This is a genomic window from Paenibacillus sp. J31R109, assembly GCF_059692055.1.
This window is the reverse complement of sequence record NZ_JCAUAR010000006.1, coordinates 57,672-115,342: the sequence shown is the minus strand read 5'-3', so window position 1 is coordinate 115,342 and position 57,671 is coordinate 57,672. Positions and strand designations below refer to the sequence as shown.

Annotated in this window: 52 protein-coding genes, 1 tRNA gene and 2 pseudogenes (2 of these 55 cut by a window edge); 38 read left to right on the top strand and 17 right to left on the bottom strand. The window is 44.1% G+C overall.

What is annotated here, in order from left to right; genetic code table 11:
- Positions 1 to 17, bottom strand: the beginning of a protein-coding gene (locus tag AC58QT_RS17390; protein ID WP_310222671.1) for a YkvI family membrane protein. 1,024 nt of this gene lie to the left of the window's left edge; the window shows 17 of its 1,041 coding nt (coding positions 1-17); the start codon lies at positions 15 to 17; the stop codon falls past the left edge of the window.
- Between the two features lie 144 nt (positions 18 to 161).
- Here AC58QT_RS17390 and AC58QT_RS17385 point away from each other — a divergent pair, with 144 nt between their 5' ends.
- Positions 162 to 797: a DedA family protein gene (locus AC58QT_RS17385; RefSeq protein ID WP_497410125.1), complete on the top strand. Its 636-nt coding sequence runs from the start codon at positions 162 to 164 to the stop codon at positions 795 to 797.
- Between the two features lie 55 nt (positions 798 to 852).
- On the opposite strand, the gene AC58QT_RS17380 is transcribed toward AC58QT_RS17385, so the two are convergent.
- Positions 853 to 1,569, bottom strand: coding sequence for a DUF4309 domain-containing protein (locus tag AC58QT_RS17380; protein WP_310222675.1), 717 nt, complete (start codon positions 1,567 to 1,569; stop codon positions 853 to 855).
- Positions 1,570 to 1,835: 266 nt separating this feature from the next.
- On the opposite strand from AC58QT_RS17380, the gene AC58QT_RS17375 reads away from it, so the two are divergent.
- Entirely contained in the window at positions 1,836 to 2,405 is a 570-nt protein-coding gene (locus AC58QT_RS17375) for a xanthine phosphoribosyltransferase (protein ID WP_497282922.1), read from the top strand.
- Positions 2,406 to 2,485: 80 nt separating this feature from the next.
- On the top strand, positions 2,486 to 2,812 hold the full coding sequence (locus AC58QT_RS17370) for a hypothetical protein (protein ID WP_056615938.1): 327 nt from the start codon (positions 2,486 to 2,488) through the stop codon (positions 2,810 to 2,812).
- A 328-nt stretch (positions 2,813 to 3,140) separates the two neighbouring features.
- Here the strand turns inward: AC58QT_RS17370 and AC58QT_RS17365 are convergent, their stop codons facing one another.
- Positions 3,141 to 3,458 carry a hypothetical protein gene (locus AC58QT_RS17365; protein WP_310222679.1) on the bottom strand — a complete coding sequence of 106 codons (318 nt, stop codon included), beginning with the start codon at positions 3,456 to 3,458 and terminating at the stop codon, positions 3,141 to 3,143.
- 184 nt (positions 3,459 to 3,642) lie between these two features.
- On the opposite strand from AC58QT_RS17365, the gene AC58QT_RS17360 reads away from it, so the two are divergent.
- On the top strand, positions 3,643 to 3,906 hold the full coding sequence (locus AC58QT_RS17360; protein ID WP_497410124.1) for a hypothetical protein: 264 nt from the start codon (positions 3,643 to 3,645) through the stop codon (positions 3,904 to 3,906).
- Positions 3,893 to 4,669 carry an adenosylcobinamide amidohydrolase gene (locus AC58QT_RS17355; protein WP_497410123.1) on the top strand — a complete coding sequence of 259 codons (777 nt, stop codon included), beginning with the start codon at positions 3,893 to 3,895 and terminating at the stop codon, positions 4,667 to 4,669. The genes AC58QT_RS17360 and AC58QT_RS17355 overlap by 14 nt, the downstream gene beginning before the upstream one ends.
- A gap of 92 nt (positions 4,670 to 4,761) precedes the next feature.
- On the opposite strand, the gene AC58QT_RS17350 is transcribed toward AC58QT_RS17355, so the two are convergent.
- Entirely contained in the window at positions 4,762 to 4,947 is a 186-nt protein-coding gene (locus AC58QT_RS17350) for a hypothetical protein (RefSeq protein ID WP_310222685.1), read from the bottom strand.
- 112 nt (positions 4,948 to 5,059) lie between these two features.
- Here AC58QT_RS17350 and AC58QT_RS17345 point away from each other — a divergent pair.
- A tRNA-Leu gene (locus AC58QT_RS17345) sits at positions 5,060 to 5,143 on the top strand.
- Positions 5,144 to 5,295: 152 nt separating this feature from the next.
- Positions 5,296 to 5,949 carry a Bax inhibitor-1/YccA family protein gene (locus tag AC58QT_RS17340; protein ID WP_497410122.1) on the top strand — a complete coding sequence of 218 codons (654 nt, stop codon included), beginning with the start codon at positions 5,296 to 5,298 and terminating at the stop codon, positions 5,947 to 5,949.
- A 103-nt stretch (positions 5,950 to 6,052) separates the two neighbouring features.
- Here AC58QT_RS17340 and AC58QT_RS17335 read toward each other — a convergent pair whose 3' ends face one another.
- Positions 6,053 to 6,283, bottom strand: a complete 231-nt coding sequence (locus AC58QT_RS17335; RefSeq protein ID WP_497410121.1) for a hypothetical protein — start codon at positions 6,281 to 6,283, stop codon at positions 6,053 to 6,055.
- Positions 6,284 to 6,451: 168 nt separating this feature from the next.
- Between AC58QT_RS17335 and AC58QT_RS17330 the strand changes: the two genes are divergently transcribed.
- Both AC58QT_RS17330 and AC58QT_RS17325 read left to right on the top strand, forming a co-directional pair.
- Positions 6,452 to 6,733, top strand: coding sequence for a hypothetical protein (locus AC58QT_RS17330; protein WP_310222693.1), 282 nt, complete (start codon positions 6,452 to 6,454; stop codon positions 6,731 to 6,733).
- A 91-nt stretch (positions 6,734 to 6,824) separates the two neighbouring features.
- A complete protein-coding gene (locus AC58QT_RS17325) occupies positions 6,825 to 7,022 on the top strand; it encodes a YqzE family protein (protein ID WP_497410120.1) in 198 nt (65 codons plus the stop codon).
- Positions 7,023 to 7,459: 437 nt separating this feature from the next.
- Here the strand turns inward: AC58QT_RS17325 and AC58QT_RS17320 are convergent, their stop codons facing one another.
- The 3 genes from AC58QT_RS17320 to AC58QT_RS17310 all read right to left on the bottom strand — a co-directional run bounded on the left by AC58QT_RS17320 (position 7,460) and on the right by AC58QT_RS17310 (position 11,312).
- Positions 7,460 to 8,404: a hypothetical protein gene (locus tag AC58QT_RS17320; protein ID WP_497410119.1), complete on the bottom strand. Its 945-nt coding sequence runs from the start codon at positions 8,402 to 8,404 to the stop codon at positions 7,460 to 7,462.
- A gap of 116 nt (positions 8,405 to 8,520) precedes the next feature.
- Positions 8,521 to 9,525 (bottom strand): YqhG family protein, encoded by a 1,005-nt coding sequence (locus tag AC58QT_RS17315; protein ID WP_497410118.1) that lies wholly within the window; start codon positions 9,523 to 9,525, stop codon positions 8,521 to 8,523.
- The gene (locus AC58QT_RS17310; protein WP_497410117.1) at positions 9,522 to 11,312 is read right to left on the bottom strand and encodes a DEAD/DEAH box helicase; all 1,791 of its coding nucleotides are present in this window, start codon (positions 11,310 to 11,312) and stop codon (positions 9,522 to 9,524) included. The genes AC58QT_RS17315 and AC58QT_RS17310 overlap by 4 nt, the downstream gene beginning before the upstream one ends.
- A gap of 293 nt (positions 11,313 to 11,605) precedes the next feature.
- On the opposite strand from AC58QT_RS17310, the gene AC58QT_RS17305 reads away from it, so the two are divergent.
- From AC58QT_RS17305 to AC58QT_RS17280, 6 genes are all read left to right on the top strand, one after another.
- On the top strand, positions 11,606 to 12,445 hold the full coding sequence (locus AC58QT_RS17305) for a lipoate--protein ligase family protein (protein WP_497410116.1): 840 nt from the start codon (positions 11,606 to 11,608) through the stop codon (positions 12,443 to 12,445).
- Positions 12,446 to 12,759: 314 nt separating this feature from the next.
- On the top strand, positions 12,760 to 13,632 hold the full coding sequence (locus AC58QT_RS17300) for a carbohydrate ABC transporter permease (protein WP_497410115.1): 873 nt from the start codon (positions 12,760 to 12,762) through the stop codon (positions 13,630 to 13,632).
- Positions 13,633 to 13,809: 177 nt separating this feature from the next.
- Entirely contained in the window at positions 13,810 to 15,474 is a 1,665-nt protein-coding gene (locus tag AC58QT_RS17295; RefSeq protein ID WP_497410114.1) for an extracellular solute-binding protein, read from the top strand.
- A gap of 150 nt (positions 15,475 to 15,624) precedes the next feature.
- Positions 15,625 to 17,856 carry a helix-turn-helix domain-containing protein gene (locus tag AC58QT_RS17290; RefSeq protein ID WP_497410113.1) on the top strand — a complete coding sequence of 744 codons (2,232 nt, stop codon included), beginning with the start codon at positions 15,625 to 15,627 and terminating at the stop codon, positions 17,854 to 17,856.
- Positions 17,857 to 18,009: 153 nt separating this feature from the next.
- Complete coding sequence (locus AC58QT_RS17285; RefSeq protein ID WP_497410112.1) at positions 18,010 to 18,927, top strand: ABC transporter permease; 918 nt, start codon at positions 18,010 to 18,012, stop codon at positions 18,925 to 18,927.
- 100 nt (positions 18,928 to 19,027) lie between these two features.
- Positions 19,028 to 20,932 carry a hypothetical protein gene (locus AC58QT_RS17280; protein WP_497410111.1) on the top strand — a complete coding sequence of 635 codons (1,905 nt, stop codon included), beginning with the start codon at positions 19,028 to 19,030 and terminating at the stop codon, positions 20,930 to 20,932.
- Positions 20,933 to 21,238: 306 nt separating this feature from the next.
- On the opposite strand, the gene AC58QT_RS17275 is transcribed toward AC58QT_RS17280, so the two are convergent.
- The 4 genes from AC58QT_RS17275 to dat form a co-directional block, all read right to left on the bottom strand.
- Complete coding sequence (locus AC58QT_RS17275; protein WP_497410110.1) at positions 21,239 to 22,033, bottom strand: ABC transporter ATP-binding protein; 795 nt, start codon at positions 22,031 to 22,033, stop codon at positions 21,239 to 21,241.
- Positions 22,033 to 22,947, bottom strand: a complete 915-nt coding sequence (locus AC58QT_RS17270) for an ABC transporter permease (protein ID WP_497410109.1) — start codon at positions 22,945 to 22,947, stop codon at positions 22,033 to 22,035. Before AC58QT_RS17270 ends, AC58QT_RS17275 begins: the two co-directional genes overlap by 1 nt.
- A 69-nt stretch (positions 22,948 to 23,016) precedes the next feature.
- Positions 23,017 to 24,069: an ABC transporter substrate-binding protein gene (locus tag AC58QT_RS17265; RefSeq protein ID WP_310222716.1), complete on the bottom strand. Its 1,053-nt coding sequence runs from the start codon at positions 24,067 to 24,069 to the stop codon at positions 23,017 to 23,019.
- A 308-nt stretch (positions 24,070 to 24,377) separates the two neighbouring features.
- Entirely contained in the window at positions 24,378 to 25,211 is an 834-nt protein-coding gene (gene dat / locus AC58QT_RS17260) for a D-amino-acid transaminase (RefSeq protein ID WP_497410108.1), read from the bottom strand.
- 280 nt (positions 25,212 to 25,491) lie between these two features.
- Between dat and AC58QT_RS17255 the strand changes: the two are divergent.
- From AC58QT_RS17255 to AC58QT_RS17240, 4 genes and pseudogenes are all read left to right on the top strand, one after another.
- A pseudogene (locus tag AC58QT_RS17255) lies at positions 25,492 to 26,550 on the top strand (ribonucleotide reductase barrel domain-containing protein); the annotation flags it as partial.
- 261 nt (positions 26,551 to 26,811) lie between these two features.
- Positions 26,812 to 28,392 (top strand): annotated as a pseudogene (locus AC58QT_RS17250) (ribonucleotide reductase barrel domain-containing protein); the annotation flags it as partial.
- A gap of 543 nt (positions 28,393 to 28,935) precedes the next feature.
- Positions 28,936 to 29,103: a S26 family signal peptidase gene (locus AC58QT_RS17245; RefSeq protein ID WP_497410107.1), complete on the top strand. Its 168-nt coding sequence runs from the start codon at positions 28,936 to 28,938 to the stop codon at positions 29,101 to 29,103.
- Between the two features lie 210 nt (positions 29,104 to 29,313).
- Positions 29,314 to 30,417 carry an S-layer homology domain-containing protein gene (locus AC58QT_RS17240; protein ID WP_497410106.1) on the top strand — a complete coding sequence of 368 codons (1,104 nt, stop codon included), beginning with the start codon at positions 29,314 to 29,316 and terminating at the stop codon, positions 30,415 to 30,417.
- 529 nt (positions 30,418 to 30,946) lie between these two features.
- Here AC58QT_RS17240 and AC58QT_RS17235 read toward each other — a convergent pair.
- A complete protein-coding gene (locus tag AC58QT_RS17235) occupies positions 30,947 to 31,603 on the bottom strand; it encodes a hypothetical protein (RefSeq protein WP_497410105.1) in 657 nt (218 codons plus the stop codon).
- A 1,296-nt stretch (positions 31,604 to 32,899) separates the two neighbouring features.
- Between AC58QT_RS17235 and AC58QT_RS17230 the strand changes: the two genes are divergently transcribed.
- The 8 genes from AC58QT_RS17230 (at position 32,900) to AC58QT_RS17195 (ending at position 40,474) form a co-directional block, all read left to right on the top strand.
- Positions 32,900 to 33,259, top strand: a complete 360-nt coding sequence (locus AC58QT_RS17230) for a hypothetical protein (protein WP_497410104.1) — start codon at positions 32,900 to 32,902, stop codon at positions 33,257 to 33,259.
- Between the two features lie 306 nt (positions 33,260 to 33,565).
- Entirely contained in the window at positions 33,566 to 34,057 is a 492-nt protein-coding gene (locus AC58QT_RS17225) for a cation:proton antiporter regulatory subunit (protein ID WP_497410103.1), read from the top strand.
- 3 nt (positions 34,058 to 34,060) lie between these two features.
- Positions 34,061 to 35,299 carry a cation:proton antiporter gene (locus tag AC58QT_RS17220; protein ID WP_497410102.1) on the top strand — a complete coding sequence of 413 codons (1,239 nt, stop codon included), beginning with the start codon at positions 34,061 to 34,063 and terminating at the stop codon, positions 35,297 to 35,299.
- 59 nt (positions 35,300 to 35,358) lie between these two features.
- Positions 35,359 to 35,718 (top strand): hypothetical protein, encoded by a 360-nt coding sequence (locus AC58QT_RS17215; protein ID WP_497410101.1) that lies wholly within the window; start codon positions 35,359 to 35,361, stop codon positions 35,716 to 35,718.
- A 340-nt stretch (positions 35,719 to 36,058) separates the two neighbouring features.
- A complete protein-coding gene (locus AC58QT_RS17210; protein ID WP_497410324.1) occupies positions 36,059 to 36,982 on the top strand; it encodes an ABC transporter permease in 924 nt (307 codons plus the stop codon).
- An 18-nt stretch (positions 36,983 to 37,000) separates the two neighbouring features.
- On the top strand, positions 37,001 to 37,882 hold the full coding sequence (locus tag AC58QT_RS17205) for a carbohydrate ABC transporter permease (RefSeq protein ID WP_497410100.1): 882 nt from the start codon (positions 37,001 to 37,003) through the stop codon (positions 37,880 to 37,882).
- A 37-nt stretch (positions 37,883 to 37,919) separates the two neighbouring features.
- On the top strand, positions 37,920 to 39,431 hold the full coding sequence (locus AC58QT_RS17200; protein ID WP_497410099.1) for an extracellular solute-binding protein: 1,512 nt from the start codon (positions 37,920 to 37,922) through the stop codon (positions 39,429 to 39,431).
- Entirely contained in the window at positions 39,431 to 40,474 is a 1,044-nt protein-coding gene (locus AC58QT_RS17195) for a glycoside hydrolase family 88/105 protein (protein ID WP_497410098.1), read from the top strand. The genes AC58QT_RS17200 and AC58QT_RS17195 overlap by 1 nt, the downstream gene beginning before the upstream one ends.
- Before the next feature lie 67 nt (positions 40,475 to 40,541).
- Here the strand turns inward: AC58QT_RS17195 and AC58QT_RS17190 are convergent, their stop codons facing one another.
- Entirely contained in the window at positions 40,542 to 42,809 is a 2,268-nt protein-coding gene (locus tag AC58QT_RS17190; RefSeq protein ID WP_497410097.1) for a helix-turn-helix domain-containing protein, read from the bottom strand.
- Positions 42,810 to 43,136: 327 nt separating this feature from the next.
- Here AC58QT_RS17190 and AC58QT_RS17185 point away from each other — a divergent pair, with 327 nt between their 5' ends.
- Positions 43,137 to 43,469, top strand: a complete 333-nt coding sequence (locus AC58QT_RS17185; RefSeq protein WP_497410096.1) for a hypothetical protein — start codon at positions 43,137 to 43,139, stop codon at positions 43,467 to 43,469.
- 217 nt (positions 43,470 to 43,686) lie between these two features.
- Here AC58QT_RS17185 and AC58QT_RS17180 read toward each other — a convergent pair whose 3' ends face one another.
- Entirely contained in the window at positions 43,687 to 44,259 is a 573-nt protein-coding gene (locus tag AC58QT_RS17180; protein ID WP_497410095.1) for a cysteine hydrolase family protein, read from the bottom strand.
- A gap of 122 nt (positions 44,260 to 44,381) precedes the next feature.
- Here AC58QT_RS17180 and AC58QT_RS17175 point away from each other — a divergent pair, with 122 nt between their 5' ends.
- Positions 44,382 to 44,951, top strand: a complete 570-nt coding sequence (locus AC58QT_RS17175; RefSeq protein WP_497410094.1) for a TetR/AcrR family transcriptional regulator — start codon at positions 44,382 to 44,384, stop codon at positions 44,949 to 44,951.
- 133 nt (positions 44,952 to 45,084) lie between these two features.
- On the opposite strand, the gene AC58QT_RS17170 is transcribed toward AC58QT_RS17175, so the two are convergent.
- Positions 45,085 to 45,936, bottom strand: coding sequence for an aldo/keto reductase (locus AC58QT_RS17170; RefSeq protein WP_497410093.1), 852 nt, complete (start codon positions 45,934 to 45,936; stop codon positions 45,085 to 45,087).
- 167 nt (positions 45,937 to 46,103) lie between these two features.
- On the bottom strand, positions 46,104 to 47,021 hold the full coding sequence (locus AC58QT_RS17165) for an AraC family transcriptional regulator (RefSeq protein ID WP_497410092.1): 918 nt from the start codon (positions 47,019 to 47,021) through the stop codon (positions 46,104 to 46,106).
- A gap of 209 nt (positions 47,022 to 47,230) precedes the next feature.
- Here AC58QT_RS17165 and AC58QT_RS17160 point away from each other — a divergent pair, with 209 nt between their 5' ends.
- From AC58QT_RS17160 to AC58QT_RS17120, 9 genes are all read left to right on the top strand, one after another.
- Positions 47,231 to 47,560, top strand: a complete 330-nt coding sequence (locus AC58QT_RS17160; protein WP_497410091.1) for a carboxymuconolactone decarboxylase family protein — start codon at positions 47,231 to 47,233, stop codon at positions 47,558 to 47,560.
- 13 nt (positions 47,561 to 47,573) lie between these two features.
- Positions 47,574 to 48,575, top strand: coding sequence for an aldo/keto reductase (locus AC58QT_RS17155; protein WP_497410090.1), 1,002 nt, complete (start codon positions 47,574 to 47,576; stop codon positions 48,573 to 48,575).
- Between the two features lie 232 nt (positions 48,576 to 48,807).
- On the top strand, positions 48,808 to 50,235 hold the full coding sequence (locus tag AC58QT_RS17150) for a HAMP domain-containing sensor histidine kinase (RefSeq protein WP_497410089.1): 1,428 nt from the start codon (positions 48,808 to 48,810) through the stop codon (positions 50,233 to 50,235).
- Entirely contained in the window at positions 50,232 to 50,927 is a 696-nt protein-coding gene (locus AC58QT_RS17145) for a response regulator transcription factor (protein ID WP_497410088.1), read from the top strand. The genes AC58QT_RS17150 and AC58QT_RS17145 overlap by 4 nt, the downstream gene beginning before the upstream one ends.
- 384 nt (positions 50,928 to 51,311) lie before the next feature.
- On the top strand, positions 51,312 to 51,809 hold the full coding sequence (locus AC58QT_RS17140; protein WP_497410087.1) for a hypothetical protein: 498 nt from the start codon (positions 51,312 to 51,314) through the stop codon (positions 51,807 to 51,809).
- Between the two features lie 62 nt (positions 51,810 to 51,871).
- Positions 51,872 to 52,594 carry a cytochrome P460 family protein gene (locus tag AC58QT_RS17135; protein WP_497410086.1) on the top strand — a complete coding sequence of 241 codons (723 nt, stop codon included), beginning with the start codon at positions 51,872 to 51,874 and terminating at the stop codon, positions 52,592 to 52,594.
- Positions 52,595 to 52,616: 22 nt separating this feature from the next.
- Positions 52,617 to 53,312 carry a DUF4405 domain-containing protein gene (locus AC58QT_RS17130; protein ID WP_497410085.1) on the top strand — a complete coding sequence of 232 codons (696 nt, stop codon included), beginning with the start codon at positions 52,617 to 52,619 and terminating at the stop codon, positions 53,310 to 53,312.
- Positions 53,313 to 53,375: 63 nt separating this feature from the next.
- Positions 53,376 to 54,650: an alpha/beta fold hydrolase gene (locus AC58QT_RS17125; protein ID WP_497410084.1), complete on the top strand. Its 1,275-nt coding sequence runs from the start codon at positions 53,376 to 53,378 to the stop codon at positions 54,648 to 54,650.
- Between the two features lie 660 nt (positions 54,651 to 55,310).
- Positions 55,311 to 57,671, top strand: the start of a protein-coding gene (locus AC58QT_RS17120) for a sugar-binding protein (protein ID WP_497410083.1). 4,344 nt of this gene lie beyond the right edge of the window; 2,361 of the gene's 6,705 nt are visible here — the first part of the coding sequence; its start codon is at positions 55,311 to 55,313; the stop codon falls past the right edge of the window.

The following is a 57,671-nucleotide window of genomic DNA, read 5'->3' as shown; positions in this document are numbered from 1 at the left end:
TGTGCACTATTTCGCATATATTGCCTCGCTTTCTTTCGTTTGATATAGTACAAGGTATGTTTGTGTGTAAGCATGCATGACTGGAACTTAGGGCAAGCCCCTGCGTAAGTCCCACTGCGCAGAACAGGGCAGTTGATGTTAAATTCGGGAGTGTGTCGGTTGTGAAGGAATTCCTATTTGATTTCATCAGTCATTATGGCTATGTAGCTTTATATCTCTTGTTGTCCGCAGGGATGGTTGGTGCTCCGATTCCGGATGAAACGTTAATGGTGTTCATCGGTTCTTTAACCGCTCGAGGAGGTCTCTTTGATTACGGTCCAACACTAGCTGTGATTTATGCGGGGACGATGACAGGGATGACAGTAAGCTATGTTATTGGTCATCGGGTAGGTAAACCATTTCTTACTAGGTATGGCAAATGGGTGAAGCTGACCCCAGCTCGAATCGAGACAGCGGAAGGTTGGTTTAAGAAGTACGGATTGTGGACCGTTTTCTTCGGGTATTTTATACCTGGGGTTCGTCATTTCACTTGTTACTTATCAGGTGTCAGCGGCGTGAAGTTTTATAAATATATCTTGTATGCAGGAACCGGAGCACTGCTCTGGTGTACAACCTTTCTGACACTTGGACGATTTATCGGCAATAATTTTGAAAGCTTCTTACACTTGATGCATACCTACATGGGAATTACATTTGGCATACTGGCCATCCTTGTTGCTGCTGGCTTATTGATTTACTTTAAATTCAGGAAACATCACATTGTTATTTTGAAACGCAAACCTAAAAAAAGACCATGAATCTCAACCTCAAGGGCTGAATTCATGGTCTTTTTTTAGTGCTTAGTGGTGAGAGTTATGAGTTTGCAAAAAGTTTAATGGACTGAATGGTGTTGTTATGCGGATCAATATCGATCTTCAGCAAAGTACCCTGTGATTTGTATGACAACACGTAGGTTGAGTTCGTATCCGGTTTGCCTAAAGTGGCGATCGCGTCCTGTACGCTCTGGCCTAGACGCAAGCCATGTAAACCAGGATCAATGTCAACGGAGTGCACATCGACGAATTCAAGCGTTCCTTTGCTGTTGAAGCCGACAGAGAAGTCCGTGAAATCGTAAACCTCGATGTCATCTTCTTCCATCACGAATTGCTTCTTAACTTTACCAAAACGCTCCAATACAGCAGCTCGTGGCGTTCCAAGCTTTAATCCCATCAAGGTCGGCTTTTCTTGTTGATAAGCATCTTCTGCTTTCACCTTGGGCTTAGCTGTAGGCTTCGGACTTGTGAAGACTTGCGTCTGGGTAATATCCCCTTGATCAACTTTAGTAATACCGGCGACTTGTGCTTCATGCTTGGTGCTATCGTCGATCGCTGGTGTAGCAGTCGGGATGGCGGCGATGGTCGGAGGCGTGGACTCCTGCGTGACCTGTGTAGGCGTATACGTGTTCGTTACCTCTATAGTAGCCTTTGGAGCAGGAGCAGATGATTCTTGGCATCCAGTCACCAAGAATGATGCAATTGCAACAGGCATACAGCCTACAAGGATGGGTTTAATTAGGTTGTTCATTGCCATCTATCCTTTCCTCCGAAGAGTCATTGATTGAAAAATACAAGTAAGATTAATGATACTGTTTTATCGAAGGTTTTCAAATAGCTCTTCCTGCCCAAATGTGAGCAATTCTAGAACGAATACCAAATGAATGTAAATCCTTATATTATATAGACACCATGGATACGCAAAAAGTTTCAGTTGTTTTTTGTTATTTTCTAAATGGACTTGAAGAGGCAGGAGCAATATGGTAACTTACTCATAATAGAAAGCTAAAGGGGGCCGATTTCATGGAGTTATTGAAACAGCGGATCTTAGAGGTCGGCGTCGTCGCTTCAGATCAAGTACTTAAACTTGATGCCATTTTGAATCACCAAGTAGATCCTGTTCTCATAATGGAGATGGGGAAAGAATTTGCAAGATTGTTTAGAGAAACGAAGCCAGACAAAGTTCTGACGGTGGAATCATCTGGTATTCCTATTGCTTACACGACTGCGTTGCAGCTCGGTGTCCCGATGGTATTTGCCCGTCGCAAAAAGACATTAACGATGGATCAAGATACGTATAGTGAGCGTGTTCCCTCTTTTACTAAAGGGATAGTTACCGATATTATGGTGTCCGCGCATTTGCTGCACAAAGGTGAGCGTATTCTGTTGATTGATGATTTTATTGCCAATGGCGATGCAGCGCGCGGCTTAGTCCGCATTGTGGAGAAAGCAGAAGCAGAGCTTGTCGGTGTTGGGATTGTTGTTGAGAAATCGTTTCAAAATGGCGGAAAATCCATTCGCGAACGCGGAATTCGCGTGGAGTCACTCGCTCGAATCGCCTCGCTGGCGAACGGGCAGATCACTTTTGACTGATTTTACATCACGACAATGACTTCCCTGAAAACGATTTATCTATTATAATGATTACAAGGTAAGAGAGGAGGCTGACATCTATGGGTATCGAAAATGGTTCCATTGACTATTTTATGACAAAGCTTGGGGAAGCAAAGACTCACTTTGAACGTGCACTTGATTGTAAACATACAGAGTTTGATGACCTGTATCCGTATATGATTGAACACCCTCAATTTTTCTGGTATAAGCGTTATGTGGCCTGGTCCGAGTTGTTGACAATCGTGAAGCTTTGTACGGAGCTTACAATCGAGTGGGAGCAGCAGTTCTCTGTTGCACAATCGGATTATATCAAGAAACGTGTGATGTCAAGCAAAGTCCTTGATTTCTGGTTTGAAACGAACGATTCGAAAGAGCATGTGAGTTAATCACCCATATATGATAAAAAGGCCAATGAATTCCATAGGGATTCTTGGCCTTTTTAAACATCTCCATATGAGCAGAGAGCTGCAAAAATACATCTTTTTTAAGGTGAATAGACCGTTTATCGAAAAATTGCTGCGAAAATACATCCTTTTACACGGATATTCCATAAAAAGGATAAATGCAGTGGAAAAAGGTGCATATTCGCATCTTTCTCAATAGAACGCGACTTCTCTAGTGGAAAAAGATGCATTTTCGCATCTTTTTTTAGATTCTAACACTTTCCGTGGACAGAGCAACTGTGTTTCTTATGTTTGCGTTCTGCGTCGGGTGCTAAATGCCGTTTTCCAAAACATTCATCGTTTCAATATGTCGTTTGGTCTGCTCAGAGCCAAGACGATGCAGTGACCGATAGACTTCGGTTAAATAGTAGTCATATTCTTGATTCGTTTCATTCGAATAATAGACTTTCCAAGGGAGCCAGGAAGTGGCGTAACTCCCCTGCGAAGAGTTGTCAGTTTCTTCAAAGAGCTCTTGCAGCTTGGCGATGTCATCTTCCGTAGCGGATATTTCGAATTCGTAATCTAGTGCAGTGCTGTCTTCTAATACTTCTCCCGTACCCACATTGACGTAGTACGTTCTCTTCTCCATTGTAATGTCCTCCCTTACGGTAGGCGTGAGTTAGCCTTTACCTTGTCGCATGTCTCGTCCTCGTTAAGGTAACCGAAGATGAATCGATTTATGTAACGTTTCACCGAATCGCGAATTTGGTGTATGCTAAAGAGGCACATTGGTGTTGGTGTGTTGAGATATTTATGATGGAGGTGCTACATAGATGATTTCGGAAGAACAATTGGATCAATATCGCGTAGACAGTACTTTGCTTCGAGTGATTCGTGATGTCAGCCCAACGAACGATGTACGAGGTATTGTTGTGGCTTGGGATGATGAGACGGTGCTTATTCGTAAAAAAAATCGGAGAGTCGTCAAGCTTGCCCGCAGTTATGTGTATCAGCCTTATGAGAACGAAAGGCCGCCTGCGTTCATGCTGCCGCAAGAAACGATAACGCCGGATGATTTGTCCGATGATGCAGAGTGAGAGTGCGGATACAAGCGCATCACAGGCTAGTTTAATTCCCGGTGTGGAGATGAAACAGGTACATTCTAAGAATGGCCAATATATGCAGATTACAAGTGCCAATCCACTGCGAACTCTGAATTCCTCCCCTTGGGGAGGCGGATTTGGACACCATCGGGTGTTAATGAATCGGCAAGTGGACAAGACGTATAACGAAATTGACCCGTTGGTGGAAATGGAAGCTTTCCTAGCACGTGAAGGGCTGGATCCTCAAGATACGGCTGGCATGCTTACCGCGGCGTGGTTGAAGGACGTTGGCTTCTTGTCATTAGCTTGGCCTCTAGAAGAAGCGTACAGGGAACAGACTGCCTACGACGACGTGGAAAATGTGACAGAAACGCTTCGCGTTGCCGCGTGGGTGACCGTAGGGCTCGGGAATAAAGCACGAGCAGGTGCTGTACTGCCAGCTGCTTCGCTTTATCCTGGTACTATTAACACTATTGTTGTCATAGAAGGGGATCTGACAGACGCAGCATTGGTGAATGCTGTTATCACGGCTACTGAAGCCAAGGCTGCTGCACTTCAAGATCTGAACATCACGATCGATGGTCAACTAGCCACAGGGACGACGACTGATGCGGTGCTCATTGCCGCGACAGGCAGAGGAACTACGTACCGCTATGCGGGTACAGCGACAACAGTGGGCTATCTCATAGGCAGAGCAGTTTACGAAGCCACACTTGTTTCAGCTAAGTTGAATGAGCTTGATATGAGTAAACGGTAGGAGGCTTCTGAACAACATCGCTATGTAAAAGACCTCCCGTCCATGTGGACGGGAGGTCTTCTATTACGTTAAGGTATCTGGTGTAGTTAACGTTATGTTCTACGGAACACGCCAAAACCGAGACCGGCTGCTAAGCTGTCGATATCCGAGACATCGTTATCTTCATTCTCGTTTTTGAAGTTGGGATCGTGAACGATACCCTCAGCTTCACCTTCGGTTAAATGACGCTGATTGCCCGTGTATTTCGGCTCTAGTGCCTCAATTTCTTTCTTATCCATGGGTCATACCTCCTTTCCAAATAGGGTTAGGAAGTGGTAATGGAATTATGCATGCATGGGAAAAGTTTCATTGACGAGCTTTTGCGTCACATGGTATATTAATTATGTAAACGCGATCATGGCGGAATTGGCAGACGCGCACGGTTCAGGTCCGTGTGGGCTTACCCCCGTGGAGGTTCGAGTCCTCTTGATCGCATCACGTAAAACACCCTTTTCTGAGTCAATCAGGGAAGGGTGTTTTCGTGACCAATCGCGGAATTACTGCCCTGTAGCGGTTTTCATGAAATACAGGTATAATACATAGTATAGATTGTACATTTCTTTATATCTAAAGGAGCTGAATGATTCATGGATAGATCCGTTACGATTACTCAATCCGGCAGCTTTGCACATGTGCTCCAAACGTTTGCAATTTCCCTCTTAGTTTCCTTTTTGGGTACATTGATTGGTGCAATGGTCGTGCCTCCATCTATGGTGATGCTCTTCGTTGTTGCAGAGGTCGTCATGTTGGTAGCGGCGATCGTGATCCGAATTCGCGGCAAAAACATTGGCTATGGCTTTCTCTACTCATTCACAGCGATTTCTGGTGTGACGTTATATCCAGTTATTATGGCGTACGGCGGCCAGCTTGGTGCTAGCGTAGTATCAGGTGCATTTTTCGCAACGGCAGCGATTTTCGGCTCATTAGCTTTCTATGCTCACCGTTCCCAACGTGATTTCAGCTTCCTAGGCGGCTTCTTGTTCGCGGGTACGATTGGACTTGTGTTGATGAGTGTACTCGGCATGTTCCTCAACTTCGGTTCCGCCATGAATTTGGTGTGGTCGATGGCTGGGATTCTGATCTTCAGCGGTTGGGTTCTGTATGATGTTGCCCAATACCGCAACGGTGTTGCATCCGAAGCAGTGCCACTTGCCGCATTGAACATTTATCTCGATTTCATTAACTTGTTCCTGTATATCTTACGTTTCATCGCTTCAATTGTAGGATTTAACAGGAATTAAACATGCGCAACTGACGCTGATTAATAAAAAGCACGATGGTTCCTCCGATCCACGGAAATGTGGAAGAGGGCCATCGTGCTTTTTTTGGCTGCTAGTTGGCTATCTAAGACTTAATCTTGCCTGGCAGCTGTTTGGTATGGAAAAAGGGGATATCTCCTCGGAAGCTTCGATTGATTTCCAGCAGCGTATGGATTAACTGGGTTAAATCCGTGTAGTTCATACGAAGCGTAAATGGATCTGTGTACTTTTCGGATTTTATACGTATTTCAAGCCTAAGATTTGCTTCATCCATATAAATTTCTAGCTGCTCATTTGCAAGCATTAGTTCCCACATTCAAACCAACACCTCTTTCTCTCTCTAGTTACTTTTAGCTTATGTTTGTAGGACGAGATTAGAAGCAGATGCAACGAACGGGATGAATGCTTTTTATGGAAATAAGCACGATTTCCGCACTTGCCTCATACAATTTAATGATCCTAATTGAAAGAGGTGAGAAGACCTATGGCAACTTGTAGCACATGGATATATAAAGGGATTTCGCCTTCGGTATTCCGAGCGTTGCAGCAGGTAGGTAGGAGACAAGGTTTCTCTATACCGAGCACAGCATCAGGCAAATTTACGATTACAGTGGTCAGCATGAATGTTGGCTTCCAATATGCCTGGGATACGAATGCACAAACGTTGATGTTGCTGTGTGATAATAAGCCCATGCTGTTAGGCTGCGGCACGATTAAATCCTTTGCTGATAAAATTATTGCGGAGAGCGGCGGAAGACCAGGATGATTGCCAATGAGTAAGCGGTTCGCCACCTGTCTTTGCGTAGTTTAAAGCCTTATTGCTCTGGTTAGAATAAGGATAAAAGGCAGGTGGGCGTATGGCAAAGAGCGATGATCTAGTGAAGTACATAACTCAACAAGTCGTCACTTATATCGACACGCCGAAAGAAGTCCGTCAGCAAGCAAAAGCGACGATTAAAGAGCAGCGTGAAGGCTGGCAAACGCGTTGGTTTGGGATGCTGCCCTTAGCAGCGCGGATGTTGTTTGGACGAACAAAAGTCGAGAAAATGAGATGAGTTGCTGAGCGTGAACTGCGTGCCCGAGTTACTCGGATTTTTCGAGTAACCGGGCTGGTTTGTGGCTTGAGTGCTCGAGTTAGTCGACTTTTTCGAGTAACTCAGCTTGTTTGGGGCTTGTGAGCTCGAGTTAGTCGGATTTTTCGAGTAACTCGGCCGGTTTGGGGCTTGAGTGCAGGAGTTAGTCGACTTTTTCGAGTAACTGAACTGGTTTGTGGCTTGTGAGCCGGAGTTAGTCGACTTTTTCGAGTAACTGAGCTGGTTTGGTGCATGTGAGCCGGAGTTAGTCGAATTAAACGAGTAACTCAGTTCTTTTCGCTCCTGCGGGGCCCGAGCAACGCTGCTCGCACAATAAAAAGGCCAACCCGTTTGCCGGGTTGGCCTTTTGGCGTTTCACCGTTTCACCGTTTCGCCCTTCACGTCCACGTCGGCGACACTCAGGGATACAGCTCCCCAAGTCCAATGGAAGCATCCAATTGCACATATCGCGGACCCTCATGCTCCAAGACAAGATAGTTATCCCCATGCAGCCATTGTTGATAACCAAGCACAGCTAAAGGCATCGTCACGAGTTCATCATACAACATGGTGACGTAGGTGAGATCTCCTTGCTGTTCCATTGCAATCTGCAATTCAGGCAAGGAGGTTACAGGCAGCGGTGTGCCTTCAATCCATGGCAAACGGTCATAAGGATCAAAAGTGGGCCGCACCAAGGATCGAGCACCACCCGATAAATCCGTCGGCTTGTTAGCTAGGCTATCTACTAGACGTGGGGTTGGATCCGCGGTGAGCGGCAGTAACTCACCTGATTTGGCGTCGAGATAATAGGTCTCGCCGCCTTGCACGATTTTCCAAACAGACGTTAGAGTATCCATATATAAGCGGCTATTAATGAGCTTTTCATTTTGCACGAAACTGTCGTATGAGGTGGTTGAAGGAATGAGTTCTTGTTGTATCAAAGAGCGATACAACGTAGCTAAGCTAAATAGTGGAGATGGGCCTGTCCCGTATTCGGTCAAACGAAAACCGCCACTGTCAACGGCATGCACAATCATATAGCCAACCTCTTGGCCTTTATCGGATAGGATAATGACCCAGCCATGCGTGCCAGGACCGAGCGGATAGCTGTTCCAGCGTGCGTTCAGCCAGCCTGCAAAACCGGCTTCCTTCGCAAGCGTCGCCTGCCAATTACTGATCGTTGAACCAAAAGATGCTGTACTCGCCATGTCAGGGGTTGAGGTAACTGCTTTATTAGGTTCTTTCACTTGCGTCTGTGTAGGGCTTGTCCCTGCTAGATTGTCTACGGCCGAAGTGTGTAAGGGCATGAAGCCAATACTGCACAGAATGATACAAGTGGCGGTCCAAGTGGTCCACGACTTCATCTTCGTTCACCTGCCTCTCGCTAACCTACTAGTGTATGTGACTATTGTAATTCGTATGCTTTAAAAAGAATGTTAGAACCTGTTGCGGATTATTTGCGAGGTTTTAGCGACTTGCGTCAGTTTCTGGATGATAAACGACTCGCGTTGAGGTGGAATAAACCGCCATTAATGACGGATACCACGATTCGCGGTTTATGCTGCCAATCGATTTCTTCCAGCCGATTCCGACACTGTATTTCGATCTCATCTCTTTTATTGGGTTCTGCTGCAAGCAAAAGCCCGTTATAGTAGCCTTCCACCCGATCAATTTCACTACGGTGCTGTGCATTCGCATCATCGGCCCAGCGATGGTCGTAGGTGCTGATTTTGCGCTCGAGTGTCATTTCCAAAGCATTGATGGCCTTCGGGATTGAAATGGTGTCCGGTAAAATGTGACTATTCGCTGGGAGCTTCGGTGATAACGTCTTTGTCAGCATTTGTTTATGAAAATGCTCGCGAATTTCACCTGTGCCCAGCTGAATGGCAAGAGAATGTATTTCTGTCCGTTTACGGTCACAGAGCAGTTCAACCTTGTAGTTCACACACAGCCACGTGTTGTACACGAGGGAAGCATGATACGTCGCCCCCACGGGGAAGGGCTCTTCGAATAAGTGAATGAAGCGACCACGTTCGCGCACGATGCCGAAGATCTGGTCGAGTCGCCGGCTGCCAAAGGTCACGTCATCTTGTGGGACTCGCGTGGTGATGGTCGTCGGAACGAAGCCGAAATAACGCCCCAGTATGCTGTCCGGTGCACTGCCCGCAGGAGCACCAGCTCCGCCTTGACCAGGTGGCCCATAGCCAGTGGAAGATGGGCCAGCGGCAGCAGTCACAGCAGCGGCAGCCTTGGGCTTAACTTCTAGTTTCATCTGCTCGGGATCGATGACAAATTTATACGTCATCGTCTCCGCTGCAGCGCCAGTCCGCTCAATAAAACTCCAATAGTAAGGACGGCCTGTCATTTCCCGATCTGCTTCGGGAGAGAGCTTCACCGTTACATAGGAAGGTGTTTTCTCCAGAATCGTACAGTCGTAAGCCTCCAGAAAACGCATCACGAATGAATGAATGTTTCGTTTATTCATGGCCCCACCTCTACACTCTGGGAACCGCTTACGGCATCAAGGATATCTTGGAACTTGGCGCCGTATTGCGGATTTTGTTCGATTTCTTCTCTTACTTCGGAGATCGAATGTCCGAGCTCATCGATTTTGCGGCGGATTTCTTCACCGGAGCCAGCTTCCATCACCATGCGGAACAGGGACGTTTCAAGCGAGCCTCGTTTCTCGATTTTCTCCAAAATCGTATCCAGCTGCCCAATAACCAATTCGAACATATTGATCTTCTCGTGTAACAGCGATAGGATATGTTCTTCAATGGTATTCCTTGTGGATAAGTTGTAAATGTTGACGTCATGCGTCTGCCCGAGTCGATGGACCCGCCCGATCCGCTGTTCCACACGCATTGGGTTCCAAGGGAGATCAAAGTTGATCATGTTGTGGCAAAATTGTAAGTTAATGCCTTCGCCACCTGCCTCGGTTGCTATAAGAACTTGTACCCGATTTCGGAATAAATCCATCATCCAATCTTTTTTCCCGCGATTCATGCCGCCCCGATAGGGGACCGCTGTGATTTTCCGTTCTTTGAGGTAATTTAACAAATATTCTTGGGATGCCCGATACTCGGTGAAAATAATGACTTTATCATTGATGTCTTGAATTAGTCTCATCGTCGTTTCTGCTTTGCTATTCGACTTGATACTACGAATAAGCTCCACGAGTTCCCAGATCTTGGGGCGTACAGGCGAGTCTTCAGCAGTCTTTTTAAATAAATTTACCAACGTAATGAACACCGCATCCCGAGAGCTGCACACTTCACGTTGAAGCGTAATCATAGAAAGCATGGAGCTGAGATCGCCGCCATTCTCGGAGTAACGCGTTCGTACGAAATTCGTGACCCCATCGTAGAGTGCTTGCTCTTCATCTGAGAGCGTGAGGGGAATATTGCGCACAATCCGCTTCGTATAATGCACACCGCCATCGCCGCGGCGATTACGAATCATCACTTTGGAAAGCTCCTGCTGCAGCTGAATCTCATTCTTCGGTGTACGCTTGCCCACGACAAAGTTGCTCTTGAAGCTGTTCTGTCCACCAAGCTGGCCTGGTTTCAGCAGGGTGATCAGGTTGTACAGCTCTTTGAGATCGTTCTGCACAGGCGTGGCTGTGAGGAGCAGGCAATATTTTTTGCGCAGCTCGTCGACGAAGGTGTAGTTCGTTGTTTTTTTATTTTTCAACTTATGGGCTTCATCGACGATGAGCATATCGTATTCTAGACCCATGACAATATCGCGATGCGGGTCTCTTTTGGCCGTATCCATCGAGGCTACGATAATGTCCGCTTGCTGCCACATGTAAGCCTTCTTATGCGCAACAGCGGGAATACCGAACTTCGTATTTAATTCCCGAACCCATTGCAAGACCAGGGAAGCGGGTACAAGGATAAGCGTTTTGCGGACAAGCCCGCGGATCATGTATTCTTTTAAAATTAAACCAGCCTCAATCGTCTTCCCAAGTCCAACCTCGTCGGCCAAAATGGCACGTCCACGCATCTCATTGAGCACGCGTTTCGCTGTATCAATCTGATGAGCCATTGGTTCAAGTGTCCCTAAGTGTGCGAGGCATTGCATATCATCAAACGTAGAAATAAGCCCCGACTCTTCCGATTCGTAGGCAAGCTGATATAAGGTCCAATCATCCCAAGGACCCCCTCCATGTACACGATTGTCCAGCTCAGTAAACCAGTCCCTCTCAAAATGCATATCTAGATGTTTATGAATGGGGCGAATGTTCTCTTGCTGATCATGTTGACGCATGGCTGTGCCCTCCTAAAAGTTTTCGCTAGAAAACTGACTTCGTAAGCATAAACTTAAGTTTTGCGTAGCAAAACTAGCATCGTACGCATACGCTACGTTCTGATTCTGCGCCTACCCTCGCAAACGTCGCATACAGGTTAGTATGTCCAGAGAAGAGTCTTTCATAACTTTTCCCATGTAAGACTTTTACTGGTGCTGGGGCGAGAAGTCGAATGCGGAACATGAATATGCTATGATAGAGGTTAGTTTTGGGAAAAAAGTTGACGATCTACAAGAAAGGAAGTTGTGTTGAGATGACTGCTTGGCGATTTATACATACAGGAGACCGTTCTCCTGCTGAAAATATGGCTTTAGATGAAGCGATTCTTACCGCTCACAGTGAAGGGAAGGTACCGCCAACGGTGCGTTTCTATGGATGGAATCCAGCGACGTTATCGATTGGTTATTTTCAAAAAGCAGCTGAAGTGGATCAGGAAGCGGTAGCGAGCGAGGGAATTGGCTTCGTAAGACGGCCTACTGGCGGACGAGCAGTGCTGCATGATAAAGAACTGACGTATAGCATTATCGTGGCTGAGGATTATCCAGGCATCCCACGTAATGTAACTGACGCTTATCGCGTATTGAGTGAGGGGCTGTTGCAAGGTTTTCGTGCGCTAGGCCTTGCAGCAGAAATGGTACAGCTGGCGAGTGATGAGGAAAAAGAGAAATACGCCTCAGCGGGCTCTGCGGCATGCTTCGATTCACCTTCGTGGTACGAGTTGGTTGTAGAAGGTCGCAAGGTGGCCGGCAGTGCGCAGGTTCGCCAAAAAAATGTTGTGTTGCAGCATGGCTCGATTCTGCTGGATATGGATACGGATCAATTATTTCGGATGCTGCGCTTCTCGAACGAGAAGGTGGCTGATCGCATGAAGCAAAGCTTTCTGAAGAAAGCGGTGGCGATTAATGAATTGCTGCGCGCGCAGGGGAAAGCGGAAGTGACACTAGGCGAAGTTGAGGAAGCGTTCCGACGTGAAATCGCCCTTGGACTTGGTGTCGAACTCGTCGAGTCGTCTTTGACGGATTATGAGGTTGAACTTACAAATCGTCTTGTTGCCGAGAAATATGGCACGGATGAGTGGAATTTACGACGGTAACCGTTGAAAAAGGTTGGCCAGGCGCCTATGTCTGTCCAACCTTTTTTATAGATGAAGTGGCAGCTTTTGGTTGTGTCTGAGTCGTTCATTCTCGAAGGCTTGGGCTGTGTAGTTCGATTTTACCTGACTATTTGCGACTGTTGGCAGAAAGAAGTAGGTTTAGCTCGATTTCACCAACTTATCCCGCCCAGCCACTGACTGGGGAGGTGCGATCGCCGTTTTCTCAATAGATATACCCGAATCATGTGTATTGAAGGAAAATCTATCTCATTTTAAAGTGGTGTCATACCATAAGAAGGGGATGGAGGAGTCCGATGAAAGCATCACCAGGAGAGAAGTTATTCTATGCATTGAATTATTTGATGTTAACCATCATTGGGATCACATGTGTGCTGCCCTTGATCCATCTGCTCGCCTTATCATTTAGTGATCAACCTGCTGTCATCTCAGGACATGTCGGTTTATGGCCCGTGGGTTGGAATTTGGAGTCGTATCGACTGTTATTCAAAGGGACACAGATTTTACCTGCGTTTGCCAACAGTGTGAAAATTATGGTCGTAGGGACCTTATTGAGCATTGGGTTTACGATTTTGGCGGCGTACCCGTTGTCAAAGCGGTATTTCTTTGGAAGAAAGACATTCACGATGATGCTGATTTTTACTATGCTTTTCAGCGCAGGCTTAATTCCCGGCTACTTATTGATTAAGAATCTGGGTATGGTGAATACGTATTGGGCGCTTTGGTTGCCGGCGCTTGTCAGTGTGTATAATACGTTGGTTTTGAAAACGTTTTTTGAGAATATTCCCTTAGAGCTTGATGAAGCAGCCAGAATGGATGGCTGTAATGAATGGTGGCTCATCGGACGCATTTATCTACCGCTGGCAGTTCCTGCGATCGCTACATTAATCCTGTTCTACGCCGTTGGCTACTGGAACATGTTCCAAAATGTCCTCATCTATATTAACGCTCCTGCTAAACAGAATTTAACGGTGCTTGTCCAGCAAATGATCAATAATAGCATGCTGCAAGTCGATCAATATTTACGTCCAGAAGAAGCGATTCAAATTACACCGGAGTCCATCAAGTCATCGGGTGTCATCGTGATGATTCTTCCGATGTTGATTGTATATCCTTTTGTCCAGAAGCATTTCGTGAAGGGCGTTATGATTGGCTCGGTAAAAGGGTGATGCGCCCGAAATCGGCATATCGCTGAAAAAGGTATATCCCGCAAAAAGATGTATATACAGCGATTCTTGTATATTGCTGGAGGGATAGCAGCAGGGCTACAGTGAGGTCAAGCGAACCACATCGGTGATTCTGCTGATGAACACAAGGAAAGTACATTCCTGAGGAGGTCTACTCGAATGAAAAAGAGATTATTCGTTGTATCCACGGTAGCAGTTGCACTAGCGTCTATCAGTTTACTTGCAGCATGCGGTAAGGCGGACGATAGCAAAGGAGCGGAAGCATCAACTAGCACGTCCACAACGCAGGCATCGAAAGCTCCTGAGAAGAGAGGCAAGATGTCTACCACCATTTATGATCGTGGGAACATGGTTCCGGAAGAAGGGACGCTGGATAAAAACCGCTGGACAGAGTGGGTCAATAAGAACGGCCCTGTAGATGTCACTTTTGTCCCGATTCCTCGTACGAAACCAGAAGATAAGCTGAACGTGATGTTTGCTTCCGGCGAAGCGCCTGACTTAATTCAAGATTATGATATGAAAAATCGCAGTTCTTGGTACGAGTCCAAGCAATTACTGCCTTTGGATGATTTAATTGCGAAAAACAGTGTGGAGTTTAAAGCGTTGCTGGAGAGAAATCCACTTCTGAAGAAATTCGGTACGCGTTCTGATGGTAAGCTGTATGATATCGCAGTTCTTGGCAAGCTGGAAGTGAACTGGGTGTTTATGGTTCGGACGGACTGGCTGAAGAAGCTGGGCTTGGAAGCTCCGAAAACGACGGATGAGTTGTTTGCGATTGCGAAAGCTTTTACAGAGAAAGATCCTGATGGCAATGGCAAGAACGATACGTATGGTCTTACACTAGGTGGCGGTTATAACCAAAAAGTCATTGACTTCATGTTCGGTGTGCCGGTGTTCTCGAATTACAATTATAAAGATGGCAACCTGCAGTATGCGTGGGAAAATCAACAAGCTAGTTTAACGTTTAAAAAGAAATTGTTCCAAGAAAATGTCATTGATAAAGATTTCGCAGCAGATACGACAGGGGATAAAGCGAAGCGGGATTTCTTGAACGGTAAGCTTGGCTTCTATACAGGTGGAGTACCAACTGCAATCGAGATGGAAACGTTGTTGAAAAACGATCCCAATGCGGTCGTGACGCCAATTCTGCTGCCGAAAAGCTCGTTTGGTCAATTCAGTCCGCCAGTCACATCACCTGTACAAAATGCTGCTGTTGTGAATGCGAAGGCGAAAGATCCAGTCGCGGTTATTAAATATCTTGATTTCTTGACCACTCAAAACGCACAGAAAGCTCTGAAATGGGGAATTGAAGGGGAGCACTACAAACTCGATGCGAAGGGCTGCCCACAAATCACGGACCCTGATAAAATCAAGAAAGAGCGCAGCTATGCTAATGATTACGGCATGATCATGTCATCGATTCCAGGTATGCCTACTTGTGATACGCGAATTGATTCACTTAGCGACAGCGTGCCTGCTCAGAAAGAACTTAAGCGTATTATTATCGAAGCGCGCAAGCTGTACCTTGCTCCTGAGCGCCCGGTAGCCGGCTATTTACTGGAAGTACCTTCAATTCCCAAAGATTTGGATATGATCGTGCAAAGCGTACCGAACATTCAATCCGCAGCTGCCAAAACAGGCGCGCCGGATGAATTCGTGAAAGCGATCGTAACCCCAGGGATTTCTGCTGAGCAAGCGATCAAAACGTCCCAAGATATTTGGAGCAAAGCAGGTGGACCGAAGGTGGATGAGTGGTACCAAAACTGGTATAAAACGAATAAAGAGAAAGCGATTTTGGTTACGGACATTTATACGTTGAAATAAATTGGATTACGGGCCGGACGGAGGATACATCTCTGATCCGGTCTTTTTCGTTCCATACGAAAATTGTATATCGCTGAAAAAAGCGTATTTGCAAGGGGCCTTGATCAGGGTACAATGAACTCTACCAGCCTTATAAAGGAGTTTTGTACCATGCAGCTCAGTAAAAACTGGTTTAATCGGCTCCTCATTTCGTATATCCCTGTTTTTGTCATCATCGTCATCCTGTTATCTGTCTTGTTTTTCGTGTTCACCAATGTGATAACACAAAGTCAAACGAAGAAGGCCAATAACATATTTATGGAGCAAGCGCTTGGCAATTTGGATAGAACTCTGAAGCAGATCGACCAAGGTGTGTTGCGTGAGCTCAATTATAACGATGGGTTGAATGGTTTTTATTTTGCAGCTGAAGGCGATCGTTATAATGGTTTAGCGCTTCCAGCCTCAAAGTTGGAGCAGCTTGTTTCAGGTTATCCCGAAATTGACTCTGTCTATTTGTATCGAAATAGCGACGGTAAAGTATTAAGTAGAAGTCTCATCGTGCCGTCGGAGCTTTTTGGCGATGCTGAATTTATACAACGTATGGCTCAAAATGGAAATCCAACCGAATGGCTGCCTGTCCGCAATTATTCGGAGTATATCGGCGAAAAACCGCGAAACGTCATTAGTATCGTGCGTAAAGCGCCGCTTCTAACGGGTGATAAAGGATTCATTGTCGTCAATGTGAATGTGGACTATATCGCGAGAATGATTGATGCTATGGCGTACTCGCACTACAGTTTTATTCAAGTAAAGGATGCTAACCAGTATCCGATTAATCGAACAGGAAAAGCGCTGGAGACAGCCACTTCGCTGCAGTCAGGCGTCATGAAATCAGCCTATACCGGCTGGGTGATGCAGATTGGTCTGAAAGAAGGGGGATTTACTTACCTATTCTCAAGTCTATACATTCTTTGGATCGTGATTACGGTTGTGATGTTAGGCGCGGGGATTTGGTGGATCATCCATGTCTCTAAGAATCATTACCGACCTGTTGAAATGATCTTGCGTCAGGTGCGGACAGGCGCTTTCCAGAAGGTGCTCGATAAATCTTCAGATGGGCATGATGAGTTTCATTTTATCCAAAATGCGATAACAGAGCTCATCGATCAATCAAATGAGTTTAGGCAACAACATAGACAAGACATGGCCTATCGGAAGCAAGTCCTGTTTACGGATTTACTTCAAGGGAGCAAAATGTTCTCACCAGAGGCTTGGCAGGAACAACTTGCGACGTATAGACTTCCTATTCAGTATACTGCGCTCCAAATGGCGGTCATTGAAATTGATAAATTTCAGCAGTTTTGTGAGATTTACAACCATCGGGATCAGACTTTATTGAAGTTTGCCTTAAAAAGTGTGACAGGAGAGATTGCCGAGAAGCACGGAGTGGCTGCTTGGGGCGAATGGATCGATAATGATCGGCTGGGCGTGCTTTTATTTCTAAAGGAAACTTCGGATGGACAAGGGACGAAAGTTGTCATGGAAGAGATGCACCAATGGGTGAACGATCATTTGCGGTTTACCGTGACAACGGGGTTAAGCTCGCTGGCAGGTCAGTCGGAGGACATTCCGCTTGCATATGAAGAGGCTGTCACATCGTTAAAATATAAGACCGTACTCGGGTTAGGACGCGTTATTTATTTCCTGGAAATAAAACCGAAAATGGATAGTGACGTGTATAATCGTCTGCAGCATGTGCGCGGAATCGTCATTATGTTCAAGCAGGGCAATGAAGAGTGGCGCATGGCATTTTATAATCTAATCAGCAATCTACGCGACGAACATGCGGTAAAAGATGATATCGTCATCACGATGGAGTATTTCAACTATCAGTTGAATCACGCGATGAAGGAATTGAATGCTGCCTATACCGCGCATTGGGAATCGCAAGCGTATCCAGCTTTGTTGCAGATGTTGGACCATTATGAGCTGCTGGATGAGCTGGCGGAGCATTACTTGAAGCTGCTGGACGAGGAATACAGCAACATTACGGTCATTCATGACAGCAGTTCGAATCGCTCGGTCATTCGGCAAATGCAGAAATTTATCGATGAGCATCTCGTTAATCCGGATTTATCACTAAATATGATTGGCGAAGCGTTTGATATGAATGATAAGCAAGTCAGTCAATTAATTAAGCAAGAGCTGGGTGAAAAATTCGTTGATTACTTGGCTCGTCTACGGATTCAGTGTGCAAAGCGGTTGTTGGAAGAAACGGATGAATCGATCCAGTCCATTTCGTTGAAGGTCGGGTATATCCACTCCTTATCCTTCATTCGGATGTTCAAAAAAATGATGCAAATGACGCCAGGTGACTACCGCAAGCTGCATCGCGCGTCATAAAGTGGGAAGCATTCAACCGATGAGGTGGGATGCTTTTTTCTTTTGCGTACAGGGTGCATATACTGGATTCTTGTGTATTGAGAAGGGGCAGTGCGCCACGTAAAGTAAAGATAAATACGAAGAGAAGCTGTGCGACTGAAAGGAGAAACAACGATGAAATCACCTGCCATGTTTTCCAGAAAAAAATATTGGGGATTGAACGCCCCCCTTCTGGTTATGTTCATCCCCGTTCTGATCTATTTTATTATTTTCAAATATGTGCCGATTGGCGGCCTGGTTATTGCTTTCAAAAGCTATAATTTCACAGACGGCATATGGGGCAGTCCGTGGACGGGACTCGCGAATTTCAAATTGATGTTCCATAATCCGAACATGTTCAAAATCATTCGAAATACGTTCATGATAAGTACGTTAAGTATCTTGGTTGGATTTCCGTTCCCGATTATGTTGGCGATCCTGCTCAATGAGGTTAGGAAATCATTTTTTAAGAAGACGATTCAGACACTTGTGTATTTCCCGCATTTCCTTAACTGGGTAATTATTGGATCCTTTGTTGTGCTTATTTTCGCGCAAGAGCATGGGGTTATGGCGTCGATAAGTAAAGCGATATCGGGCGAAAGTTATCCATTTCTGTATGATAAGACGACGTGGCTGGCGATTTTCTTAGGGTCTGGCATATGGAAAGAAGCGGGCTTCTCGGCCATTATTTACTTGGCTGCGCTAAATTCGATCGATCCGAGCTTATATGAAGCGGCAAGCATTGACGGTGCGAATAAGTGGAAGCAAATGTGGAATGTGACGCTGCCTGGTATCGCTCCTGTGATTGCGTTGATGTTCATTCTTTCGATGGACCGCGTGATGAATGTGGGTTTTGATCAAATCTATGTGCTCGGTAATCCGGTCGTCTCCGATCTGGCGAATGTCATTAGTGTATGGAGTTATAATGTGGGTCTGCGCAATGCGCAATTTAGCTTGTCGACGGCAGTTGGTCTATTTGAGTCCTTGGTTGGGCTTATTCTCGTTGTGATTGCCAATGGCGTTGCACGTAGGTTCGGTCAAAGCATGTGGTAGTAGGTAGTTAGGCTATGAAGGGAGGGGATAAGAACAGTTGGAGATTCATCCACGCAGCTAGATATGGCATGCAATTCTAACGAATGAGGTGAATGAGAGATTGAACAAGACAAAGTTATGGTTGAAAAGTGTGGCTCTTGGCTTATCGCTTGCGGTTGCAAGTCCATTGACAGCATTGGCCTTTGATTATGGTGATCTACCGACAAACATCTTTCCGGCAGGCGGGTATACTAATACCGTATGGGGTGATCCCGGAGGGTGGACGACACTTGACGTAACTTCGTACAGCGTTCCCGCCAACAATCCAAGTGTAGATGCCTCGGCAGCTGTTCTAAATATGATCAACAGTACGTCAGGGCGTCGGATCTTGTATTTCCCGGATGGGGCGTATTATTTTAAAACACCGCTAAGTATCACTTCAGGAAATATTATTATTCGTGGAAATGGACTAACGAAAACAACATTTTTCATTGGCGATTCGGCCAATGTGAATACAGAGCTGCGATTTGATGGCAGCAAAGTAGGAGATCCCGTATCCGTGACAGGTTCCCCGGCAGCAGGAAGTCAAAGCATTACCGTGGACGATGCGAGCACGCTAAATGTAGACGATTACATCCTGTTGTATCTCTCAGGGGGCAAGCTGGCTTGGAGTACGTATACGGAGTCTCAAACGTTTAAAATTACGGGGAAAAGCGGGAATACGCTGACCTTGGGGAAAATCATTGGGCTTGATTACCCAGCCGCCAAGCTGCCGAAAGTGCAAAAGCTGAACCTGCTGCCCAATGTCGGCGTAGAGAAAGTGAAGCTCGTGCGGACGGTTCAGCCAACGATTGAGAATACGAACAATCTCGTCCTCAATCGGACGGTGAACAGCTATGTCAAAGACAATGAATCGATCTTGAGCGGCAGAGGACACATCTCGATTGATAACAGCAAAGATGTTACGGTGGAGCGAAATTATGTTCATGATGCTTTTATCAAAAATGTTGGTGGTTACGCCTATGGTATCGTCAATAATGCCTCAACGAGCGTACGTATTACGGATAATAAGCTGTGGGATCTGCGGCATCACATTTTGCTGCAATTAGGGGCCAACCATTCGGTCATCAGCTACAACTCATTGGAGTCGCCGTATACCGATTATAACGACTTAGCCTTTCATTCAAATTATGCGTATATGAACTTGGTTGAAGGGAACACCTTCAAGGAAGGCTATGCGGATAATTCAAAGGCGGGCGATCCTGTGATGACGGCGACAGGTCCGTACAACACATGGTTCCGTAATAAAGCAACGGGCAAGATCGGTACAGACAACACGTCTACGGTTAATCAAAATATGATCGGTAATTACGTCGGTAGTATTTCTACTTCTGGATCAGGTCATTACCTAGGTGCCAATAAATTGACGAGTGGTACGGTCAATTGGGGGTCGTTGAGTTCGACATCGAATATTCCAGCGTCCTTGTATGCGACAGCGCAGCCCTCGTTCCTGAGCGGGAAAGCGTGGCCACTGTTCGGACCTAACGTAGGAACAGATTGGGGAGCTAGCAACACGAATCCAGCCAAAGACAGAGCCATTCCTGTAAGCGGTATCACCATTGTCGATGATTTGAGTGATTGGAGTAAAACGTACAGCACCACGGCAAATGTGGGCTTTGATAACTTGAATACGGCCAAATTCGAGGGCGACACGTCCCGTGCCAAGCGAACAACGAAGACGAATGAGGAGATCGTGTGGTATCAGCCTGGGATGAAGAGCTTTACAGCGGTTACGTTCTTCTGGCCATCTGAAGCCGTCAATGCGTTCACGGTTTACACATCGGCGGATGGATCGACTTGGACGACAGCGACGCCTACGATCACAGGTGGATCGGGTGATTGGAAAAAGTACACGTACACCTTAACCGGTTTGCGCGGTGTGAACTATGTGAAGATGAGATGGAACAATACGGCAGGTTCTGTGTGGAATCCGCAGATTGGTAAGGTTACGATGACGACTTATTGATAAGGAAAAGGGGATTTCTGATAGGTAATAAAGGAGTCTTATCTCCGGAACCGAAGATAGTTCGATTCTGCCGAACTAACTCAAGGTTTTCCCTCGGTTGCAGGTCGATAGTCCGATTTTGCCCAACTATTCGCCTGTTTTCGTTAGGTGTGGCCCAGTTTTGGCGATTTAGTTAGGATAATTCGGATTAATCCAGTCTTATCCGTGCAGAAACTGTGATTAGTTCGGCAAATTCGGACTAATTAAAAACAAAGGAGCTAAGCGTAAAAAAACGCTTAGCTCCTATTTTACTTTTGAGACCGTACTTTATCCGAGAACGACGCGGTCATCAGACAGCTTGTTACCGCTGATGTTTTCAAACTCACCGAGCAGCTGTTCGACGGTGAGGTCTTTTTTTCGTTCCTCGCTCACATCAAGGATGATGCGGCCTTTGTCCATCATGATCAAGCGATTGCCGAGGCGTATCGCTTGTTCCATATTGTGCGTGACCATCAGTGTGGTCAGCTTCATTTCGCGCACGATTTCCTCGGTCAATCGTGTGATCAGTTCCGCGCGCGCGGGATCCAGCGCGGCGGTGTGCTCGTCAAGCAGCAGAATCTGCGGCTTGGTGAAAGTCGCCATGAGCAAGCTGAGGGCTTGGCGCTCGCCGCCGGAGAGCAGACCCACTTTCGCGCGCAGACGGCCCTCCAGGCCGATACCGAGGCGCTGCAGCTGTTCCAGGAACAACGCGCGTTTCTTCGCGTTGACACCGAAGCCCAGCCTGCGCTTCTTGCCGCGGGCATACGCCATGGCGAGATTTTCCTCGATGGTCATTCGAGGAGCCGTCCCCGCCATGGGGTCTTGAAAGACGCGGCCGATCCAGCGGCTGCGCTCGTATTCCGGCAGATGGTGAATGACTTCACCATCGATACGCACTTCGCCGGCATCCGGCGTCATGACGCCGGAGATGATGTTCATCAGCGTCGATTTGCCGGCGCCGTTACTTCCGATGACCGTGACGAAGTCACCGGGCTTCAGGGTCAAGTTAATGCCGATGAGCGCAATTTTCTCATCAGCGGAACCAGGGTTAAAGAGCTTGGAAACATTGGAGAGCTGCAGCATTAACGCTCACCTCCTTTATTCATTTTCAGTGCAAGTTCGATGAGCTCAGCAGAACGACGCTTGGCTGTCGCTTTTTGCTTAATCGCTCGCTGCACGGAAGGTAATACAAGTGCGATAATAACGATAATCGCGGTAATTAGCTTGAGGTCGGATGCTTTCAGCCACTCAATGCGAAGTGCTAGTGCGACAACGATTCGGTACACGATGGAACCGAGTACAGCAGCTAGTGTCGCTTGGAACACCGAGCGAGAGCCAAAAATCGCTTCCCCAATAATAACGGAAGCCAATCCAACGACGATCATCCCGATCCCCATAGAGATATCAGCAAAGCCTGACTGCTGCGCGATTAGAGCGCCGGAGAGCGCGACTAATCCATTGGATAAGCTTAAGCCAAGGATCGTTGTTCGATCCGTGTTGGCACCAAAACTGCGAATCATTCGTGCATTGTCTCCAGTAGCTCTGAGAGAAAGCCCCAGATCTGTATGGAGGAACGCATCGAGTAAAAGTTTAAGCACAATTACGATGATAAACCCAATTACGATTGGCTTCATCGAAGTGAATATCGAATCAGCGCCGAGCAGCGAAATGTTCGGCTTGCCCATAATGCGCATATTGATGGAATACAACGCAATCATCATGAGAATACCAGAGAGCAACCCATTGATTTTCCCCTTCGTATGAAGGAGTCCTGTACATGCGCCAGCGATCATTCCGCCTGCTAATGCAGCCAAACAAGCTAACCATGGTGAATAGCCATGTGCAATCATGATCGCAGCGATAGCGCCGCCTGTTGTAAAGCTTCCGTCGACTGTTAGATCGGGGAAGTCAAGAATGCGAAACGTAATGTATACACCTAGCGCCATTAAGGCGTAGAGAAGACCGAGCTCTACGGCTCCGGTCATTGAATCTATCATGATTATTCCTCCTTACTTTGAAAAAAAGAGGTGAACGAAAGCGACGTTCACCCCTTTGTGTCTCATTATTTACTGAATGATGTTTTTCTCTTTATCTTTTACAGCAGCTTTCATCGCATCTGTTACTTCAATTCCTTGCGCTTTAGCAGCTTTTAGGTTAAGGATTAGATCCATTTTGTCTGGAACGGTTACTTTCATGTCAGCTGCTTTTTTGCCATTCTTCAGAATGTCGACAGCCATTTGGCCTACTTGATAGCCATGATCGTAGTATTTGAAACCAACGGTTGCGAATGCACCTTTTTCAACTGTATCACGGTCACTGGAGAAGAAAGGAATTTTCTTTTCGTTCGCCACTTGAATGATACCGTCCACACCGCTAACTACTGTGTTATCCAGTGTAATCAAGAATGCATCAGCACGGCCTACAAGGGATTGCGCCGCTTGTTTAACCTCAGATGTATTCGTTACAGGAGCTTTAACTAGCTTAATGCCATGCTTAGTTAAGGATTGTTCTGCATTTTTTGCCATAATTACAGCATTAGGTTCGCCTTCATTAATAACAAGACCAACCGTTTTTACTTTAGGCATGTTAGCAGCAACGAAATCCATCAATTGTGCAACGGCCATTGGGTTCGTGTCTGAAGCGCCGGAAACATTGCCGCCTGGCTTGTCCACGTTGGTTACAATTTTAGCTGCAAGCGGATCTGTTACAGCTGCGAAAAGAATTGGAGCTTTTTTCACTTGCTGTACAAGGGCTTGTGCGGATGGTGTTGCAATTCCAAGTACAAGATCGTTGTCAGCGGAAGCAATTTTTTGAGCGATGGATAAGTTATTTGGTTGATCGCCTTGTGCGTTGTTGAAATCAACTTTCAAGTTCGTGCCTTCAACGATGCCTGCATCTTTAAGCGCTGCCAAGAAACCTTGACGTGTTGCATCCAAAGAAGGATGTTCAACAATTTGCGAAATTGCGATTTTATACGTTTTGGATGCTGCTGCGGTAGCTGCTGGTGTAGTTGAGGCTCCGCCAGTTGCTGCAGGTGCTGGATCAGCTTTTTGGCCACAACCTGCGACTAGCATAATTGCCGCTGATAAAACGATGGATGCGAATGCTTTCTTTTTCAAATAAATTACCCCTCTCGAAGTTCACACTTGTTACTTGGACGCATTGCTCTCGCACCACTTTAACGCTTTTGTTCAGCAAAGTATGAGGCGTGGCCTGTCCAAGTTCTTATATAATTAACCATAGTTTAATTGGATTAGAGGGTTTCCGTCAATTGTTTTATCCGTATTTGTGATTTTTTTGTGAAAATTTGGCGAGATATGGAAGAAGTTTATTTGGGGAGTGAGAGATGTTGGTAAAAAAGAGAGCAACCCTAGAAAACATTTGAGATGATTAGGGTTGCCCTTGAATGTGGAGGAGTCTAGGACTTCTATTGGAGAAAGGTTTTTTCAAATTCAGCTTGGAGCCTCTGGGTAATTGGACCAGGTGTACCCGTACCGATGACTTGTCCGTCGATTCGTAGAATGGATGTAATCTCTACCGTCGTTCCTGTTATGAAAACTTCATCTGCTTGCAAAAGTTGATTGGTCGTAAAGGGTTCTTCTTTGACTTGCAGTTGTAAAGCATGCGCTAATCGAAGTACCACTGCACGCGTAATACCATGCAAAATCAAGTGATTCGCAGGATGCGTATAGAGAACATGATCTTTGATTATCATCAGATTCGATGCGCTGCATTCGGTGACCGTTCCTTCTCGATGTAAGATGACTTCTTGTACGCCATGATCTAGCGCAGTTTGTTTTGCGAGCACATTAGGAAGCAAGTTCAAGGTTTTGAGATCACAACGCAGCCAGCGAATATCGGGTTGAGTGATGGCTTGAATACCATTGTGAATCGTGGTGAGCGGACGCTTTACCTCAGAGCAATAGGCCAATACAATCGGCTCAGCCTGTGTTGGGAAAGGATGTGCGCGAGGGGCTTCTCCGCGAGTGATTTGCATATATACCGTACCTTCGACGAGGTTGTTTTGTTGAATGAGTTTATTGATGATGTCGATGATTTCTTCATTGCTGTAGGGTAATTCCAGACGTACTTCGCTTGCTGTGCGTTCAAGCCTCTGTATATGCGCTGCCCCTTCATAAATCTGGCCATTGTAGACGCGAAATACTTCGTAAATCCCGTCACCGAAATAGTAGCCGCGATCGTCAGGTGAGATTTGAATGTCTTGTTTATGTACGAATTCGTTTTTATAAAAATAATACATGTGGTTTCACTCCTTTAATAAAAAAATATTTATGGAACATATGTTCTAAAAGATGGGCTGATGTGGTATCCTACTTATAGGTTAACAAAGGAAGAGAGAAGCGTCAAAGCTAGTAATTTCGTGACTAGAGTGAATTTGGTTCTTTTGCCAATGGATCATCCATATGTTGTGTAGTATAATAATTTGGCACTACCATATATTGAGAAATGCGGGATACCGAATCTCGTATTGATTATCTTAAATGCAGCTGTATATGCACTTTATTAGGAGGCTTATGTTCATGGGGAATGTGTATGAGAGTAAGAAGCTAACGGGATTGAGTGAGAAGATATTTTTGGATCGCTACGCACTTAAAAATGCAGACACGAGTCATGCAAAGGTAGGGGATACCGTTCTTGTCCTCACCAAAGATGATCCTAAATTTCCAGCCAAAGAGGTTGGCGAAATTATTAGTCGTGAAGGAAATACCGTAAAGGTTCGTACACGCAGCGGGGAGACCGTGGAATCTGCAGTTGAGAAGCTAACGTTAAATATGGAGAAAACACCAGAAGAAATGTGGGACCGTTTGGCTGGCGCCATGGCATCCGTTGAGAAGACAGCGGAGAAACGTCAGGAATGGACAGAGAAGTTCAGATATATTTTAAATGATTGGAAGCTTGTTCCTGGAGGCCGTATTGCAGCAGGAGCGGATGCGAGTGATGAGTTGACGTTATTTAACTGCTACGTAATTCCTTCACCGAAGGATAGCCGTGGCGGCATTATGAATACGCTGACTGAAATGACAGAAATTATGTCACGCGGCGGTGGCGTTGGGATCAACCTTTCTTCGCTTCGTCCGAGACGTTCTGTCGTGAAGGGTGTTAATGGCTCTTCCAGCGGTGCGGTCTCTTGGGGCGGATTATTTAGCTACACGACGGGCTTAATTGAGCAAGGTGGAAGTCGTCGCGGGGCACTAATGCTGATGATTAACGATTGGCATCCAGATTTGGAGGATTTCATTACGGTGAAGTCCACGATGGGACAAATTACCAACGCTAACTTATCTGTGTGCGTAAGTAATGGCTTCATGAAAGCCGTGAAGGAAGATCTAGAGTGGGAACTGGTGTTCCCGGATACAACAGATCCAGAATACAATGAGTTATGGGATGGCAATTTAGACGCATGGAAAAAGCTAGGCAAAGCGGTTAAACCGTATCGTACGGTTCGAGCTCGCGATGTATGGCATTCCATTATTGAATCGGCATGGAAATCGGCTGAACCTGGTGTTGTATTCTTGGAATACTATAATCAAATGTCCAACAGTTGGTATTTCAATCCGATTATTTGTACGAATCCGTGTGGTAAGGTAGCCTAATTTGCCTCACGTTAAACATCGCGGAATAAAGCGGGAAGGCTGAGAAGCTAATCCGAACCGAAGGCTGGAAATAAAGAACCAGTCAGGGGCAGAGCATAGATGGTGAACCTGCATGAAAGCAGAATATAACCCATCCACGAGGCCGCGACACTTAAAGAATTCAAGTTAAGTGAAAAGATATGCCGACCTAACGGGAATTGAACCGTTAGAACTATTGGATAAAAAGCCGATAGGATAACAAAATTGGAACAAGGCTTACCTGCATGGGGTGTTTGTAATTTATCAGCTATCAATCTGTCGAAGTTCTATGATGCGGAGAAACATGATGTAGATTGGGAAGAACTTGCTACCGTCGTGCGTTATTCAACGCGTTTCCTAGATAACGTGATTGATAAAACGCCGTATCATTTTGAAGAGAATCGTGCGAATCAACAGAATGAGCGTCGCGTAGGACTAGGTACAATGGGTCTTGCTGAGCTCATGATCCTATTGAAAATTCGTTACGGCAGTCCGGAATCACTCGTGTTCTTGGACAAAATCTATGGGTTTATGGCGAGAGAAGCCTATCTGGCTTCCTCTGAGATTGCTGGTGAGAAGGGCTCGTTCCAAGCCTTTATTGAAGATAAATTTATGGAAAGCGGCTTTATGCGCAAAATGACGGAAGTATATCCAGAGGTTGGCGCTTCCATTCGTCAACAAGGTATGCGTAATGTTACCGTCATTACACAAGCTCCGACTGGAAGTACAGGTACGATGGTCGGTACATCGACAGGGATTGAGCCATATTTCGCCTTCGAATACTTTCGTCAAAGCCGTTTAGGTTTGGATAAACAATATGTGCCGATTGCGCAGAATTGGAAGGACGCCAACCCTGATCAGGATCTGCCGGACTACTTTGTTACCTCGATGAGCTTGTCCGCTGAGGATCATATTCGTGCACAAGCTGCTATTCAGACGTGGGTGGATAGCTCGATTTCCAAAACGGCTAACTGTCCAGCTGACTTCACGGTTGAAGAAACCAAACGCCTTTATGAATTAGCGTTTGATCTGGGCTGTAAAGGCGTGACGATCTATCGCGATGGCAGTCGTGATGTGCAGGTGTTGAGTACAAGTTCTGATAAGAAGGAAGAAGTGAAGGCGGAAGCTAAAGAAGTGCAGCCTGAAGTCGCTCCAGTTGCTGTCGCGGCGGAAGCTGTTGTGGAGAAAGAAAGCTTTGCTGCTATTTCTGGAAAGCTCGCAGTGAATGTAGATGCGAAGACGGAGCAAGGCTTCGATAAGCAATACAAGCGCCGTCCGCAAATTCTGCGTGGCGCTACTTATAAAGTGAATACACCATTCGGTATGGCATATATCACGATTAATGATATGAACGGAACACCGAGTGAGATTTTCCTTAACGTAGGAAAAGCGGGATCCGACGTGTTCGCGATGTCCGAAGCACTCGGCCGCGTGTGCTCCTTGTTCTTGCGTTATGGTGATCACGGTGACAAAGTGAAGCTGCTCGTGAAGCACTTGAAAGGCATTGGCGGCTCCGGCGCCATTGGTTTCGGCAACAACCGCGTGGAGTCGATCGCAGACGCGGTTGCCAAAGCGCTCGAGCAGCACGACGAAGTGATGAGCGAGCCTGACGACGCGCGGAACTACGTGACCGCGACGAGTGAAGTTGTTGAGGCCGCGCCTGTGGCGGCGGCTGCGAACGGGCACTCAGCTCCGAGCGCGACGAATGTCGCAGCGATGGACCTGTGCACGTCATGCGGTTCGGCTTCGCTGGTGAACAGCGAAGGGTGTAAGAATTGCGTCAACTGCGGATATAGCAGATGTAATTGATGGAAAATCCAGGGCGGGGGCCCTGGTTTTTTTATTTTTTTTTTATTTTTTTTATTTTTATTTTATTTTGTATTCCTTTCCTCAAAGTGGTGCTTGAGTCTCGCTTAACGTTTCCAGCATGGATGCCTGTGCTTTCACGAATGTGAAATTCCGTTGCAAGAATGATGATGCGGTTTTATTTTTTTTTGTTATTTGTTTTTATGATATCTTCTTCTTCTTTTTTTTTGAACTAAGATGAATATACTTTCCTAGAAACTATTTGGAGGATTTTGGTAATTTTTATCGAATAATACTTAATATTGTTGAATTCGGAGGATTAACTTATGAATGCCAAAAGCAGTATGTCTAAGAAACTAATTTTGGCCAGACATGAAATACTTGATCTTGGTCTTCGAAATCTATTGCTAAATTATCGAACCCTTAAAGCACGAGGCTAGAAATTGTGAATGAAAAGTCATTTGCGGTTTTCAAAATTCTTGTTTTGGATAAAAGAAAAGATGACTTTCTTAGAAGTATTGGATAAGAAGACTGAACTTAAACCTATTGGAGATTCACAAGTTGAAAATCAATTTGGCGATAATTATAGGAGACAATCGGGACGATAGTGAAGACAGTCATATCTTTGGTCCGATATCCGGATCTTCAATTATAGGAAACGCCAAATTTAATTATTGGACAAAAGACAGTAACAGGCTAGGAAAAGAGCTATAAGAGATTATATTTTCGTGATTTAGCGAGCAATATCAAACTGGAAAACGTTTTTAACACAACATTTGTACCGCTCCGTTTTTTGGGGAAGCATTGGGGAGGAAAGTAAGTTGGGATGGTGAAAGTTATTCAAATAATCTTGATCAATATCGGTTAAGAACATGAAATAAAAAGAAAATATCTTTAAAAACATAAAAGGAGAACTAACTAAACTTGGAATATAAAACTAAGCTATTATTTAATAAAGGATTATCAACATTATTCATTGTCTCACTTTTATTTGCCTATTCTACATTCGTTCAAACAGCATCTGCAAACGTGTACAAAGATGTTAAACATGGAGATTGGTACTATGATGATATAGTATGGTCAACAGAGAATCATATGACAAGCGGATACGATGATGGCATCTTTGTGCCTGACGCCAAAGTAACAGAAGCAGAGTTTTTGAAAATGCTAGTTTCAGTTTATAAGGGGAACTTAACACAAAAAAACGATCTGCATTGGTACGATGCCTATTATAGATTCGCAGAAGATCATAAATGGAATGTAAATGGATTATTATCTTATGGATCAAATTATAGTTTGGATAACACAGTTACTCCTGTTCCTGACAAGCCATTGATTCGTCTAGAGGCTGCTATGATTTTGTTAAATGCAACAGGAAAGGAAGCCGATGCTCCTGATGAGTTGATATGGGCTTTGTATAACAATCATTTATCGAATGGGAAGACAAGTCGGACCGTGTACGGTTTTCAACCTAACGATTTGCTAACCCGTGCAGAAGCAGTATCCTTTATTAGAAACTTTAAGGTACAAAATGATACGAATGACCTACTGCCAGTAACTCAATCTATTGAAGCAAATCGTGTGTTATCTATAACTAGAATTGCAAAAACGCTTAGTGAAATGGCAGAAGTACATGGATATCAATTCCAACAAAATGGTAAGCTAAATAGATACGTAAAGGAAGAAGGAAATATCTTACACGGATTTAGAATTTTTTCTAAAGAAGATCCAAGAATAGATCTGAAGCTATCAGTATCATCAGAGCATCATCAGAGAACAATTATTAATAGTTATGATCTAAATGATAAAAGTACATCTTTGATGAGAGAATTTTTAAGGGAAATATTGACTAATCAGAGTTACAAAGAGTCAATTCTTGACGCGGTTGATATGATGCCAAAAGCAACTCCTCGAAGTATTGATATGAACATACCCTATAATTACTCGTCTGTTTATTTTAGTACTTCATCATTTAATTTAAGATTAGATGAATCTGAAAAAACACCGTATGGTTTTGAAGGTAACTAAAATTTGTTTAAATGATTGTGCATAATTTTGCATGTGGTTTAAAGATAGGCATTTTATTTTTCTAACGAATTCTGCATCAAAACACCATTTTTGCCTGCTGGCGAGTTAAGTATCTAACTAATTCTGAAACAACAAAAACGGAGCACCGCGGGTTTGCGGCCTCCGTTTTCTAATTAATTCTGGAATATCACAGTTTTTTTGTAGTTTTGTTGTTGTATGTATATAATACAATTCATTAGAATTGTTCCATGATTCCTTAGACGATTTGTTACAGAATTGATTATAATCTTATATTTATGCACAGGAAAGAATATAAATGCAACAAGTCAGACGGTATTTTTATATCGTCCGTCTCGTTGCATTTTTTATTATTAACGTAGATTGGAGTTGTAAAGATGTTCCGTGTCCCCCAAGTAATTAAGGATTAGAGTCAAACTAGTTATAAGTATAGATTATCACAATTGAATGATCATGAATTTAGAAGGGGTCGTGAATACAATAACGTTTTCGGAAACCACTCAAAATGAAATTAAATTCTTTTGAATAAAATCTCATAAAGCATACTTCTTAATTCCTCCATCTTTTCATGCTTTTTATCTAATAATTCTAGAATAATTGGGATAAATAGCAAAATGATACCGAATAGTTGAATAATTAATGTTACCCATAACTCTAAGGACTCAAGAGGTATTCCTTTAATTTTTGTACTTATAGAACCAAAGTCAATAGAACCTTTAGCAATAATAACAATTGCAGTCCCTAATAAACTATAGAATTTAGCACTGACTTTTCTTTTGTTAAGTTTTATGTCTAGAATTTGTATTAGATATTGTATTTTTTGTTTTGTTTCTAAAGGATTGTGTTCATTATATATTTCGTTGGTTTTTAATATATCAAAGAGTTGAGTATATCTCATCTCCTGAAACCCTTCTTTTGAGCCATATTTTATTGCACGAATTTTTAATATTTCACGATTTACAAACCAAAATAAATATCCAGCACACACAACTATCGGTATGTAAATTAAGTTATTATTGGTCCAAGACTCAATTTGGCTTAATATGAATATTAGTAAGGTGAATATTGCCATTTTTATTCTTGTGCGAGATGTAATGAATCTAAATATCAGCCACTTTGTAGACAATTTTTTTCTGAATTGTTTAAACACATTATCGAAAGTTTCCATAAATACCACCCTAAATTTATTTGATATAAGAACATACGTTTGAATTTGTTGGAAGTTTCAAAACTTATGAATGTTTTTCAGAGAAGATAAGTGACATATAGTAACACCGTTTTCCCGCTGCTGCTCTGCGGGGGCTTCGTCTGGAAGAGTGATTTCGAGGAAGCATATTCAGCAGACACACCTCCACCAACTAACCGCGTAGCGGCCAGCTGCTTCGCTCCTTTAAGATGGTGAGGATTCGGAATACAACAACATTAGCTGAAATTACCTAAGATCTGAGAGAAGGGAGTAAAACCAAAAACAAGACAGAAAGGAACTAAAGACTCATCAGTAAAGATAAATTAAGAAAGACTCTCTTATTTCTGGGGAGGTGGTGGGAATATTAACTTCGAGTAAGTTGGGAGACGACGTTTTACTTAAATACGTGTACTGCAATGCAAAAAAAGCATAAGAGGCTGCACAATGTAAGTACCACAACTAATAATGCTTTATACCAAATTCGGTAGTTCCATTTGAAATGGTTGGCTAGAAAAATGCTAGAACAGTAAGCGAGGAAATACTAAGGAAAAAGTAAATAGAAATCATTGAATAACACTCCTTTGTTTGCGTTAAAATAAGATTAACATTGATTTTTCTTTTCGAGAAACAGATACTAGACAATCTAACTCTCCTGTTGGCTTAGGCTACTTTGCCTAATAAATCTAATGATCTGCTCTATTTGCATGAAGTAAAATAGTATGTATATATATGCATAAGCATTTGTTTAGTGGAAAATATTTTTCTAATGAATTCTGTAAAAAAACATCATATTTACCTCGGAGTTCTTAAAATTCTATCGAATTATGGAACCACAAAAACGGAGCGCCGCGGCTTTGCGGGCTCCGTTTTCTAATTAATTGGGGAACATCACATTTTTTTTTATTAATAATTTATTAATTGATAACTGTAACTTGTTTTTGAATAAGCAGTAAAAAGAACTCAGAAGGATAAAATGTGTTTTGGTATGGCTTCTTTAAAGGACACTTGCTTGTTGATTCCAAAAGTTACGCTCATTTCGATCCTAAGTATGAAACGCTCAAGTACACGCATGTCAATGCTCATCTAAAGGAATATTTCCAGCTCAATAATATTCGTCATCGGGGAAATGGGCAAGCGTTGACTATACATAGGAAAGTAAACCCTAAACATATATAAATGAATCGATATAATCTCATCCTTTCTGAGTTGAATTAATTGAAAAAACGGCCGAATTATGCTATAATTCCAGTAATACGACGTAGAAGGAGGTGAAATCGAATGATATCTCGCGTTTGCTTGTCTAATCGCTATTTTACTGTCGTATTTATCGCTATCTTTATGATTTTCGCCACGCCGACTCCCGTAGCGGAATCTGGTCTTAATGAATCCGCTCGGACAACGGTACAACAGGGGATAGAGTTTTACTCGAACCACACGACAGTTCGTAAACAAATTTCCTCATCCGAAATGCTTCGCTTATTGACACATATTGCAGCCTTGGCCGCTATTTTACAAGGTCTATTGTTGGCTACTCGTTACACACGGATTATATCGCACCTATTGTTTCATCCTCTGATTGCCCACCGGTTAACCCGGATGATTTTATCCCCTCTCAAGTTTACATCGATTTACGTGTAGTGTTGTCCCCCTCCAGTTGTTCGTTTATTTCTTATACCCAACTGTTGTTGTTACCATTAAAAAACGCAATTCAACCAATTTTGACCGTTAATGGCTCTTTTCAGCTATGTCCGACGTTTCTTTGTGCTGGGCACAAAACGAAAACATGATGAAGATTTGCCGTTTCTATACATGTATACCTCATATGCTGTTTGGTTTCGTTAAAAAAACGAATAGCTAAAGGTCTGTTTGCTGCTGTTAAAAAAATGCTTAGACGGTAGCTTATTTGTTATGACTAAAATTTACCATTCAGGAGGAACTATAAAAATGACAATTAGAGAAAGCGATCTTCCGGGGATCGGAAAGAAGTTTCAGATTAACACTCGTGGGGGAGATAAACTGGTCATTGTTGTCCATGATGATGGAAGACGAGAGTGCTACCATTTTGACAATGATTCTCTGGATGAGAGTATTTCCATGATTACGCTTGATGACGACGAGGCCCGCCTTGTCGCCGGCATCATCGGCGGTATGACCTATAAACCGAAGGCGCTCGAATCAATAGAAATGGCGCTGGATGAGCTTATTATTGAATGGTACCGTGTAGAGCTCGATTATCGTTGTATTGGCAAAACGATTGGCGAGCTTCAAGTGCGCCAACAGTCGGGGGCCACTATCATTGCCATTATCGAGAAGCATACGAAACAAATTAATCCAGGGCCGGAGGTAGTTCTTTCAGCGGATTCGACAGTAGTAGTAGCAGGCGAGAGGAGGCAGCAGAAACTTTTTAAACAAATATTAATGAATGGAAGTGAGTGACCAATGAACTACATTGTCTTTGAGATTGGGGTGGCGATTGCACTTATTGCGTTATCTGGTCTGTTATCGGCGAAGCTTCGTTTTTCGGTTATCCCGTTTTATATATTGGTTGGTATGGCGGTAGGACCGCATTCATTTGAGTGGTGGCATATCGATTTGAGGTTCATTCAGAGTACCCCATTTATCGAATTTCTTGGTCGGATTGGCGTCTTATTCTTGTTATTCTACCTTGGATTAGAATTTTCCGTTGGTCGATTGATTAAATCCGGACGGACCATCGCTGTCGGAGGTACGATTTATATTCTAATTAATTTTACATTAGGGTTGTTGTTCGGCTACATGTCGGGACTGCCGGTTCTGGAAATGCTTGTTGTTGCAGGCATTACGACGATCTCTTCTAGCGCAATCGTAGCAAAGGTTCTCGTTGATCTCAAACGGACAGCGAACCCCGAGACCGAAATGATTCTAGGAATCATTATGTTTGAGGATGTGTTTCTCGCTATGTATATCTCGGTTGTCTCCGGACTGGTTCTAAGCGGCTCGTCGTCACTAGGGGGTATCCTGACTTCTGCCGCCATGGCACTGGGCTTCATGCTTTTAGTGCTTATCGTCGGGCGTAAGGCGGTTCCTCTGCTTAACAAAGCACTGAACATTCGATCCAATGAGCTGTTTTTGTTGGTGATTTTCTCCATATTGTTCATTATTGCGGGATTTTCGGAAACCATTCATGTGGCAGAAGCGATTGGTGCACTGCTGGTAGGTCTGGTACTAGCCGAAACCGAACATATGAAGCGAATCGAGCAGCTCATTCTTCCGTTTCGTGACTTCTTTGGCGCCATTTTCTTTTTCAGTTTCGGTTTGACCATTGATCCTTTTTCCCTTGGAGGAGCCGTTTGGCTGTCGTTAGCAGCCGTGTTGCTAACTTTGGTAGGTAATTTTATCGCCGGTATGTGGGCCGGGCGTATAGCTGGGTTGTCATCAAAAGCTTCCGTGAACATCGGTTTAACTATCGTGTCTCGAGGAGAATTCTCCATCATCATGGCTAATTTGGCTAAAGCAGGCAGTTTGCTGCCCATTGTGCAGCCATTTGCCGCATTATATGTTCTGATTTTGGCTGTGCTGGGTCCGTTGTTAACCAAAGAAACTAAGCTAATTCATACTGGAGTGGAAAGGATAGGCAAGTTAATTAAGTTGAAGCGTAATAAGAAAATAAAAGAAAAAGCAGTGTCGCATGAACGTTAAGTTTTGCAGCCGTTTCGTAAGAAGAACATCTCACCAAAACATGTAAGGAGGTTTTGAGTATGCGGTTTGTTCATGTGATTTGGGGAAGATTGGTCCAAGGTTCGTCGTGGCAGCGCTTAATGAGAATTACAAGCAGCTCACCCGAGCCTATCATGAAAGCGATTCAAGCGGAGGGGCGTGAAGTGAAATTGGTAAGGAGCCTTAAGGATCATAGTGGCAAAGAGCTGCACATCCTGCAACTATTCATCTATCGTCTGGAAGAGCTCACGTTGACGGATATCATTCACGAGATAGATCCTGAAGCTACGGTTGATGTGTTGCAGCTGTCTGTCACACGAACACCGAGAAGCGAATGGAAACGACATTCGCAGAGGGATGTGCCGGATGTTTCTAAGTACGGCAACGAGTTTTCGGACTAGTGGCTACAAGAGGATGGCCCTTCCTTTTGGTTATCGGCGTGCACCCTACTTGGGTGGACGTCTTTTTCATTGAGTTTTTAAGGGAAAAACCAGGAAAAACAGTCTAAATATCAATAAATTAACGGTGATATCAACTAATAACTATCGTCGCAACAAATGACAATTCGATTACAATGCTTGATTTGAGTTTGTTTAAGTACCTATCTGAACAATCAGGGACTATCGACGGAAACGATTTTAGGTCGGTATGATTAAACCGCAACCAACAAGTTAACTACGTTGAATTGGAATCATGAAAGGAAGGACGTTTATGCACACAACAACGAAGGCTCGAGTCAGGATGTCAAGGACGACTAGATCGTCTTCATTCATTAGCAGGCTCGCGCGAAATCGATGGCTTTATTTGATGGTACTCCCCGGCTTGTTGTACTTTCTTATTTTTAAGTACTGGCCGATGTACGGCATATTTATCGCATTTAAAGACTATCAGCCATTTCTTGGTTTTTGGAACAGCCCGTTCGTAGGACTCAAGCACTTCGAACGATTGTTTAGCGACGATAATTTCATCGTCTTGTTTCGCAACACCTTAATTCTTGCCAGTTATAATATTTTATTTTTCTTTCCGCTGCCGATCGTCATTGCGCTCATGCTAAATGAATTGCGAATTGAAGTGATGAAGCGATTCGTACAAACGTTGATTTACATTCCTCACTTCATGTCCTGGGTGGTAGTCGTAGGGATCGCATACATCTTCCTAACAACGGAAGGCGGTATTGTAAATGATGTATTGGTTCAATTTGGTGGAGAAAAGATTAACTTCCTTGCCAGTAACGAATGGTTCCGTACGATTGTTACTTCCGAGGTGATTTGGAAGGAAACGGGTTGGGGTACGATTATTTTCCTGGCAGCTTTGTCCGGGGTTGATCCGCAGTTGTATGAAGCGGCGCACATGGACGGAGCAAACCGTGCTCGCCAATTATGGCATATTACGCTACCAGCGATCCGCAGCACCATTATCATTTTGCTCATTTTACGGTTGGGCAGCTTCCTGGATACCGGGTTTGAACAGATCTTCCTGATGCTCAATGCTATGAACCGTGAAGTTGGTGATGTTTTTGACACCTATGTCTACTCTGTGGGGATCAGTCAAGGCCAGTACAGCTTTAGTACAGCTGTTGGGTTATTTAAATCCATTATCGGGTTAGTGCTCGTTGTCTCGTCCAATTACTTTGCCAAGAAATTCGGAGAAGAAGGAATTTACTAGAAAGGAAGCTTGAAAGCTATGCCAATTAAGCGAAGTTGGGGAAGTCGAATTTTCGACGGGGTTAATATGACGCTGTTGCTTGTATTCGCGTTAATAACGGTTCTCCCATTTATTTATGTCATTTCCGGCTCTTTCGCCACACAGAAGGAATTGTTAACCCGGGGATTCATCTTGATTCCTACGGAATTTAGCTTAAATGCTTACAAGTACATTTTCTCCACACAAACGTTAGTTAGAAGCTTGCTGGTAACGGTATTTATCACCGTTGCAGGTACATTGATCAATATTTTCTTAACCTGCTTAATGGCATATCCGTTGGCTCGTAAAGACATGGATTTCCGTAAACCGATCCTGATGTTGGTTGTGTTTACAATGCTGTTCAGCGGGGGGATGATTCCGACTTTTCTGGTTGTGAAGCAGCTCGGGATGATTAATACGTACTGGTCTTTGTTGATACCAACTGCGATCAGCGCATTTAATTTGATTATTATTCGCAACTTTTTCCAACAGCTGCCTGATGGCTTAGAGGAGTCGGCCAAAATTGACGGCTGTAACGACTTAGGTATTTTTCTTCGGATCGTGCTTCCGTTATCGATGCCGGCCATCGCGACGTTCTCCTTGTTTTATGCGGTTGGACACTGGAATACATTCTTTAGCGCAGTTTTGTACATCAACGACAGCAAGATGTGGCCGATTCAGGTGCTTCTCAGACAAATTGTCATTTTAGCATCTGGTGGTATTGGGGATTCAGCTTCAATGGGGGCGGACTACGTGACACCTCCGGAGCAATCTGTGAAAATGGCCGTCATTGTGGTATCAACCCTGCCGATTCTTCTTGTGTATCCTTTTATGCAAAAACATTTTGCCAAAGGGGTATTACTAGGCTCGGTAAAAGGGTAACGATATAATAGTAATGAGAAAAAGGGAGGATTTCCAAGTGAAACAAACACAAAGAAAGACATGGGTCAAAACCGGTGCTTTGCTAGCAACGGCAGCATTAACCATTACCGCTTGCGGAGCAAAGGAGGAAGGCACTCCTCAAGGTACTAGCGCTGCAGGTAGCAATCAAGCACCACTTCAGTTAACCATGATGTTGCCGAGCTATAGTCCGGAGAAAATGCCGGAAGACAGCTCGGTACTCAAGCAGCTGGAAGAAAAGACAAATACTAAACTGACCGTATCCTGGGTACCGTCCTCATCATATACAGACAAACTAAGCGCTACAGTGGCATCTGGCGAACTACCGAAAACGTTTGTTGCACTTGAACCGAAAGCACCGTTCATCATTAACGCTTCACGTACAGGTATGTTTTGGGAAGTAGGCCCTTATCTGAAAAATTATCCGAATCTAAGCAAAATGTCCGATATTGTTCTCAAGAATATTTCCGTTGACGGTAAAATTTATGGGGTATTTCGTGAACGTGATCTTGCCCGCTTTGGCTTAATGATGCGTCAAGATTGGTTGTCGAATCTCGGCTTGCAAGCGCCAAAGAACTTGGACGAGTTGTATAACGTGCTGAAGGCATTCGCAACTGGAGATCCAGATAAAAATGGCAAACAAGATACAATTGGTCTTGCGGTAGGGATGCAAGGCGGGAACATTGCCGGCTTTAAGGATATCCTCGCTTACAACGGGGGACCGAACGAGTGGGAAGCGAAAGACGGCAAATTGACGCCAGCTTTTATGACAGATGCTTATATGAGTACGCTTAAGTTCTACAAGAGGCTATATGATGAGAAAATCATCAATCAGGATTTCGCTTTAATTCCGGATGGCCGTGCTGTGATGAATAAAGGGCAAGCCGGGCTTTGGATTGATAATATGCTGGACGGGAAAGCGATTGAAGATAACATTAAGAAAGTAGATCCAAATGCGAAGCTTACTTTGCTTAACCGCATCTCTGGGCCTAAAGGTGAAAGAACACGGGCAGGTGCCGGTTTCTTGGGCATGTACATGATTCCCAAAACAAGTGTGAAGACAGAAGCCGAACTCAAACAAATTCTAACTTACTTTGATCACATTTCCGAGAAAGACAACCAAAATCTGATGAAATACGGCATTGAAGGGAAGCAGTACACCCTTGACAATGGTGCATACAAGCCTAATGCGGATGCTAAAATCAAGGCAGATTTGAATGACAGCAATCAGTTTATGATTTTGCAGAATCAAGTGGTCAACTATGGAACAGAGTTAGAAAAGCTAACCTCGAAGCTGTTCCAAGATAATGCAACCATGGCGATTGCGAATCCGGCCGCGCCGTTTATTTCGAATACAGAAGTAGAGAAAGGCAAGGAGCTGTCCAAAATCATTGAAGATGCGACAGTGAAGTTTATTATGGGGGCGATCGACGAAGCTGGCTGGAAGCAAGCTACAGAGAAATGGTCGCAAAGTGGTGGAAGCAAAGTGATTGAGGAAATGAATGCCGAGTATGCGAAGGTAGCGAAGTAATGCCTAAATTAGTGATTGATGAACAACAGATTAGATCAGCGATAGATCTCGTTGTTGACCGCACGTTCCGGATGGATTTCAGCTGGGATTGGCCGGGCGGCGTGGCTTTCTATGGCGTGTGTGAAGCCTATGAAGCAACGGGGAAGAAAGAGTATCTTACTAAATTGCAAGTGTGGATCGACGAGCAGATCGCTGATGGGCTGCCAAAGCTTTCCGTGAATGCCGTCTCGATCGGCCATGCCCTGCTGACGTTATTTCAAGCTACGCAAGACGAGAAATATTTGGCGATTGCCAAGGAGATGGCGGAATTCTTAAGGCAGGATGCGGTGCGGTTTGCTGACGGCATCTTCCAACATACCGTCAATTCGGAATCGTACAATTTTCCGGAACAAGCGTGGGTAGATACGATGTTTATGGCAGGATATTTTTTACTCCGGATCGGCAGTCTGCTTGAGCGTCAGGACTATTTGGAGGATGGGCTTAAGCAGTACCATGGTCACGAGCGTTTTCTTCAGGATGCCAAGAGTAATCTTTATTACCACGGCTGGGACCACATCGCTGGGTCGAATATGTCCGCTGTCCATTGGGCGCGCGGCAATGCATGGGCGGCGCTAACGATGTCCAGAGCATTGGAGCTTGTTCCCGTGACGCATCCGTCGTTCATGATTATTGATGGCTCGCTTCGGGATCAATTGAGCTCGCTTGTCAGATTGCAAGATAGTTCAGGGCTATGGCATACCATCGTCGACGATGAAACTTCTCCGCTCGAGACGTCTGGTTCTGCGGGTATTGCAACCGCATTATTGTCACGAGGTCGATTGTATAACAAGTATTTACAGCCATCGATTGAAGGCATTTTGACCCGGATTACGGAAGATGGGACGGTGACGGGCGTGTCGGCAGGCACCGCCGTCATGGATGATGCGGAGGGGTATCGGAATGTTCCGGATAAACGGATTCAGGGCTGGGGGCAAGGACTTACACTATCGTTCCTTGCAGCCGTTCTTAACGCACAGAAGGGTTTGTTCGGAAATGGATGTTAAGTAAAGTGAAAGAAAAAAGCGCGGGTATGGAGCTGTCAGCTGCCATGAACCCGCGCTTTTCTTTGTCTTATCCTTCATCTCGATACTGCCCAGGCGTCATGCCCGCGAATTTGCGGAAGGAGCGAATAAAGTTGGCAGCGTTGTTGTACTGCAATTTTTCTGCGATTTCTGCAATTTTCATATCCGATTCTTTCAGCCATTTCTTAGCCATGTCGATGCGGTACTGGGTTAGAAATTCGCCAAAGTTAATGCCAGTTTCTTGCCGGAACACGCGGCTTACATAGTGAGGATGATAATTGATGCGCGCAGAGCAATTTTCTAGCGTTAGGTCCGAATCGAATTCACGTTGGATCATATCGATGATCGCATCCGAAATCTGCTTGAATTGGGAGTCGCGGCGGCTGCTGAGTTCTTGGATGTATGGCAGGATGAACATGCTCATGAACCATTGCTCCATCTCCTGAACGTTACGCAGCTTGAATAACGATTGAATTAAAGCGGCCTCATCACTCACAGAATGTTCCAAAGTAACAGATAACTCTTGTCCGAATCGCAGGAGATCAACCAGCAGCCTAAGTAAGGAGAGATGATAGTCCTGATGTTGATTCGGCGGCTGGAACAGGGCACCGATCAATTGCTTCAGGGCTAATTCTGACTGCTCGGGATTCCCTCCACGGATTGCATCAAACAATGCTTGCTCCTTGTCTTGTGGATACACGGTGAGATTGCCCTGCTGAGGTTGCAGATCCTCAATAAATAGAATAGAGGCTTCCCCGAGTCCGACACGATACTTCAGCGAGGTCATCGCTTCATGCAAGGCTTGAGGCGCATCGATAAACGTCGTAAAGGTACGGCTGATTCCGATGCTTACTTTCACATCTAAGTACTGGGCTATCGCGTTCTGAATCTCATCGGATAGATTGAAAATGACTTCTTTAAAAGCTGCGCCTTCGCTTGAAGCACCAATTAAGGTGACCTGGTAATCAGAGAAGACGATTGGGACTAACCGCTGCTCATGGAGCACGAGGTCTCCTACAATATTATTGATCGCAAACATCAGTAATTCGCGATCGGTCTCATTGAAGCGGGTATCTGTTAACGTATCAATTTGAATGGCGAGCACACACATGGAAGGCCAAGGGCTTTCCACACCATACAGAACTAATTTTTCTTCAAAATCGGATGGGCGCATCCCGCCGCCAAACAATTTATGCATGAAAAATTCTTTCAGCTGACCTTGCTGCCCCTTCAATTCATTCATGATCAGAGACTGATTTCGAATGAGAAAATCCACGCGTTCACCGATCACATTCAGTTCACCGGTTGGCTTTCCTTCGCTAGCTGCAGCCGGAATATCATTGAGCGCGGTATAGATGGATTTGATTGGGCTGTACATTTTCTTAGATCCGAACCATGCCACAACAAAAGTCACAAGCATAATGCCGATGCTGACTAGCAGAGTCATCCAGCCAATAATCGTATTCTGGGCGTTCATTTGTTTGTTGGAAGCGACAGAGATATAACTCCAACCATTATAAGAGGACTTCCGGTACGTAACGGTTACCTTCTCCCCGTCTAGCTTAGACGCATATTGACCGAAGTTTTGGTTGCTCTCGATTAACGGCTGCAGATGCGATTGACCGGCCATGCTTTTGCCCAGTTGACTGCGATCCAGATGGTCGATTATTTCCATATTTTGATCCAAAATAAACGTGCTACCGAGCTTGCTGCTCTGATCGGAAATAAATTGCTTCATCACATCGGAAGAGAGTACTACACAGATAATGCCTTCTGGTGTAACAGCGTTAAAGGGAAACTTTTTGATAAAATAAATATTTTGGAGAGAACTGGGGGAGACATTCGTATCTCTTGTCCAGAACGAACCTTGCATAGATTGGGCAAATGCTTCGAGTTGTGGTCTAAATGCAGGTGAACTATACTCATTGACACCAGTACTAGAAACGATCCAATTTTTAATCAAGCTATACAGATACACATCCTTAATGCCCAATTCATATGTCTGGATCTGCGCGATTCCTTTATAAAGCTCATGCACCATCTCAAAATCGTTTTTGGTAATGTCGCGTTTGAAGGCCCCGGTTACAGTAGGCGATTGCAGCAGTTGTGTCGCGGAGTTATCTATCGTCTTGAGCGTTTGTTCGACGCGCAATTGCATTTGTAATAAAAGCTGCTTATTCCCCTCATTTACTTTTTCTTGCACAGTTTGAGATGAGTTGTAGTAGGCAAAGCTGCCCAGAAGCAATACGGGGATAGTACCGATAATGATGGAAAACAACATTAATTTTATTAAATAAGAGCGTGAACGAAATTTCATAATGCCTCCAAAAGATAGCTTAAATATCTGTCAATTGTTTAATTATATATCAAAAATTTATGAATGTCCTTATCGCTAATCTCAATTCGGAAGAAACCATTATGGAACAATAATTTCGATCCGTGCGGAGAAGGACAGCGGGCAGCACTTAGCTTTATTTTGAAAGAGGTCATAAATTTAACTAGATAAAGAGAACTTATTGAATCGTTATAGAAGTAAAGTGAGAGGATTAGACAATGATTTGAGACGAATGGGATATCTGCTTCTTATTCATTTACTGCATAATAGAAATAAGTATAATAATGTGATGTTTTAAGGGGCATGAGAATGAATTTAGCCATTCAAAAAGAAAAAGAAGACCCGCAACTATTGGAAGGAATTAAAGAGTTTTTGCAAGAAAGTTATCAACTTTCTGAAGATGAAATGATTTTAATCATGAATAAGGCAAGTGATAGTTCGGAAGGATACTTAGCCGATTATTACGCATTTGTAGAACCCATCCAGGCAATTTGTGAAGGAATCAAGAGCATATTAGAAAATCATCTAAAACATGTAGATCAGGAAGAAGAAATGGTTTTGAAAATGGTTAACGAAGCCGCTGTGTGGCATGCGTTTGAATGTATAAGAAGGTTTTATAAGAAGCAAGCAAACCTTTTTTAACTTAAGGATTTGTGGTATCTCACACGAATAGTTTCATAGTTAGAGATATTTATTTACATTTTGTCTCGGAGAAGAACACGTAGTGAGGCGATTAGAGCGATCTTAATAAGTTGACTAGTATTTAAAGATAACGGAATTAACGGATGAAATTCTGTGCACGAGTAGGTGCCGTCTTCCTTAAATGAAAAAGAGCCCCTCACAGGGGCTTTTTAGCTATTTAATTCAAAGATTCTGCCCACATGCTAACTGAGATCACTTCGGCTTGGGAAGGGAAAACATGATCCAACAGAATACGGTGAACTTCGGGGTTGTTGTCAATACATGCGTCGGAGAGCACCTTTAATTTGTAATCCTTGTCGGCAGCCTCACGTAATGTTGAAAGAATAACACCACTTGTGGCTATCCCAGATAGAATGAGCGTATCGATCTGATTAGATCGCAAAATGACCTCGAGGTCACTTCCTGCAAATGCGCTTACTCGAACTTTGTTGACGATCCAATCGGGAGGCTGTGGTTTTAAGGTTTCGTATATTTCAATCATATCTTCGGAAGGTGCGAATGATCCGGCTCGATCAGGGATTCCACCGAACATTTTATTGTGCGGACTTATCTCCGGATATCCGGATCTAAATGCCACTCTAACATAAATAATGGGGATTTCATGTTGGCGTGCAGTCTCAATGGCCATTTGAAACGGAAGAAGCTCTACCTCTGATTTTATAAAACGTGACACGACGCTGTTTTGCATGTCCATAACCAACAACGCACTTTTACTAGTAGAATGAAGCATGAACGCTGGCCCCTTTCGCATAAACGGAATTAGTAATCCGTTTATGATTATACGGAATACGCACTCCGTTTGTCAAACTTCTCTTCCATACAGTAAAATATAGCAATAAGGAGTGGATACGATTGATACAAAATCAAAACGTTTCTAACGAAACTGCCTTACGCGCTGATGCCAAGCGTAATCGGGAAAAGTTGCTTCAAGTAGCCCACCGCATATTTAAACTTGAAGGTATGTCCGTTACTATGAACGATATCGCTCAGCATGCAGGGGTAGGTGTAGGGACAATTTACCGCCATTTCCCTACCAAAGATGTTCTAATAGCGGCCATTATGATTGAGCACAAGATGCGTTTGATTGAGGAAGCCAACCAACTGCTGCAGTCTGACAGCTCAGGTGAAGCTTTTTTTCAATATTTCGAAAAAGTCGTTCACGAGGGGATTGCCAATAAAGTAATCTCCGACTCCCTGGTTAGCAGCAGAAATGAGACTGGGCGTTCGGAGATCGCTCATGATTTTTGGCAAGGGATTGAAAGTCTCCTTGAGCGTGCTCAACTAGCGGGTACGGTTCGTCCTGATGTACAGATGGAGGATATTAAAATTTTGCTTATTGGCGTGTTACAGGCTTCCGTCAGTGGAGGGGGATATCCGAGTAGAGTCGTTTCGATTCTATGTGATGGACTGAGACGTGGGTAGCTTGCTTCCTCTTCCACAATAGTAGACCAAAGTGATAAAAATTGGGTTGTCAGAAAGAGAAGATACCTCTGAATGAAATGAATGAAAAAGGCTGCAGCTAGTTAATTGCTGCAGCCCCGATATTCGCATGTCTTTAAATATCAAGTTTTCGGGTACCAATCCATTTCACCTTTTCAGGATCACGATGCGAAAAGAACAGGCTCTGTTTCGTATCTAAAGTAGTAATAGACGCGATATCCGCTTGGTTTAATTCAAAATCAAAGATGTCGAAATTTTCAATAATTCTTTCTTTACGAACAGACTTTGGAATGACAACGACTTCTCTTTGCGTCAACCAACGTAAAACGACCTGAGCAACGGATTTATTATATTTTTCAGCTATATTAACTAAAATCTCATTCTGGAACAAGTTGTTTTTACCTTCAGCGAAAGGCGCCCAGGATTCGATCTGTACATTATTTTCTTTCATGAATTGTGCATTTTCGATTTGTTGGTTGAAAGGATGTGTTTCAACCTGATTTACGGCAGGAACTACTTCAGTATGAATGATCAGATCGATTAGACGATCCTCATGAAAGTTACTAACGCCAATTGCACGGACCTTTCCTTCACGATACAATTCTTCCATCGCGCGCCATGAACCATGCACATCGCCGAATGGCTGATGAATTAAATACAAATCCAGATAATCCAATTGCAATCTCTTTAGCGACTTTTCAAATGCCTTCTTTGTGCGTTCATAACCTGTATCTTGTACCCAAAGTTTCGTAGTGATAAATAATTCCTCTCTTGCCACACCACTCCGTTTGATCGCTCTGCCAACTGCTTCTTCATTTAAATAGGAGGCAGCAGTATCAATCAACCGATATCCTGCAATAATAGCGTCATAAACGCTTTGCTCACATTCATTTGCATCTGGAATTTGAAAAACACCAAAACCGAGTATCGGCATCTCAATGCCATTGTTCAAGATTACTTTCTGCATAAAATTTCCTCCAGTTTTTTATGATTATGTGCAAGTTAACGCAATCATATTCGAGACAGTCGCTCTTTTCACATTCTTATTATGCATCAGATGATATAGAAATCGATATCTCAATCGTCTCACATGTTTGCCTAATCCTCTCGCGACTGCTCCCTGTCTTACTTGCCTCACGCATGGATATGTTGGTCGTAACCCGCTTTCAAACGTTTTATATCTTCTCTAGGTGGAAAACCAAACATACGAGAATATTCACGGCTGAACTGCGATGCACTTTCATAGCCTACGCGGAAAGCTACATCGGCGGCATCCGTTGATTCGGACATTAATAGGCGCCGTGCTTCTTGTAATCGCAGTTGTTTTTGAAATTGAAGTGGACTCATGGCAGTTACTTCTTTAAAGTGCCTGTGAAACGTAGAAATCCCCATATTGGCTATTTCCGCAAGCTCCTCGATTCGTAAAGGCTTCTCCATGTTATTAATAATTTGATCGATAGACTCCCGGATTCGGTAGGTATTACTGCCTTCCAACGCGATTTGCGCCAGTGTAATACCGTACTGCCCTTGAAGAAGTCTGTATAAGATTTCTTTCGTGTAGTGGGGAGCCAGAAACGGAATGTCTGTTGGTTTGTCAAGTAAACGAGACAATCTCATGATCGCATCCAGTATGGATAACTCAATCTCGCCGACAAACATCGCCCGTTGTGTTCCTTCTTGCTGAGTGATTTGAATATTTCCTTCATTTAATACCTCTAATATTTGATTCTGTGTAAACTCAAGTTTTAAACTAAGATATGGCTCATCGGGAGAAGCTTTTATAACATGACCAATCACCGGCAAGTTCATGGAGGAGACCAGATAGTCGGAAGGTCCATACTCAAATCGCTCCTGGGAAAGTAATACGTCTTTAAAACCTCGAGCGATGAAACATAAGCAGGGTTGGTATACTCTGTAAACGGGCTGAGACACTTGGGAGGCACGAATAATAAATAAAGATGGAATCGCCGTCTCGTAAACACCGTCCTGACCCGCATGTCGTTCAATGAGTTCAGCAAGTTCATTCTGTAAGTTATCGATTCTTCCTGACATACTATCCTCCTTATGTGTTGACCTTTGACGAGTTCATTATAATATAACAATCTTCAATAGTGAAAGAATGACGAGAGGATTAGGCAAACATTTGAGACGATTGTGATAACGACCTTTACAAAAATTGTAGCATAATAGGGTTATGATTAACTTGTAGGCAAAAGTTTAACAACCATAGACATAAAAAGAAGGACAGGGAGCGATATATAATGTCACAGTCTAAAGAACTTACCATTGCTCAGAAAGCAATTGGAGATTTTGCGCCTAAGTTGGTTGAACTAACGGATGAAGTATTATTTGGCGATGTATGGAAACGTGAAGAGCTTTCTCCACGCGACCGTAGTCTGATTACCATAGCGAGCTTAATCACTGGCGGAAATACGCAACAGATGAAAAACCATTTAAATTTGGCAAAACAAAATGGTTTATCGGAACAAGAGCTAATCGAAGTGATGACCCATCTTGCCTTCTATGCAGGTTGGCCGAAGGCAATGTCAGCGATTATGGTTGCCAAAGAAGTATTTGCGTCTGAAAATTAAGAGAGGTGATCTCATGGACTTTCGTTCGTTAGGAAATACGGGATTAAAAGTAAGCAGCCTGTGCTTGGGAACGATGACTTTTGGCAATCAGGCTGACAGAACGGCTGCCTTTGAAATTTTGGACAAAGCCTATGAGGCCGGCGTCAATTTCATCGATACGGCCGATGTGTATCCGATTGGAAGACAATCACATGCCGTCGCAGGTGCAACCGAGTCGATTATCGGAGAATGGATACAAGGCAAACGAGATAAACTGGTGCTTGCTTCAAAGTGTTCAGGCGCGATGGGACCTGGACCCAACGATAAGGGCTTGAGTAGAAAGCATATCTTCACTGCCGTTGAGGACAGCTTGCGGCGATTAAAGACGGATTATCTCGACCTTTACCAAGCGCACCAATACGATCCGGACACGCCTCTAGATGAAACGCTCCGCGCGTTTGACGATCTCGTCCAGCAAGGAAAAGTCCGTTACATCGGGATCTCGAATTGGCGCTCCTGGCAGGTAGCAAAAGCAAACGGCATTGCTGAGCGGAAAAATTATACCAGGCTCGTAAGTGTTCAGCCGCGATACAATTTGTTGTTTCGAATGATTGAGGACGATTTGGTTCCTATGGCACTCGATGAGGGTATTGGCATTATTACATACAACCCACTTGCAGGCGGCATGTTGTCGGGGCGGTATGGAAAGGATGCTCGTATTGAAGAGGGGACCCGGTTTGGACTTGGGAACAATGCAGGTGCTATGTATCAAGAGCGATACTGGAAAGATGCGACGCTGGAAGCAGTTGATAGGTACCGAGTATGGTGTGAAGAGCACAATTTGAATTCTGTGACGACGGCTGTAAAATGGGTCACACAACAGCATGGTATTACTTCTGCCATTATTGGCGCCAGCCGTCCTGAGCAATTGGATGCGAGCTTGCAAGCCGCTGAAATGAATACCTTGACTGAACACCAAATGAGATGGCTCGACGGGTTGTGGTTCTCACTGCCCCGCCGCCGCGAATTTAGTTAGAATAAGAATCAGTGCCCAAGCTGCGAGTAACCTACATCAATCGTATTTTCCTCTGATTAGGAATGAAAAAGTAGAAGTTGTTAAAAAATACAGTTATACAAAGCGAGGAGCAGTTCTGCCGCCGGGGCAACTGCTCCTTTGTTTGGTTGTTTAGGATTTGTTTAGATTATCTCCTATGGCAGTTTATGATTTACTGCTATGATTAGCTTCAGAATATTTTGAGGGTGCTGTTATGAAACTAGGAAAACGAATATTTATTTCAAATACATTGATGGTATTGCTGTCTTTGGTTGTATTGCTTGTCATTGGGAGTATCATGATTAATATGTACCATAAAGCGACCAGCAAAAATAATCAACTTGACCCAAACATTTTAAAGGTTGAATCTATTTTGAAGCAAAATCAAGGAATCGTTGAGGATTGGTCGGTGCTTAGTCAATCTCTGGCCGAATATAACTATAGACTCTGTGTCGCACAAGACAGTTCAGTGATCTACTGTAATATACGTCACCCTCAAGATTACATTAAAGCCTTTCTGCAATCGCTCAACTTGAGCACGGATCAGCTTAATATCTTCTTTATGGATGGCGTGACATCGATTGGACAACGCTTTACCTTTGGAGATAAATCCTATTCCGTTGTTGCAGTCAATTACAGCATGTATAACCCATTGATTGGCGTAGACCGAAGCGATTTTCAAAAATTCTTAATTATCTTCTTGCTTGTTGGGCTCATCGCCATTGCCATTCTTTTGCTCATTAGCCAGTTGCTTACCAGGCGTCTAGTTAAACACATTATGACACCTATTCACCAATTGACCATTAGTGCCAAGCGAATTGAAGAAGGCGATTTGTCATCGCCGATCCTATATACAGGCAAGGATGAATTTGAAACCGTATGTACATCCTTCAACCAAATGCAACTTCATCTCAAAGAAGAACAGCTTAAAAACGCCACCTATGAAAAGGCACGTACCGATATGATCTCTGGTATTTCCCATGATTTAAGAACGCCGCTCACTTCAGTCAAAGGATATATTAAGGGTTTGAGGGATGGAGTCGCTAAGACGCCAGAGAAACAAGCGCAATATCTCTCCATTGCTTATAAAAAAGCTTCTGATATGGATGTACTATTGCAAAGATTGTTTTATTTTTCAAAGCTAGAAACTGGTAATCTGCCGTTTTTTCCGGTAGAAACAGACCTTGGTAAATTCATTCGGAAATTCGCTATCGATATTCAGGATGATTTGAAGCATAAACATGCATCGATCAGCGCCACAATATCTGGCGGTATACATCCAGTCAGGATTGATACGGAACAAATGAGGCAAGTTCTGGCTAATCTCGTGGAGAATGCACTGAAATATGCAGGAGTAGAGCCGCTGGAGCTCACTTTGAAGGTTACTCGTGAAAACGAAAATGAAGTCCTTTACTTTGCGGATAACGGAAACGGCGTATTGCCGGAGCAACTGCCGCATCTATTTGAACAGTTTTACCGCGGCGATGAATCAAGAAACAGCAAAAACAGCGATGGAAGCGGTCTCGGACTGTATATCGTCAAATATATTATGGAGGCCCAAGGTGGAATGGTTGTCGCTGAAAACGATCAGGGATTGAAATTTACGATGACGTTACCCGTAGCGAAAGGAGATACTGCATGACGAAAATACTAATTGCTGAAGATGATGCAGAAATCGCTATGCTGCAAAAGGATTACTTAGAGATCAGTGGCTTTGAAACGGAAATTGTGGATGATGGCAGAAAAGTAGTGAAAACCGTCTTGGACGGCAATTATGACCTTTTGATCCTTGATCTTATGCTTCCTGGATGCAGCGGTTATGATATATGTCGGGAAATTCGCGACCAGACTGAAATTCCAATCCTGATGGTGACAGCTAAAATGGAACCTATTGATAAAATACGCGGTCTTGGACTCGGAGCAGATGACTATATCGGAAAGCCTTTCGATCCTGCGGAATTGGTGGCCAGGGTAAAGTCTCATTTGAACCGTTATAATCGTCTTACCAATGCATCCTCTCGAACTGCGCAAGAAAGTGCAGTGCAAATCGGCAATTTGAAGATAATGACGCGTAGTTGGAAGGTATTCCGTGATGGACAAGAAATTAAGTTTCCTAACCGGGAGTTTGAATTGTTAAAATTTCTGGCTATGAACCCGAATATCGTATTCTCCAAAGATCAGCTTTTCGAGAAAATTTGGGGACATGATTATATCGGAGACAGTGCCACCGTTACGGTTCACATCAATCGCATTCGGGAAAAAATTGAGGAAGATCCTTCTAAACCTAGAGTAATTGAAACTATATGGGGCGCCGGATATCGGATCAACCTGTAACCCAGAAGTACAAACGATCAAAATTACGTTTATATGCAACGACCGATTCTCGATATTCTATCGAGGAAAGGTCGTTTTTTCGTTCACGTACAATCTGAACTCCTCATGGAATTTCTTTATTTAGAAATTGTTTAGATTTTATCATCTACTAGTTTAAGGTTGTTTTTTATCATAGATACCATGAGATCGTTCAAATGATGGAGGTATCTTCTTATGCAATATATTAATGAGAGCTTATGGATTACTTTTGTACTTCTTTCAGTAATAAAAATATTATCTAAAAGCATGATAACCGGGCATCGATTAAGTTGAAGCACTGGATAGTCATACTGGAAGATTTCGAGCAAGCCGTCCATTTCGAAAGGACAGAGGAAGGGTATGATTATGACTAATATGAGCCGAAGAGTTAAAGTGACGACGATCTTAGGGATTTCCTTGACTTTTATTATGACCTCATGTTCCACGAAGGAAATGGAGGCGGTTGGACAATCACCATATCCTTTGTCAAATACTGGTTTCGGCAGCTTAAGATTGGAAGCGGGTAATGGTAAAGAATCCATCTATGTAGACGGTGTCCACACGGCGATTGGTAAATACGGGCACACCGACTCGTCGATCTCCGTGACGATCACCCTGCTAGACGACGTTGTCACTAGTGTCCAAATAAATCCTCTTGAGACAGATCCGACAACTCTCGATGTGCAGCAACGATTCGCCGAGGAGATTCCCGCGTTTGTTGTCGGGAGGCCTATCGATGATGTAAAAGTGGACCGGTTAAATGGTGCCAATCATATACCAGATGCTTTCATGGCGGCGATTGGACAAATTAAGAAGCAGAATCGAATTGGACCAACGACGTTCAATGAACGACATAGTCAATAACAATAGTTTAGCTCATTTTGTTATTTTAAAGCCATCCTGGCTTATTTTAAGGAGGAGAAACATTGAAAAAACGATTAGTACTTACCCTTGGTTTAGTTACTACCCTCACATTATCTGCGTGTGGAAGTACCAACAATGATATGACAAACAGTACGCGACAGCCAGAACCGTCTGCAACGGATAGCATGATGTCAAACAACACCATGGAAACGGAGCGACCTGCAACCGACAGTACGAAGACAGAAACTACGCCGCAGGCGAAATCTCCTGGAACAGACAGTGAACTAGTTAAACTTCCTGAGAACTATGATAAAGGCGTACTCTATACGACTGTAACTCGTGGAAATGCGAAAGAGTTGCTTTATGCGAGTCGGGAAACGATCGAAGCCGTGAAAGCGGGCAAGCCGTTCCCTAGTGGAACCGCGTTAACGCTCGAGATCTATAGAGATGGCGTACTTTCCGACATTTTTGTCTCGGAAAAGCGTACGGGATGGAATCAGAACACTTCTGAGAAGAGCAACGGAGATTGGCGATTCCAGGCGTACCTTGGCGATAAGTCACTTAATACCAAACGAGATATAAAGAGTTGCATTTCTTGTCATGCCAGCCAGTCACGGGATGACTTCACATACACATTAGGCCAGATGAAGAGTTTCAAGATTGAGGATTTTACAGGATCGCTGGATACAAATACAGAATCGAGACATGCAAGTCTTTTAGAAGATTGGGAGTTACATTCATTAAAAGATTATATGGCTGTTGTAACAACCAAGAAGTCATCGTAGAAAAAAGTGTGGAGGTAACCAAGTGAATCTAAAAATGTTGATTAGGCTGATCGTTGACCTTCTTATGACATCAGCCATGTTAGTCGTGATGGCTTATCCGATTACTGGTAATAGAGTCCATGAATTGGTAGGTGTTATTTTATTTTTTTTGTTTACGGTTCACAATTTCTTAAATCGTAGATGGTATCAAACAATATTTAGCGGAACGTACAAGGTTCAACAAATTCTACGCATAGCGGTAAATTTACTATTTCTCTTACTGATTGCTGTTGCACTGATTAGCGCGGTGCCAATTTCACGTGATATCATTCCATTTAATCCGTTGAATAACGAAATGATTGTAAGGCAGATTCATGTTCAGAGTGCTTATTGGGCATTTATACTCATGGCTGTTCATATAGGAATCTCGTGGGGGAGGATTATGAATGCGGCGAGAAAAATGACAGGAATTATCACAACAAGCCGTGTTCGCACGATTGCCTTTCGTTTCTTGGCGGTGTTAATTGTTGTTTATGGTGTGCAGATTTCCTTCGAAAGAGATATGGGATCTAAGTTGCTTATTTATAATCCATTTGGGTATGGGGGATTCGATGAATCCATCGTGCCTTTTGTAATAGACTTTTTATCTATGATGGGCATCTACATCACTGGGACTTATTATACGTTGAAATTTATTCAGAAGCATGACAAGGCTAAAACGTCACAGTCACCACTTTGATAAGATGCTAGGAAGTGACACTGTTGAAACATTGAAATCAAAAATATAAACGAGGAGGATAAAATGAAAAAATTTGGAAAGGCAAGTATTGCATGGAGTTTGACAACGGTTTTTCTGACTACAGGTGCAGTGACCGCTGCAGGAGATTTTATTCAAAAGACAATTGAAGTAAGAAGCGGAGTAAAAATATCTGTTGATGACAAAGAATTAATCACTCGCGATACGAATGGTAAAGATGCAGAAACATTTATGTATAATGGGCTTACATATGCTCCGGCTCGTGCATTATCGGAAGCCCTTGGCAGAGAAGTGACTTGGAACGAGAGTTCATCAAGTGTAAATATAAAGACTGACGGAGCTTTAGTCATTAAGGAACAAGGGAATTTTTCAGCCGGTGGCATTGTTGAAACCAGTGATGGAAAATTTGATCCGATGCAGCCGTGGACGGCCGCTCAAGGCGGTCAAACTCGGCATGGCGACCATGCTGATGTACTCTATCAAATTCCGGTTCATGCCAATGAATATCCAATGGTGTTTCTTCATGGATATGGTCAATCACGACGGAGTTGGCAAACAACAGCCGATGGTCGGGAGGGTTTTTCAAATATTTTCTTGAGGAAGGGTTATAGTACTTATCTCATTGATCAGCCCGGTCGTGGAGAGGCTGGACAGGTTACCGGGGCTGGACAGATACCTGCAGTTCCAGACGATCAAACATGGTTCACGCAATTCCGGATCGGTCTATGGCCTAATTTCTATGAAGGTGTGCAATTCCCAAAAGACAGCAAATCGCTAGATCAGTTTTTCCGTATGATGGTACCTGATACAGGCACTACGACTGAGAGAAATGCAACGGTTACCGCCATGTCTGATGTATTTGACCGAACGGGTCCTGGCATCTTATTTACGCACTCAGCAAGCGGTATGACGGGATGGCAGACTGCAATTGCTAATGAAAATGTAAAGGCAATTGTCTCTATTGAACCAGGTGGTTTCCCCTTCCCTATTGACCCAAACGCAAATGCTGGGAATTCCTTTGGCAGGATTGCAATGGACGATTTTATGAAACTGACCAAATTTCCAATCATTGTTTATTATGGGGACAATATTCCTGATAAGGCAACCGGCATACCATCTCAGGATTTTTGGAGTCGTTCTCTTGCATCAGCTCGACAGTGGGCAGAATTGGTTAACAGCAAAGGCGGCGATGTCACCATTGTGCATCTTCCTGAAATCGGCATAAAAGGAAATACTCATTTTATTATGTCAGATTTGAATAATAAGGATGTTGCAGAAAAACTCTCTGAGTGGTTAAAGGAAAAAGATTTGGATAAATAAGCTGCGATAAATTAAGCAAACAATTGTTCAGAACATAGAAAAGATTGCTTACCGGCTGGCCAGAAAGGCTGGTTAGTAGGCAATCTTTTATTTGTTTAAATTCGCTGGTAAAGTGAGGAAATGAATCGTCAGCCTACAAATGGAAGCTACCCTGCCATCTTCAAACGGATGAATACTCGGCGAATATCCATCGTCTATGTTATAGAAGAACTGAGCGATTAATAGTCGAAGATGACTCAAACCCGGCACCCAATTGTGTACCGGGTTTTCTGATGTATAACAGAAAATGAATGTAAATAAAAGAAAATGAATATTGGTTTGAACGTAAATAGCAGGTGTTAGTGTTTGTTAGAAAAACCCATTTAGTGATTATCGACCTGAACAGGGATGAGGTTTAAAATTGTCATTAAGTTTATAGAGATGAGGTGATAAATTGCAGAGAATTTCCAAAACAGAACCTTTAACCGTCTCACGTAACATGGATGTAAACGGAGTAATCCTGATCTTCTGGGTAAGCATGCGCTTCCTAAGCAAGCAGACGAAGGACGTGAGTTTGATGGTATAGAGGCAAGTTTATATGGTTTCGAGAGCGAATGTAAGCGCTTCACACAATGTACTATTGCTTGAGACCAAGTTTTTTGAGGGGAGGAAGTAATATTGATGGAAAAATTTTTCAAGAAAATACTATGTTTAGCGCTCGCTATGCTAATCCTGCTTCCCGGTACAACGGGAATCCTAGTAGATGAGGCAAGTGCCTCAGGAGCAGATCAGATTGTCTATAACGTGAATATCTCAGGCACGGATCAGCAGACGATTAAAGGCTGGGGGGTATTTCCATCGTGGAACCGCGCGGATTGGAACCGAAATTTTATCCCGGCGACCGGGGCGCAGGATGCGCTCTATAACGATTTGGGCATCAGTATGTTCCGCGTGATGATTCCGAGTGTCGCAGGGGACGAGAACGGGAATGTATTTGATAACAAAATGCAGGAGATCTATGACCTCCTTCAAACAGGCGAGACGAGAGGTAAGCACGACTACATGATCTCAGTTTGGTCACCGCCAGTAGGAATGAAAACGATTCCAGTAGTCAGCGGCTGGACAGGTACGGAGCATGTAAGATTACGGCCCGAAAAGGAGGGGGCATACACCGACTATCTGGTGAATGCAATCACCTGGCTGAAGAATAAAGGAGCGTCGGTTCCTAAAGTGATCAGCTTTCAAAACGAGCCGCTTTCGACAATCATAAGCGAATGGTGCTATTGGGGCGACGATAACGGGGCACAGTATCAGCGTGTGACCAAGTTGCTGCGCTCAAAGCTGGATGCAGCTGGACTGACAGCCGTTCAGATATTGGCTCCGGAGGGAGCGACATATTCGGAGAATGAAGAACTACTGGGACACGACTTCGCGGCTTTGACGAACGATTCGGCGCTGAATAGCGCGATCAACGGAATATCTTCTCACAGCTATTTCCTTAAAGGCTATGATTCGACCAGTGTATATCAGGATTATGCAGACGCCTTGGACCATGTGGCCAGCAAAGACCGCTGGCAAACCGAATACAGTACCTTGATCACGAATGTTTCCGAAATGGACATGGCGATCAACACCGCGCGGCGGTTGGCAAGCGATATGGCGTTTATCAAGAACAACTACTGGTTCTGGTGGCTGGGCTGGGCGGCTAACCGGCACCCAACAGATGTGGGCGAAGTGCTCTTAGACGGCGACGGCCAAACTGTAACCAAGTCAAAAGCATTCTATGTTCTGAGCAAAGTTTTCAATAACGCTCCGGTCGGTTCGAAGGTGCGGCGCATCACGGCAGATCCCGCTTCTGGTTTGACGACAGCCAATTCGGTCTGGATGGATGGTGTCGCTTTCTTGAACGGCAACAAAACGACTGCGATGCTCGTGAATTCGACCGATCAGGCCAAGACTGTCAATGTGAAAGGGTTAACCGGCATGACAGCAACTGTTAATCAGCTCACCTCCGATATCCCATTGGGACAAGATATGAATGCAACGCAGCGCAACGTTTTCAACGGAACGGCATCCGCTGTTGTTTTGCCGGCGAAGAGCGTGACGATCATTGTTACTTCCGATATGGATACGGCACCGCCGAAGGTTTCGTTTGACCAATCAAGCAGTTCTTCCGTATTCAACGCGGATTATGCGGTAAGAAATCCACAGTTTACGGTATCTGGACATTTGGATGAGTCTGGTACGTTGCAGATTAACGGACAGCCAGTCACCGTGGCAAACGATCTGAGCTTCAGCACGACACTTACGCTGAATGCTGGCATTAATACGATAACGCCGGTAGCTACGGATTTAGCAGGAAATCAAGGGAGTTCCGAACCCTTAATCATCCGAAACGATCCGACTTACTTGGGCTTAAGTCTTGATCAGGGCAATCAAGTCTATGTTAAGCAGAGTGCGTATACCGTTTCTGGCAGAACGAACGGGATTGCAACGGTCAATGTTAAACAGGAATTTAATGGATCGACTTTGGTTAATAACCAATATAGCGTCGGTGGGGCATCAAGCGGACATACGGCGGGAGAGTTGTTGCAGCCGCTGGCAAGCAATGGTTGGCCTTCTCCAGGCTCATCTGTGACTCCCGCGCCAGGGGTCATCGGTGCCGTGTATATGAGTGTTTTGGGAACCTCGGGCGGTGGATTAACCGCGAATGCGCAGGGAATCTGGGATAGCTCGACTACCTTCCAGCCAGCTGAAGGCACTAGCTCGCTGCGGCTGAAGATGGGGAATTCATCGGTTGGTTTTGCCCGTCTCAACTTCGATTTTATCAACAAATCGTCGCAAGGAATTACGCAGGATTTGACTGCTTATCAACAAATGGGAGCGCTTCAGTTTTGGCTTAATGCTGCAGCAGCAGAAAGTAGTCTTTCCGCTGTATTGGAATCCAACAACGGTACGAAGGTGGAAGCGCGATTGCCGCTTAGCAATTATGTTACTGCGTCAGAGTATACCAATAAGTGGGTACGCGTGACGATTCCTTTG

Excerpts from the sequence above, each read along its gene's own strand:
- AC58QT_RS17380 (WP_310222675.1), bottom strand. The coding sequence starts at position 1,569 with ATGGCAATGAACAACCTAATTAAACCCATCCTTGTAGGCTGTATGCCT.
- AC58QT_RS17125 (WP_497410084.1), top strand. The coding sequence starts at position 53,376 with ATGAAAAAATTTGGAAAGGCAAGTATTGCATGGAGTTTGACAACGGTT.
- AC58QT_RS17205 (WP_497410100.1), top strand. The coding sequence starts at position 37,001 with ATGCCAATTAAGCGAAGTTGGGGAAGTCGAATTTTCGACGGGGTTAAT.
- AC58QT_RS17285 (WP_497410112.1), top strand. The coding sequence starts at position 18,010 with ATGAAATCACCTGCCATGTTTTCCAGAAAAAAATATTGGGGATTGAAC.
- AC58QT_RS17165 (WP_497410092.1), bottom strand. The coding sequence starts at position 47,021 with ATGTCAGGAAGAATCGATAACTTACAGAATGAACTTGCTGAACTCATT.
- AC58QT_RS17150 (WP_497410089.1), top strand. The coding sequence starts at position 48,808 with ATGAAACTAGGAAAACGAATATTTATTTCAAATACATTGATGGTATTG.
- AC58QT_RS17270 (WP_497410109.1), bottom strand. The coding sequence starts at position 22,947 with ATGATAGATTCAATGACCGGAGCCGTAGAGCTCGGTCTTCTCTACGCC.
- AC58QT_RS17235 (WP_497410105.1), bottom strand. The coding sequence starts at position 31,603 with ATGGAAACTTTCGATAATGTGTTTAAACAATTCAGAAAAAAATTGTCT.
- AC58QT_RS17360 (WP_497410124.1), top strand. The coding sequence starts at position 3,643 with ATGATTTCGGAAGAACAATTGGATCAATATCGCGTAGACAGTACTTTG.
- AC58QT_RS17330 (WP_310222693.1), top strand. The coding sequence starts at position 6,452 with ATGGCAACTTGTAGCACATGGATATATAAAGGGATTTCGCCTTCGGTA.
- AC58QT_RS17375 (WP_497282922.1), top strand. The coding sequence starts at position 1,836 with ATGGAGTTATTGAAACAGCGGATCTTAGAGGTCGGCGTCGTCGCTTCA.
- AC58QT_RS17215 (WP_497410101.1), top strand. The coding sequence starts at position 35,359 with ATGCGGTTTGTTCATGTGATTTGGGGAAGATTGGTCCAAGGTTCGTCG.
- AC58QT_RS17290 (WP_497410113.1), top strand. The coding sequence starts at position 15,625 with ATGCAGCTCAGTAAAAACTGGTTTAATCGGCTCCTCATTTCGTATATC.
- AC58QT_RS17190 (WP_497410097.1), bottom strand. The coding sequence starts at position 42,809 with ATGAAATTTCGTTCACGCTCTTATTTAATAAAATTAATGTTGTTTTCC.
- AC58QT_RS17155 (WP_497410090.1), top strand. The coding sequence starts at position 47,574 with ATGGACTTTCGTTCGTTAGGAAATACGGGATTAAAAGTAAGCAGCCTG.
- AC58QT_RS17220 (WP_497410102.1), top strand. The coding sequence starts at position 34,061 with ATGAACTACATTGTCTTTGAGATTGGGGTGGCGATTGCACTTATTGCG.
- AC58QT_RS17230 (WP_497410104.1), top strand. The coding sequence starts at position 32,900 with ATGATATCTCGCGTTTGCTTGTCTAATCGCTATTTTACTGTCGTATTT.
- AC58QT_RS17315 (WP_497410118.1), bottom strand. The coding sequence starts at position 9,525 with ATGAATAAACGAAACATTCATTCATTCGTGATGCGTTTTCTGGAGGCT.
- dat (WP_497410108.1), bottom strand. The coding sequence starts at position 25,211 with ATGTATTATTTTTATAAAAACGAATTCGTACATAAACAAGACATTCAA.
- AC58QT_RS17160 (WP_497410091.1), top strand. The coding sequence starts at position 47,231 with ATGTCACAGTCTAAAGAACTTACCATTGCTCAGAAAGCAATTGGAGAT.
- AC58QT_RS17225 (WP_497410103.1), top strand. The coding sequence starts at position 33,566 with ATGACAATTAGAGAAAGCGATCTTCCGGGGATCGGAAAGAAGTTTCAG.
- AC58QT_RS17350 (WP_310222685.1), bottom strand. The coding sequence starts at position 4,947 with ATGGATAAGAAAGAAATTGAGGCACTAGAGCCGAAATACACGGGCAAT.
- AC58QT_RS17300 (WP_497410115.1), top strand. The coding sequence starts at position 12,760 with ATGAAAGCATCACCAGGAGAGAAGTTATTCTATGCATTGAATTATTTG.
- AC58QT_RS17145 (WP_497410088.1), top strand. The coding sequence starts at position 50,232 with ATGACGAAAATACTAATTGCTGAAGATGATGCAGAAATCGCTATGCTG.
- AC58QT_RS17305 (WP_497410116.1), top strand. The coding sequence starts at position 11,606 with ATGACTGCTTGGCGATTTATACATACAGGAGACCGTTCTCCTGCTGAA.
- AC58QT_RS17370 (WP_056615938.1), top strand. The coding sequence starts at position 2,486 with ATGGGTATCGAAAATGGTTCCATTGACTATTTTATGACAAAGCTTGGG.
- AC58QT_RS17335 (WP_497410121.1), bottom strand. The coding sequence starts at position 6,283 with ATGTGGGAACTAATGCTTGCAAATGAGCAGCTAGAAATTTATATGGAT.
- AC58QT_RS17275 (WP_497410110.1), bottom strand. The coding sequence starts at position 22,033 with ATGCTGCAGCTCTCCAATGTTTCCAAGCTCTTTAACCCTGGTTCCGCT.
- AC58QT_RS17320 (WP_497410119.1), bottom strand. The coding sequence starts at position 8,404 with ATGAAGTCGTGGACCACTTGGACCGCCACTTGTATCATTCTGTGCAGT.
- AC58QT_RS17295 (WP_497410114.1), top strand. The coding sequence starts at position 13,810 with ATGAAAAAGAGATTATTCGTTGTATCCACGGTAGCAGTTGCACTAGCG.
- AC58QT_RS17195 (WP_497410098.1), top strand. The coding sequence starts at position 39,431 with ATGCCTAAATTAGTGATTGATGAACAACAGATTAGATCAGCGATAGAT.
- AC58QT_RS17140 (WP_497410087.1), top strand. The coding sequence starts at position 51,312 with ATGACTAATATGAGCCGAAGAGTTAAAGTGACGACGATCTTAGGGATT.
- AC58QT_RS17180 (WP_497410095.1), bottom strand. The coding sequence starts at position 44,259 with ATGCTTCATTCTACTAGTAAAAGTGCGTTGTTGGTTATGGACATGCAA.
- AC58QT_RS17325 (WP_497410120.1), top strand. The coding sequence starts at position 6,825 with ATGGCAAAGAGCGATGATCTAGTGAAGTACATAACTCAACAAGTCGTC.
- AC58QT_RS17185 (WP_497410096.1), top strand. The coding sequence starts at position 43,137 with ATGAATTTAGCCATTCAAAAAGAAAAAGAAGACCCGCAACTATTGGAA.
- AC58QT_RS17310 (WP_497410117.1), bottom strand. The coding sequence starts at position 11,312 with ATGCGTCAACATGATCAGCAAGAGAACATTCGCCCCATTCATAAACAT.
- AC58QT_RS17355 (WP_497410123.1), top strand. The coding sequence starts at position 3,893 with ATGATGCAGAGTGAGAGTGCGGATACAAGCGCATCACAGGCTAGTTTA.
- AC58QT_RS17340 (WP_497410122.1), top strand. The coding sequence starts at position 5,296 with ATGGATAGATCCGTTACGATTACTCAATCCGGCAGCTTTGCACATGTG.
- AC58QT_RS17210 (WP_497410324.1), top strand. The coding sequence starts at position 36,059 with ATGTCAAGGACGACTAGATCGTCTTCATTCATTAGCAGGCTCGCGCGA.
- AC58QT_RS17365 (WP_310222679.1), bottom strand. The coding sequence starts at position 3,458 with ATGGAGAAGAGAACGTACTACGTCAATGTGGGTACGGGAGAAGTATTA.
- AC58QT_RS17170 (WP_497410093.1), bottom strand. The coding sequence starts at position 45,936 with ATGCAGAAAGTAATCTTGAACAATGGCATTGAGATGCCGATACTCGGT.